The organism is Kribbella sp. NPDC056861 (assembly GCF_040687575.1).
Taxonomy (GTDB): Bacteria; Actinomycetota; Actinomycetes; order Propionibacteriales; family Kribbellaceae; genus Kribbella.
The window spans coordinates 1-55,483 of sequence record NZ_JBFBNQ010000012.1 but is presented as its reverse complement, the minus strand read 5'-3'; the positions used below and the strand labels follow the sequence as shown (position 1 = coordinate 55,483).

General features: G+C 68.7%; 55 protein-coding genes and 1 pseudogene (1 of these 56 cut by a window edge). 30 read left to right on the top strand and 26 right to left on the bottom strand.

Going from position 1 to position 55,483, the window contains the following annotated elements; all coding sequences use genetic code 11:
* Positions 1–1,135: the 3' portion of a DUF418 domain-containing protein gene (locus AB0P21_RS40560; RefSeq protein WP_363704762.1), read on the top strand. Its footprint begins 35 nt before the window's first position; only the last 1,135 of its 1,170 coding nucleotides appear in the window; its start codon lies off the left edge, out of view; it ends in the stop codon at positions 1,133–1,135.
* Here the strand turns inward: AB0P21_RS40560 and AB0P21_RS40555 are convergent.
* Both AB0P21_RS40555 and AB0P21_RS40550 read right to left on the bottom strand, forming a co-directional pair.
* The gene (locus AB0P21_RS40555) at positions 1,099–1,461 is read right to left on the bottom strand and encodes a nuclear transport factor 2 family protein (protein ID WP_363704760.1); all 363 of its coding nucleotides are present in this window, start codon (positions 1,459–1,461) and stop codon (positions 1,099–1,101) included. The two genes, AB0P21_RS40560 and AB0P21_RS40555, sit on opposite strands and share 37 nt — an antisense overlap.
* A 9-nt stretch (positions 1,462–1,470) precedes the next feature.
* The gene (locus AB0P21_RS40550; RefSeq protein WP_363704758.1) at positions 1,471–2,064 is read right to left on the bottom strand and encodes a dienelactone hydrolase family protein; all 594 of its coding nucleotides are present in this window, start codon (positions 2,062–2,064) and stop codon (positions 1,471–1,473) included.
* Between the two features lie 68 nt (positions 2,065–2,132).
* On the opposite strand from AB0P21_RS40550, the gene AB0P21_RS40545 reads away from it, so the two are divergent.
* From AB0P21_RS40545 to AB0P21_RS40530, 4 genes are read left to right on the top strand one after another with little or no spacing between them, the layout of a single operon-like run.
* On the top strand, positions 2,133–2,702 hold the full coding sequence (locus AB0P21_RS40545; protein ID WP_363704756.1) for an ArsR family transcriptional regulator: 570 nt from the start codon (positions 2,133–2,135) through the stop codon (positions 2,700–2,702).
* A gap of 30 nt (positions 2,703–2,732) precedes the next feature.
* On the top strand, positions 2,733–3,206 hold the full coding sequence (locus AB0P21_RS40540) for a hypothetical protein (RefSeq protein ID WP_363704754.1): 474 nt from the start codon (positions 2,733–2,735) through the stop codon (positions 3,204–3,206).
* Entirely contained in the window at positions 3,203–4,255 is a 1,053-nt protein-coding gene (locus AB0P21_RS40535; protein ID WP_363704752.1) for an HTTM domain-containing protein, read from the top strand. Before AB0P21_RS40540 ends, AB0P21_RS40535 begins: the two co-directional genes overlap by 4 nt.
* Positions 4,256–4,271: 16 nt before the next feature.
* Positions 4,272–4,481 carry a hypothetical protein gene (locus tag AB0P21_RS40530; protein WP_363704750.1) on the top strand — a complete coding sequence of 70 codons (210 nt, stop codon included), beginning with the start codon at positions 4,272–4,274 and terminating at the stop codon, positions 4,479–4,481.
* 4 nt (positions 4,482–4,485) lie between these two features.
* Here AB0P21_RS40530 and AB0P21_RS40525 read toward each other — a convergent pair whose 3' ends face one another.
* On the bottom strand, positions 4,486–4,869 hold the full coding sequence (locus AB0P21_RS40525; RefSeq protein ID WP_363704748.1) for a DUF393 domain-containing protein: 384 nt from the start codon (positions 4,867–4,869) through the stop codon (positions 4,486–4,488).
* 134 nt (positions 4,870–5,003) lie between these two features.
* On the opposite strand from AB0P21_RS40525, the gene glnA reads away from it, so the two are divergent.
* Entirely contained in the window at positions 5,004–6,344 is a 1,341-nt protein-coding gene (gene glnA, locus AB0P21_RS40520; protein ID WP_270131235.1) for a type I glutamate--ammonia ligase, read from the top strand.
* A gap of 102 nt (positions 6,345–6,446) precedes the next feature.
* On the opposite strand, the gene AB0P21_RS40515 is transcribed toward glnA, so the two are convergent.
* Complete coding sequence (locus AB0P21_RS40515; RefSeq protein ID WP_363704746.1) at positions 6,447–6,935, bottom strand: hypothetical protein; 489 nt, start codon at positions 6,933–6,935, stop codon at positions 6,447–6,449.
* Between the two features lie 228 nt (positions 6,936–7,163).
* Here AB0P21_RS40515 and AB0P21_RS40510 point away from each other — a divergent pair, with 228 nt between their 5' ends.
* From AB0P21_RS40510 to trmB, 3 genes are read left to right on the top strand one after another with little or no spacing between them, the layout of a single operon-like run.
* Positions 7,164–10,166: a bifunctional [glutamine synthetase] adenylyltransferase/[glutamine synthetase]-adenylyl-L-tyrosine phosphorylase gene (locus AB0P21_RS40510; RefSeq protein WP_363704744.1), complete on the top strand. Its 3,003-nt coding sequence runs from the start codon at positions 7,164–7,166 to the stop codon at positions 10,164–10,166.
* Between the two features lie 25 nt (positions 10,167–10,191).
* Complete coding sequence (locus tag AB0P21_RS40505) at positions 10,192–10,734, top strand: DUF3592 domain-containing protein (RefSeq protein WP_363704742.1); 543 nt, start codon at positions 10,192–10,194, stop codon at positions 10,732–10,734.
* 26 nt (positions 10,735–10,760) lie between these two features.
* On the top strand, positions 10,761–11,462 hold the full coding sequence (trmB, locus tag AB0P21_RS40500; RefSeq protein WP_363704740.1) for a tRNA (guanosine(46)-N7)-methyltransferase TrmB: 702 nt from the start codon (positions 10,761–10,763) through the stop codon (positions 11,460–11,462).
* On the opposite strand, the gene AB0P21_RS40495 is transcribed toward trmB, so the two are convergent.
* The 5 genes from AB0P21_RS40495 to AB0P21_RS40475 all read right to left on the bottom strand — a co-directional run bounded on the left by AB0P21_RS40495 (position 11,443) and on the right by AB0P21_RS40475 (position 18,162).
* Positions 11,443–14,118: a family 78 glycoside hydrolase catalytic domain gene (locus AB0P21_RS40495; protein WP_363704738.1), complete on the bottom strand. Its 2,676-nt coding sequence runs from the start codon at positions 14,116–14,118 to the stop codon at positions 11,443–11,445. The two genes, trmB and AB0P21_RS40495, sit on opposite strands and share 20 nt — an antisense overlap.
* A gap of 96 nt (positions 14,119–14,214) precedes the next feature.
* Positions 14,215–14,952, bottom strand: a complete 738-nt coding sequence (locus tag AB0P21_RS40490; RefSeq protein WP_363704736.1) for an SDR family NAD(P)-dependent oxidoreductase — start codon at positions 14,950–14,952, stop codon at positions 14,215–14,217.
* 2 nt (positions 14,953–14,954) lie between these two features.
* Complete coding sequence (locus AB0P21_RS40485) at positions 14,955–16,193, bottom strand: cyclopropane-fatty-acyl-phospholipid synthase family protein (protein WP_363704734.1); 1,239 nt, start codon at positions 16,191–16,193, stop codon at positions 14,955–14,957.
* Positions 16,190–16,909 (bottom strand): DUF1365 domain-containing protein, encoded by a 720-nt coding sequence (locus AB0P21_RS40480; protein ID WP_363704732.1) that lies wholly within the window; start codon positions 16,907–16,909, stop codon positions 16,190–16,192. The genes AB0P21_RS40485 and AB0P21_RS40480 overlap by 4 nt, the downstream gene beginning before the upstream one ends.
* Positions 16,903–18,162 (bottom strand): FAD-dependent oxidoreductase, encoded by a 1,260-nt coding sequence (locus AB0P21_RS40475; RefSeq protein ID WP_363704730.1) that lies wholly within the window; start codon positions 18,160–18,162, stop codon positions 16,903–16,905. Before AB0P21_RS40475 ends, AB0P21_RS40480 begins: the two co-directional genes overlap by 7 nt.
* A gap of 187 nt (positions 18,163–18,349) precedes the next feature.
* On the opposite strand from AB0P21_RS40475, the gene AB0P21_RS40470 reads away from it, so the two are divergent.
* From AB0P21_RS40470 to AB0P21_RS40450, 5 genes are all read left to right on the top strand, one after another.
* A complete protein-coding gene (locus AB0P21_RS40470; protein WP_363704822.1) occupies positions 18,350–18,445 on the top strand; it encodes a putative leader peptide in 96 nt (31 codons plus the stop codon).
* Positions 18,446–18,546: 101 nt separating this feature from the next.
* The gene (locus AB0P21_RS40465) at positions 18,547–19,626 is read left to right on the top strand and encodes an ABC transporter substrate-binding protein (RefSeq protein ID WP_363704728.1); all 1,080 of its coding nucleotides are present in this window, start codon (positions 18,547–18,549) and stop codon (positions 19,624–19,626) included.
* A gap of 44 nt (positions 19,627–19,670) precedes the next feature.
* Positions 19,671–20,471 carry an ABC transporter ATP-binding protein gene (locus AB0P21_RS40460; RefSeq protein ID WP_363704726.1) on the top strand — a complete coding sequence of 267 codons (801 nt, stop codon included), beginning with the start codon at positions 19,671–19,673 and terminating at the stop codon, positions 20,469–20,471.
* Positions 20,458–21,363 (top strand): ABC transporter permease, encoded by a 906-nt coding sequence (locus tag AB0P21_RS40455; RefSeq protein WP_363704724.1) that lies wholly within the window; start codon positions 20,458–20,460, stop codon positions 21,361–21,363. Before AB0P21_RS40460 ends, AB0P21_RS40455 begins: the two co-directional genes overlap by 14 nt.
* A 78-nt stretch (positions 21,364–21,441) precedes the next feature.
* On the top strand, positions 21,442–21,990 hold the full coding sequence (locus AB0P21_RS40450) for a PLDc N-terminal domain-containing protein (protein ID WP_363704722.1): 549 nt from the start codon (positions 21,442–21,444) through the stop codon (positions 21,988–21,990).
* A 730-nt stretch (positions 21,991–22,720) separates the two neighbouring features.
* Here AB0P21_RS40450 and AB0P21_RS40445 read toward each other — a convergent pair.
* Positions 22,721–23,368 (bottom strand): GNAT family N-acetyltransferase, encoded by a 648-nt coding sequence (locus AB0P21_RS40445; RefSeq protein WP_363704720.1) that lies wholly within the window; start codon positions 23,366–23,368, stop codon positions 22,721–22,723.
* Between the two features lie 373 nt (positions 23,369–23,741).
* On the bottom strand, positions 23,742–24,023 hold the full coding sequence (locus AB0P21_RS40440) for a WhiB family transcriptional regulator (protein WP_026162890.1): 282 nt from the start codon (positions 24,021–24,023) through the stop codon (positions 23,742–23,744).
* Between the two features lie 175 nt (positions 24,024–24,198).
* On the opposite strand from AB0P21_RS40440, the gene AB0P21_RS40435 reads away from it, so the two are divergent.
* Positions 24,199–25,170 (top strand): MerR family transcriptional regulator, encoded by a 972-nt coding sequence (locus AB0P21_RS40435; protein WP_363704718.1) that lies wholly within the window; start codon positions 24,199–24,201, stop codon positions 25,168–25,170.
* On the opposite strand, the gene AB0P21_RS40430 is transcribed toward AB0P21_RS40435, so the two are convergent.
* The 3 genes from AB0P21_RS40430 to AB0P21_RS40420 form a co-directional block, all read right to left on the bottom strand.
* Positions 25,167–25,712 (bottom strand): histidine phosphatase family protein, encoded by a 546-nt coding sequence (locus AB0P21_RS40430; protein ID WP_363704716.1) that lies wholly within the window; start codon positions 25,710–25,712, stop codon positions 25,167–25,169. The two genes, AB0P21_RS40435 and AB0P21_RS40430, sit on opposite strands and share 4 nt — an antisense overlap.
* A 9-nt stretch (positions 25,713–25,721) precedes the next feature.
* Positions 25,722–26,180 (bottom strand): hypothetical protein, encoded by a 459-nt coding sequence (locus AB0P21_RS40425; protein WP_363704714.1) that lies wholly within the window; start codon positions 26,178–26,180, stop codon positions 25,722–25,724.
* A 158-nt stretch (positions 26,181–26,338) separates the two neighbouring features.
* A complete protein-coding gene (locus tag AB0P21_RS40420; protein ID WP_363704712.1) occupies positions 26,339–26,569 on the bottom strand; it encodes a hypothetical protein in 231 nt (76 codons plus the stop codon).
* Between the two features lie 349 nt (positions 26,570–26,918).
* Here AB0P21_RS40420 and AB0P21_RS40415 point away from each other — a divergent pair, with 349 nt between their 5' ends.
* On the top strand, positions 26,919–27,995 hold the full coding sequence (locus tag AB0P21_RS40415; RefSeq protein WP_363704710.1) for a 3-deoxy-7-phosphoheptulonate synthase: 1,077 nt from the start codon (positions 26,919–26,921) through the stop codon (positions 27,993–27,995).
* 64 nt (positions 27,996–28,059) lie between these two features.
* Positions 28,060–30,132, top strand: coding sequence for a phosphocholine-specific phospholipase C (locus tag AB0P21_RS40410; RefSeq protein ID WP_363704708.1), 2,073 nt, complete (start codon positions 28,060–28,062; stop codon positions 30,130–30,132).
* Positions 30,133–30,134: 2 nt separating this feature from the next.
* On the opposite strand, the gene AB0P21_RS40405 is transcribed toward AB0P21_RS40410, so the two are convergent.
* Positions 30,135–30,755 (bottom strand): helix-turn-helix domain-containing protein, encoded by a 621-nt coding sequence (locus tag AB0P21_RS40405; protein ID WP_363704706.1) that lies wholly within the window; start codon positions 30,753–30,755, stop codon positions 30,135–30,137.
* A 49-nt stretch (positions 30,756–30,804) separates the two neighbouring features.
* Between AB0P21_RS40405 and AB0P21_RS40400 the strand changes: the two genes are divergently transcribed.
* Positions 30,805–31,755: an NADP-dependent oxidoreductase gene (locus AB0P21_RS40400; protein WP_363704704.1), complete on the top strand. Its 951-nt coding sequence runs from the start codon at positions 30,805–30,807 to the stop codon at positions 31,753–31,755.
* On the opposite strand, the gene AB0P21_RS40395 is transcribed toward AB0P21_RS40400, so the two are convergent.
* Positions 31,745–32,758: a LacI family DNA-binding transcriptional regulator gene (locus tag AB0P21_RS40395; RefSeq protein ID WP_363704702.1), complete on the bottom strand. Its 1,014-nt coding sequence runs from the start codon at positions 32,756–32,758 to the stop codon at positions 31,745–31,747. The two genes, AB0P21_RS40400 and AB0P21_RS40395, sit on opposite strands and share 11 nt — an antisense overlap.
* Before the next feature lie 181 nt (positions 32,759–32,939).
* Between AB0P21_RS40395 and AB0P21_RS40390 the strand changes: the two genes are divergently transcribed.
* The 5 genes from AB0P21_RS40390 to AB0P21_RS40370 all read left to right on the top strand — a co-directional run bounded on the left by AB0P21_RS40390 (position 32,940) and on the right by AB0P21_RS40370 (position 38,918).
* Positions 32,940–33,971, top strand: coding sequence for a substrate-binding domain-containing protein (locus tag AB0P21_RS40390; protein WP_363704700.1), 1,032 nt, complete (start codon positions 32,940–32,942; stop codon positions 33,969–33,971).
* A gap of 103 nt (positions 33,972–34,074) precedes the next feature.
* On the top strand, positions 34,075–35,013 hold the full coding sequence (locus tag AB0P21_RS40385; RefSeq protein WP_363704698.1) for an ABC transporter permease: 939 nt from the start codon (positions 34,075–34,077) through the stop codon (positions 35,011–35,013).
* Entirely contained in the window at positions 35,010–35,813 is an 804-nt protein-coding gene (locus tag AB0P21_RS40380; protein WP_363704696.1) for an ATP-binding cassette domain-containing protein, read from the top strand. Before AB0P21_RS40385 ends, AB0P21_RS40380 begins: the two co-directional genes overlap by 4 nt.
* A complete protein-coding gene (locus AB0P21_RS40375; RefSeq protein ID WP_363704694.1) occupies positions 35,810–37,723 on the top strand; it encodes a glycoside hydrolase family 32 protein in 1,914 nt (637 codons plus the stop codon). Before AB0P21_RS40380 ends, AB0P21_RS40375 begins: the two co-directional genes overlap by 4 nt.
* A gap of 73 nt (positions 37,724–37,796) precedes the next feature.
* On the top strand, positions 37,797–38,918 hold the full coding sequence (locus tag AB0P21_RS40370) for an epoxide hydrolase family protein (protein WP_363704692.1): 1,122 nt from the start codon (positions 37,797–37,799) through the stop codon (positions 38,916–38,918).
* A gap of 3 nt (positions 38,919–38,921) precedes the next feature.
* Here AB0P21_RS40370 and ybaK read toward each other — a convergent pair whose 3' ends face one another.
* Positions 38,922–39,413, bottom strand: a complete 492-nt coding sequence (ybaK, locus tag AB0P21_RS40365; protein ID WP_363704690.1) for a Cys-tRNA(Pro) deacylase — start codon at positions 39,411–39,413, stop codon at positions 38,922–38,924.
* A gap of 9 nt (positions 39,414–39,422) precedes the next feature.
* Positions 39,423–40,088: a helix-turn-helix domain-containing protein gene (locus AB0P21_RS40360; protein WP_363704688.1), complete on the bottom strand. Its 666-nt coding sequence runs from the start codon at positions 40,086–40,088 to the stop codon at positions 39,423–39,425.
* An 82-nt stretch (positions 40,089–40,170) separates the two neighbouring features.
* Between AB0P21_RS40360 and folE the strand changes: the two genes are divergently transcribed.
* Positions 40,171–40,788: a GTP cyclohydrolase I FolE gene (gene folE, locus AB0P21_RS40355; protein WP_363704686.1), complete on the top strand. Its 618-nt coding sequence runs from the start codon at positions 40,171–40,173 to the stop codon at positions 40,786–40,788.
* A 12-nt stretch (positions 40,789–40,800) separates the two neighbouring features.
* Here folE and AB0P21_RS40350 read toward each other — a convergent pair whose 3' ends face one another.
* Positions 40,801–41,121: a hypothetical protein gene (locus tag AB0P21_RS40350; RefSeq protein WP_363704684.1), complete on the bottom strand. Its 321-nt coding sequence runs from the start codon at positions 41,119–41,121 to the stop codon at positions 40,801–40,803.
* Positions 41,122–41,429: 308 nt separating this feature from the next.
* Between AB0P21_RS40350 and AB0P21_RS40345 the strand changes: the two genes are divergently transcribed.
* Entirely contained in the window at positions 41,430–42,845 is a 1,416-nt protein-coding gene (locus AB0P21_RS40345) for a 3' terminal RNA ribose 2'-O-methyltransferase Hen1 (protein ID WP_363704682.1), read from the top strand.
* Positions 42,842–45,367 (top strand): polynucleotide kinase-phosphatase, encoded by a 2,526-nt coding sequence (locus tag AB0P21_RS40340; protein WP_363704680.1) that lies wholly within the window; start codon positions 42,842–42,844, stop codon positions 45,365–45,367. The genes AB0P21_RS40345 and AB0P21_RS40340 overlap by 4 nt, the downstream gene beginning before the upstream one ends.
* Here the strand turns inward: AB0P21_RS40340 and AB0P21_RS40335 are convergent.
* The 3 genes from AB0P21_RS40335 to AB0P21_RS40325 all read right to left on the bottom strand — a co-directional run bounded on the left by AB0P21_RS40335 (position 45,364) and on the right by AB0P21_RS40325 (position 47,872).
* Positions 45,364–45,939 (bottom strand): TetR/AcrR family transcriptional regulator, encoded by a 576-nt coding sequence (locus tag AB0P21_RS40335; RefSeq protein ID WP_363704679.1) that lies wholly within the window; start codon positions 45,937–45,939, stop codon positions 45,364–45,366. The two genes, AB0P21_RS40340 and AB0P21_RS40335, sit on opposite strands and share 4 nt — an antisense overlap.
* A gap of 6 nt (positions 45,940–45,945) precedes the next feature.
* Complete coding sequence (locus AB0P21_RS40330) at positions 45,946–46,809, bottom strand: aldo/keto reductase (RefSeq protein ID WP_363704677.1); 864 nt, start codon at positions 46,807–46,809, stop codon at positions 45,946–45,948.
* Positions 46,810–46,891: 82 nt separating this feature from the next.
* Complete coding sequence (locus tag AB0P21_RS40325) at positions 46,892–47,872, bottom strand: carbohydrate kinase family protein (RefSeq protein ID WP_363704675.1); 981 nt, start codon at positions 47,870–47,872, stop codon at positions 46,892–46,894.
* A gap of 95 nt (positions 47,873–47,967) precedes the next feature.
* On the opposite strand from AB0P21_RS40325, the gene AB0P21_RS40320 reads away from it, so the two are divergent.
* From AB0P21_RS40320 to AB0P21_RS40310, 3 genes are read left to right on the top strand one after another with little or no spacing between them, the layout of a single operon-like run.
* The gene (locus tag AB0P21_RS40320) at positions 47,968–48,615 is read left to right on the top strand and encodes a class I SAM-dependent methyltransferase (protein WP_363704673.1); all 648 of its coding nucleotides are present in this window, start codon (positions 47,968–47,970) and stop codon (positions 48,613–48,615) included.
* Positions 48,612–49,253 (top strand): ABC transporter ATP-binding protein, encoded by a 642-nt coding sequence (locus AB0P21_RS40315; protein ID WP_363704671.1) that lies wholly within the window; start codon positions 48,612–48,614, stop codon positions 49,251–49,253. Before AB0P21_RS40320 ends, AB0P21_RS40315 begins: the two co-directional genes overlap by 4 nt.
* Positions 49,254–49,260: 7 nt before the next feature.
* Positions 49,261–50,811 carry a DUF6297 family protein gene (locus AB0P21_RS40310; RefSeq protein ID WP_363704669.1) on the top strand — a complete coding sequence of 517 codons (1,551 nt, stop codon included), beginning with the start codon at positions 49,261–49,263 and terminating at the stop codon, positions 50,809–50,811.
* On the opposite strand, the gene AB0P21_RS40305 is transcribed toward AB0P21_RS40310, so the two are convergent.
* From AB0P21_RS40305 to AB0P21_RS40290, 4 genes are all read right to left on the bottom strand, one after another.
* Positions 50,808–52,259 (bottom strand): HEXXH motif-containing putative peptide modification protein, encoded by a 1,452-nt coding sequence (locus AB0P21_RS40305; protein ID WP_363704668.1) that lies wholly within the window; start codon positions 52,257–52,259, stop codon positions 50,808–50,810. The genes AB0P21_RS40310 and AB0P21_RS40305 overlap by 4 nt on opposite strands.
* A 72-nt stretch (positions 52,260–52,331) precedes the next feature.
* The gene (locus AB0P21_RS40300) at positions 52,332–52,469 is read right to left on the bottom strand and encodes a hypothetical protein (protein WP_363704666.1); all 138 of its coding nucleotides are present in this window, start codon (positions 52,467–52,469) and stop codon (positions 52,332–52,334) included.
* A 131-nt stretch (positions 52,470–52,600) separates the two neighbouring features.
* Positions 52,601–52,903, bottom strand: a complete 303-nt coding sequence (locus AB0P21_RS40295) for a pyrophosphatase (RefSeq protein ID WP_363704664.1) — start codon at positions 52,901–52,903, stop codon at positions 52,601–52,603.
* A 135-nt stretch (positions 52,904–53,038) separates the two neighbouring features.
* On the bottom strand, positions 53,039–55,273 hold the full coding sequence (locus tag AB0P21_RS40290) for an RICIN domain-containing protein (RefSeq protein WP_363704662.1): 2,235 nt from the start codon (positions 55,271–55,273) through the stop codon (positions 53,039–53,041).
* Positions 55,274–55,386: 113 nt separating this feature from the next.
* On the opposite strand from AB0P21_RS40290, the pseudogene AB0P21_RS40285 reads away from it, so the two are divergent.
* Positions 55,387–55,483 (top strand): annotated as a pseudogene (locus tag AB0P21_RS40285) (immune inhibitor A domain-containing protein); the annotation flags it as partial.

Genomic DNA, 55,483 nt, shown 5'->3' with positions numbered 1-55,483 from the left:
AGCCCGTGCGCTCGGACCGGACCTGGCTCGCGGCTTCATGCTGTTGTTCATCGCGGTGGCGAACTCGCACTACTTCATCCAGAGCCCGGCGATACTCGGCGGCTTCCCGCAGGACGGGTCTGCCGTCGACAACGCCTTGATCCTGCTCACTGCGACGCTGGTGGACGGACGCGCGTTCCCGCTGTTCGGCCTGCTCTTCGGGTACGGCGTAGCGCAGATCGCGCGCCGCCAGGCCGAGACCGGCCGCGATCCGCGCGCGGTACGCCGGTTGCTCTGGCGCCGCAGCCTGTTCCTGGTGGTCGTCGGCTTCATCGACGGACTGCTGTTCTACGTCGGCGACATCCTGGCGGCGTACGGCGTGCTGCTGTTCCTCGGGGTCTGGGCGATCCGCTGGAAGGACCGCACGATCCTGATCGTCGCCTTGCTGTTCTTCCTGCTGACCGCGATGCCCAGCGACGGGTCGATGACGATCAGCCCCGACGGCCCGGACGCCGCGATGCTCCCGGCGAACCCGCTGACCGGGATCGTGGACCGGATCGCCTTCTACCCGTTCATCGCGTTCCTCGGGCCGATCGGTTTCGCCTGCCCGTTCCTGATCGGCCTGTGGGCCGGCCGGCGACGGATCCTCGAGCAAGCGGCCCAGCACGTGAAGCTGCTGACCTGGACGGCCGTCGTGGGCATCTCGCTCTCCATCGTCGGCGGGCTGCCGATCGCACTGGTGCTTGCCGGCGTCAACGACAAGCCGGATCGCGAAGGTCTCAACCTCATCGGCACGCTGCACGACGCCACCGGCGTACTGGGTGGCTTCGGCTATGCGGCGCTGATCTCACTCATCGCGGTGTGGATCGGCCGCGGCCACGGCCGGATCACCGAGGCCGTCGCCGCGGTCGGCCAGCGATCGCTGACCTGCTACCTGATCCAGTCGGTGGTCTGGGCCGTTGCCTTCAACCCGTACTTCGCCGACCTGTCCGGCGACCTCACCGTCACGACGACGGCGCTACTGGCCTTCGCGACCTGGCTCGGCACTGTCGCGCTGGCCTACTGGATGCACCTGCACTCGTACCGCGGACCGATGGAGACGCTGGTCCGCAGGTTCACCTACGGCAGGTCGGCCGCCGTGATCTCGGCCGTGTAGCTGGTGATCGCGGACAGGTAGCCCTCGGTGAACTCGTAGACGTCACAGGACCGGACGATCGAGCTCTGCCACTTGTGATCGACGTACTTGGCGATCGAGTCGATGGCCACGGAGTCCGGTCCGGCGATCGTCTTGAACCGCAGGAACTGGGTGGTGGTCCGCTCCAGCTGGGCCAGCGACTGCTCGCAGGCGGACCGCACCTGCTCGATCCCGTCGAGCCGGGCGGCGCCGACCAGCGTCCACTGCACCTGCGGGTGCAGGAAGTCGTAGATCTCCCGGAAACGGTGGGTCGAGAAACCTTCCGCCACCTGCTGAATCGTGGGCATCCGCCGATGCTAGCGGTCCTTCAGAAAGGCCAGCACCCGGCTCGTCAGCAGTGCCGTCGCGGCCTCGTCGTACGCGGGCAGGGAGGAGTCGCTGAAGAGGTGGTGGTCGCCCGGGTAGAGGAAGAGCTCGGCGTCGTCGGGCGCGGCAGCGACCAGCGCGTTCGCCGACTCCAGGTCGCCACCCTCCTCGATGAAGAACGGGTCCTGGTCCATCGCGTGCACCTGGACCGGTACGCCGGCCGGCCAGCCCTCGCCGAACTCCGAGACCGGGATGCAGCCGTGCAGCAGCAGTGCGCCGCGAGCGTTGGAGCGGGTCTGGGCGAGCTGCTGCGCCGGCATCACGCCGAGCGAGAAGCCGGCATAGATCAGGCCGTCGGTCGCGCCCTCGGCCAGCTCGTCGGCGGCCGCGATGCCACGGTCCTTCACTGTGCCGAAGCCGGTCTGGCGGGCGTAGTCGAGCCCTTCGTCGAGGGTCTCGTAGACGTTGCCCTCGTACAGGTCGGGGAGGTGGACGACGTGGCCCGCCTGGCTGAGGGTGTCGGCGAAGGCGCGGACGCCCTTGGTGAGTCCCTGCGCGTGGTGGAACAGCACGATCGTGGCCATCGAAGAGCTCGCTTTCAGTGAATGATCCAAATACTTCGAACGTTCCGTGATGTTAGTCTGATCCGACCATGACGAGCAACCCCCAGGTCCCCGACTACGACCTCGAGGACACCATCGAGCTCACCACGGCCGAGCAGGTCAAGGCGCTCAGCGATCCGCTGCGGACGTCGATCCTGCAGTTGCTGCACGAGCGGGCCGCGACGGTGACCGAGCTGGCCGCCGCGGTGAAGCGGCCGAAGAGCACGGTCGCGCACCACGTCAAGGTGCTCGCCGACGCCGGCCTGCTGCGGGTGGTCCGGACCCGCCGCGTCCGCGCGATCGAGGAGCGGTACTACGGCCGCGCCGCGCGGATGTTCTTCTACGGCCTCGGCAAGACCGGCGTGCTCGACTTCAACGACTTCGAGGTCGCGGCGAAGGAGTCGGCGGCCGCCTTCGACGCCGGTCAGCTGCGGTCGCTCATCCGGCACGCCCGGATGCCGGACGAGCGGGTGGCCGAGTTCTGGGAGCGGATGCAGGAACTGGTGCAGGAGTTCGACCACCTGCCCCGATCGGGTGAGGTCACCTACGGCTTCAGCGTCGGTATCTATCCGATGCTCGATTACCCCACCCTGCCGCCGCGAGGCGACGAATCGGACTGACCGCCGGGTTGGTGTGTAATGGCGGGCGTGGTGACGAAGCAGCAGGAGCCGATCGGGGACGTCCGGCTGAGCCCGGTGGGCAAGGTGATCCGGGTCGTGGTCGCGGTGGTCGGCATCGCCTTGCTGATCAACGGCTCGGTGCGCGCGAGTGACGACGCCTGGCCGTTCGGCCCGATGTCGCAGTACGCCGGTTCGGTGGCCGACGACGCGTCGATCACCTACACCCGGATCAGCGCGCTGACCGACGCCGGCACGACGGTCGACGTACCGCTGAACATCGAGGGCGCCGGCGTGGCCCGGGCCGAGATCGAGGCCCGGACCGGCGAGATCGTGAAGGATCCGTCGCTGCTGCAGTCCGTCGCGGACGGCTGGGCCCGCAAGCACCCGGACCAGCCGAAGTACGTGAAGCTGGAGCTGATCCGCGACACCACCACGCTGGTCGACGGTCACGTCGACGGCGACCCGGTGCCCGAGGTGCTGGCGACCTGGCAGGTGCGCAGATGACCAAGGTCGCCGACTGGTTCACCCCCAAGATCGCGCTGGCCCGGATCGCCTGGCTGCGGACGATCCTCTATCTGTTCGTCATCCTCGACATGCACGCGTTCGTCCGCGACACCCGGCTCAAGGGCGAGCACCCCGGCCTGTACCAGCCGCTGCTGCTGGCGCGGATCCTCGACCTGCCCAAGCCGTCGGTCGCGAACACGACCACCCTGTACGTCGTCCTGATCGTCTGCTGCCTGATCGGCGCGACCAATCGGTTGCCTCGCCTAGCGGGCTGGATCGTCGCTCCGGCGTTCACCTGGTGGGTGCTGATCGGGATGAGCGACGGCAAGGTCGACCACGACCACCTCGCGCTGGTGGTCGCGCTCTGGGTGCTGCCGACCGTGGCGCCCCGCGGCAAGGGCTGGAACCGGTCGTGGCGCCGCGACGTTTCGCCGTACGCGGATCAGACCAGGTCGGAGGCGGCCGGCTGGGCGATCCGCTGTGTGCAGATCTCGGTGATCGCGACGTATTTCCTGTCCGCTGTCGCGAAGCTGCGGGGCGCGGGCTGGACGCTGGCCTGGCCCGGCAGCGCGATCCTGACCTGGGCGATCGTCCGGCGGCCGCACCCGGTCGGGGAGTGGCTGCTGCAGTATCCGTGGATGCTGCACGTGATGCAGTGGGTCGGCATCATCGGGGAGTTCTGCTCGCCGGTGATCCTCTGGCTCAAGGGCCGGTGGCAACTACTCGGTGCGCTGTTCTTCATCGGCTTCCATGTCGCGAACACGGCGATCCTGCTGATCCACTTCCTGCCGACGGTGGTCTGCTGGCTGGCCTTCGCGCCGCTCGAGCGGGTGGTGCCGTGGTTCCGGCAGCGTCGGTCAGACCGCGACGCCCGAAAGACCGAAGACGAGACCGAAGATGGCCGGCAGGCCGAGCAGCAGACCGGCGCGGAGCCGGAAGCGGCGGCCGCCGGGGCCCGGCGTACGGACGACCCGGGACAGCACGGCGCCGGCGTAGCCGAAGACGAGCGCGGCGAGCAGGATCTGCTTGGTCGGCAGCCCGGCGTCTGAGTGGGTCAGCCCGAGCGTGACCAGTCCCGGGCAGCAGAACGCGAACATCCCGAAGCCGAGCTCCGGGATCGGCAGCCAGCGGCGGCCCAGCACGTCGAGCTCGGCCGGACGGCGGCGCTGGATCGACCGGATGAAGCGTCCGGTGCTGATCAGCAGGTCGCTCACGCAGAGAACGGCAGCGAGGATCAGCGCCACCTGGAAGATCGTCTGCACCAGAGGAGACTAGGCCCTTATCGCTCTTTGTGGGGAGGGAGGGCGCACGCTGGCGTGCCGCCGGGCATCTTCTCCCGGTTGTTCGCGATCAGCCGGTAGACCCCGGCCGCGACCCAGCGGACGGGTGGGAGCGTGATCATCTTCCCCGGCACCCGCCACAGTCCGCCGGAGTGGATCAGCCACTGCGCGAACGCCTGGGCGCCACCGTGGATCGTGCCGGTCGCGTCCACCCACAACACCTCGTACTGCGCCCGCTCCGCGGTCGTCCCGTACGCCGCCAGGTCGGTGAACTGCCACGGCTCGACCGGCACCGCGCCACCGAGCCGGCGCTGCAGCCAGCGGGCGCTCGTCGTACAGAACGCGCAGTCGCCGTCGAAGATCAGAATCGGGGTAGTGGGCACGTTGTCCACAGTACTGGTGGGCCGAGTGCGCGCGATCTCTCCTCGAACACGTAACGTCTGCTTAACACGCCCGGGGCAGACTGTGTGAGGCCCTGGAAAACAAGTGTTCGACAGCTGGAGAGGTGGACTCGCCGATGGACAAGCAGCAGGAGTTCGTGCTGCGCGCGCTCGAGGAGCGCGACGTACGGTTCGTGCGGCTCTGGTTCACCGATGTGCTCGGGTTCCTCAAGTCGGTGGCGGTGGCGCCGGCCGAGCTGGAGGGCGCGTTCGCCGAGGGGATCGGGTTCGACGGTTCCGCGATCGAGGGCTTCGCCCGGGTGACCGAGGCGGACATGCTGGCCAAGCCGGATCCCTCGACGTTCCAGATCCTGCCCTGGCGGGGCGAGACGATGGGCACCGCGCGGATGTTCTGCGACATCAACATGCCCGACGGCTCGGCGTCCTTCGCCGATCCGCGGCACGTGCTGAAGCGGACCCTGTCGAAGGCGGCCGACCTCGGCTTCACCTTCTACACCCACCCCGAGATCGAGTTCTACCTGTTCAAGTCGCTGACCGGTGCCCCCGGCACGTATCCCGAGCCGGTCGACTCGTCCGGCTACTTCGACCACACCCCGCAGGGGATCGGCAACGACTTCCGCCGCGAGGCGATCACGATGCTGGAGTCGATGGGCATCTCGGTCGAGTTCAGCCACCACGAGGGCGGCCCGGGCCAGCAGGAGATCGACCTGCGGTACGCCGACGCGCTGTCGACCGCCGACAACATCATGACCTTCCGGGTGGTGGTGAAGGAGGTCGCGCTGTCCCAGGGCATCTACGCGTCCTTCATGCCGAAGCCGCTGAGCGAGCACCCCGGCTCCGGGATGCACACCCACATGTCGCTGTTCGAGGGCGACCGGAACGCGTTCTTCGAGGGCGGCGCGCAGTACCAGCTGTCCAAGACCGGCCGGGCCTTCATCGCCGGGCTGCTGCACCACGCGGCCGAGATCACCGCGGTGACGAACCAGTGGGTCAACTCGTACAAGCGGCTTGCCGTCGGCGACGAGGCCCCGTCGTTCATCTCGTGGGGCCACAACAACCGCTCCGCGCTGGTCCGGGTGCCGATGTACAAGCCGCACAAGGGTCAGTCGAGCCGGGTGGAGTTCCGCTCGCTGGACTCCGCGGCGAACCCGTACCTCGCGTTCGCGCTGATGCTCGCGGCCGGGCTGAAGGGCATCGAGGAGGGCTATGAGCTGCCGCGCGAGGCCGAGGACGACGTCTGGTCGCTCACCCCGCGCGAGCGCAAGGCGCTCGGCATCAAGCCGCTGCCGAGCAGCCTGGCCGAGGCGATCTCGGCGATGGAGGACAGCGAACTGGTGGCCGAGACGCTCGGCGAGCACGTCTTCGACTTCTTCCTGCGCAACAAGCGGGCCGAGTGGCAGGACTACCGCAAGCAGGTCACGCCGTTCGAGCTGAACAAGCTGCTGCCTGTTCTCTGACGCACTACTGTTGCTGAGGGCAACTACCGGCTCGGGTCGCAGCAAGGGCCGGGGGAGTGCAAGTTCGCAGTACTGAACCAGCTTCCGGCCGGGTAGCAGCGGTCAGCTGGCGCCGGCGCGTTCGTGGGCGGTCCACCGGGTGGCTGCGGTGGAGTGCCGGTACGGCGCGTCGGTGCCCGTGTCCGCCGGTGGGCGGATGGCGGTGAGGCCGGTGATCTCGGGCTCCGGAGTGCGCTCGATCGCGGTGGTGCCGTCGGGTTCGAGGAGGTTGACCTCTTCGATCGTGAGCAGGCCGACCGGCCGGACTCCCTCGGTGATCACCACGAGGTTGCCGGGGATCACCTGCTGGGCGCGGTTGCCCGTGGGTGGCACCATGATGCCTTCCGCGGGTGTGCGCCACGCGCCGGGCGCGAAGCGGCGCAGAGACAGCCCTACCTGCCCGTCTTCGGCCGTCCTCGGTGGGAGGTAGGCGGTTGCTGTGTAGTCGTAGTCGTAGTCCGGCTCGGGCGGCCCGGACACTCGCCCACCCTGCTGGGGCGTCAACCAGACCACCGTGCCCCGGACAGCGAGCGACCCCGTCATCATGACCATAACGAGTCATCATGCCGACTACGGACCGAATATGCCAAGCCACTGCGTGTGTTGACCGCAATCGGACCGCAATCCGGTCGCGCGGAGCCCGAGATCTGCCGTGACGATTCGAAAGTTCGGCCGCTGGGGACCGCGTCGACGCCCTGGACGCGGCGGCCGGCGACGGGGTGCGGCGCGGCACCACCGGCCGGACCGTCGAGCGGGGTGACCGGCACTAGGCTGACTGTCGTGGCTGAGGTGCGGAGGGTTTCTGGTGCGGGGCGGCTGGCGCGAGCCGGGTTCGCCGATTCGGCGCGGGCCGGGCGGATGCTCGACGAGTTGGACGCACTGGATGCGCTGAGCGCGCCGGGGGAGTACGGGCCGATGGCGAGCGACCAGTTGATCGCCTCACTGTCGGAATCGGCCGATCCCGATCTCGCGCTGACCGGTCTGCTGGGGATGGCCGAGTCGCTGCACGCCAATGACTTCGATCTGGCGGCGTTCGCGCGGACGCTCGACATGGATGCGGACTTCCGCCGCCGGCTGACCTATGTGCTCGGCGCGAGCGAGGCGTTCGGGCGGCATCTGAGCGTGCATCCTCGGCATTGGTACGACTTGGCTGATCCGGCGCTGGCGGCTGCCCGGCCGACGCCTGACGACGTGGCTGCTTGTCTCGCGACTGCTGTCGACGCCGAGAATCCGGTGGACGCGCTGCGGATCGAGTACCGGCGTTTGTTGTTGCGGCTGGCGGCGCGAGACCTGGCCGAGGGGCTGCTGGTCGACGAGACTGCCGCAGTACTGGCTGATCTGGCGGGTGGAGCGTTGGAGACCGCGCTGCGGATCGCACGGAACGACTTCTTCGCCGCGCATCCGAAGGCGGCCGACTGCCGGCTCGCCATTGTTGCCATGGGCAAGTGCGGCGGGCGTGAGCTGAACTACGTGAGCGACGTGGATGTGCTGTTCGTCGCCGAGCCGCTGGAGGGTGAGCCGGAGGCGCCGGCGCTGAAGACCGCGACCTCGTTGGCGTCGGCAACCATGCGGATCTGCTCGGCGCACACCGCGGAGGGCACGCTCTGGCCGGTCGACGCCGCGCTTCGGCCGGAGGGCAAGGCGGGGCCGCTGGTGCGGACGCTGGACAGCCACCTGGCCTACTACCAGCGCTGGGCGAAGACCTGGGAGTTCCAGGCGCTGCTCAAGGCGCGGGCGGTTGCCGGTGATGCCGAGCTCGGGCAGGAGTACGCGGACAAGACGCGTGAGCTGGTGTGGTCGGCGGCTGATCGCGAGGGGTTCGTCGGTGACGTCCAGGCGATGCGGCGCCGGGTGGTTGACCACATTCCGGCGGCTGACGCGGATCGGCAGTTGAAGCTCGGTCCTGGTGGGTTGCGGGACGTGGAGTTCGCAGTACAGCTGCTGCAGTTGGTGCATGGGCGCAGTGACGAGTCAGTCCGCAGTGGGACGACGCTGATCGCGCTCGAGCAGTTGACCGGGTCGGGGTATGTGGGGCGGACCGATGGCGCAGTACTGGCTGATGCTTATCGGTTCCTGCGGTCGATGGAGCACCGGATCCAGCTGTATCGGTTGCGGCGGACGCATCAGGTTCCTGACGACGACGACGATCTGCGCAGGCTCGGGCGGTCGCTGGGGTTCACGAAGAACCCGATCGACGACCTGACGGCGGCGTGGAAGAAGCACGGGCTCGAAGTACGGCGGCTGCACGAGAAGCTCTTCTACCGGCCGCTGCTGGCTGCTGTCGCGCGGATCCCCGGGGAGGAAGTGCGGCTGACTCCCGAGGCTGCCAAGCAACGTCTGACCGCTCTCGGGTACGCCGATCCGGCGTCGGCGTTGCGGCACATCGAGGCGTTGTCGGAGGGCGTCTCGCGGCGGTCGTCGATCCAGCGGGCGCTGCTGCCGGCGATGCTCGGGTGGTTTGCCGAGTCGCCCGATGCCGATGCGGGCTTGCTGGCCTTCCGGACGATCTCCGATTCACTCGGCTCGACTCCTTGGTACCTGCGCCAGTTGCGCGACGAGGGCGCGTCGGCTGAGCGGCTGGCGCACTTGCTGGCCAGCGGCCGGTACGCCGTGGACTTGCTACAGCGCGCGCCTGAGGCGACGGCGATGCTCGCGGACGAGCGGGAGTTGGCGCCGCGGCCGCTGGAGTCGTTGCTGAGTGAGATGTCGGCGGCAGGACGGCGGCAGGACGATCCGGTGGCTGCGGTCGCGGCGATTCGTGGCGCCCGGCGGCGGGAGCTGTTCCGGATCGCGGCCTCGGATCTGTCCGAACTGCTGGAGGTCGAGGCGGTCGGAGAGGCACTCACCACGGTCTCGGTGGCGACGCTGACCACGGCGCTGGAGGTAGCCCGGCGGACGGTGGCGAAGGGCGAGCCGGAGCCGACCCGGATGTCGATCGTTGCGATGGGACGCTTCGGTGGGCATGAGCTGAGCTACGGCAGCGATGCCGACGTGATGTTCGTGCACGACCCGGTGCCGGGGGCCTCCGAGAAGGCGGCGACGGACTTCGCCACCCAGGTCGCGACCGAGCTGCGCCGGCTGCTGGCGCTGCCCGGCGCCGACCCCGCGGTCGCCATCGATGCCGACCTGCGCCCAGAGGGCCGACAAGGGCCACTGGTCCGCACCCTCGCCTCCTACGCCTCGTACTACGCCCGCTGGTCAGCCGTCTGGGAGGCACAGGCGCTGCTCCGCGCCGACCCACTCTGCGGCGACGCCGACCTCTGTGCGTCGTTCCGCGAACTGATCGACCCGCTGCGCTACCCAGAGGGCGGCATCTCCGACCGCGACGTGATGGAGATCCGCCGCATCAAGGCACGCGTGGACGCCGAGCGCCTACCCCGCGGCGCCGACCCCGCGACCCACACCAAGCTGGGCCGCGGCGGCCTCGCCGACATCGAGTGGACCGTCCAGCTCCTGCAGATGCGCTACGCGCACCGCATCGCGGACCTCCGCACCACCCGCACCCTCGGCACCCTCCGCGCTGCCGTCGACGTCGGCCTGGTCGAACCGCCGGACGCCGACATCCTGAGCCGCGCCTGGGAGATGGCCACCCGCATCCGCAACGCGATCATGCTGGTCCGAGCCCGCCCCAGCGACTCGCTGCCCCGAGACCCCCGCGACCTGGCAGCAGTGGCACAGATCTGCGGCTACAACCCCGGCAAGACCAGCCAGTTCTCCGACGACTACCGCCGCCGCACCCGCCAGGCCCGCAACGTCGTCGACCGCCTCTTCTGGGGCGACTGACCCGCGTGGTGCGGGACCATCGCGCATGACGGAGGACTTGACCTACCCGGGCCGAGGTGGGATCTGGCTCGGGGTGCCCGGGTTGATCCTGCTGGCCGTCGGGGTGTTGGTGCTGGGGGAGTTCCTGTACCGCCAGGGCTACAGCCGAGAGTTCGTCGAGCACGGTGTGGAGACCACAGCGGAGTCGGTGCAGATCCGAATCCACCCGAAAAGGGCAGGTGTCACCGGTGAGGACGTCGTCCTGGTGTTCCACACTGCGTCAGGTCAGCGCATCACGACGTCGCCGCGAAGTGCTGACGGCGAGACCCCGGACCTGCCGGAGGGCGAACACGCGCCACCCGCCGGTACGCGGTACGCGATGCCGTTGAAGATCTTGTACGCCCCGGCTGATCCGACCTACGTGCTCGCGTCGGTCGATGCCCGCGAGTGGGCGGCTGACCGGGATACGCCGCTGATCGGCGGTGGTCTGCTGGCCGGGGGAGGTCTGCTGGTGAGTTCCGCCGTGGTCGTCCTGACCAGAAGCGCCCGCCGCCGCGGGGTTGCTTGGAACCGGTGGTTTTCCGAGTGAAACACCACCTCACCTAGGATCGCTGGGTGGAGACGGTGGATCAGGTCAGGCAGGCAGGGGTGTTCAGCCACGTCCGGCGGAGTGTCCGGATGACGCTGGGGCAGGAGCGGGTCTGGCGGACCAACTGGCCGTCGTTGGGCAAGAAGCTCGAGGACCTGCCGAGCGGTGAAATTGATCTGAGCGGGTGGTTCGGGCGGGAAGCGCCGGTCGTGCTGGAGATCGGTTCGGGGATGGGCGAGGGGACCTCGCAGCTGGCTCGGCAGGCGCCGGAGATCAATCACCTGGCGGCCGAGGTATATCCGGCGGGGCTCGGGCAGTTGATGTTGTGGGTGGAGAAGTACGAGCTGGACAACGTCCGGTTGCTGCACGGGGACGCGCTCGATTTCCTGCGCGATCACGTCGCGCCGGACACGCTGGCCGGTGTCCGGGTGTTCTTCCCGGATCCGTGGCCGAAGAAGCGGCACCACAAGCGACGGCTGATCACGGCACCGTTCGTGAAGCTGCTCGCCTCCCGTCTGCAGCCGGGCGGAAGGTTGCACCTGGCAACGGATTGGCAGCACTACGCCGAGGCGATGCTGGAGATCTGCGAGGCCGAGCCGCAGCTCGTGAACGAGTACGACGGCTGGGCCCCGCGACCAGACTGGCGGCCGATCACCAAGTTCGAGTCACGCGCGCAGCGTGAGGGACGCGAGTGTCACGACCTGATGTTCACGAAGTCCGCGACGTGAAGTTCCAGTGACCTGACGGCACGGTGAAGACGCAGTAGCCGTCCTCGTGCACCGGCTCAGGTGCATAGGGCGCCGGTACGACGCTCACATCGGTCCCGGTCTCCGACGGCACGTGTACTTCGGCCGTCGCGCCGATCGGCACCTGTACTTCGAGCTGGAAGACCCGGCCGACTCGCCGCCACGACACCGAGACGCGGCCGCGCACGGTGTCGGTCCGCAAAGCCGCCGAGTCGACCTCCGAGCGCGCATCCGGCCGGACCAGGATGCGCTCCCAGCCACCTGACAGGTTCCGCAGACCGGCCACATTCTCCAGCAGCCATTGGGCAACCGTGCCGTGGAAGTAGTGGTTGCGCGACCGCGCGTCCGTCTCCCACATCTCCCACATCGTGTCCGCGCCGTTGTCGAACCAGTAACCCCAGCTCGGATACGTCCGCTGCAACGCGAGCTTGGTCGCGACATCCGCATGGCCGTGGGCGGTCAGCACCGGCAGCAGTACGCCGACGCCGAGACACCCCGTGTTGAGATGGAAGTCGCGCGCCTCGATGTCCGCGACCAGGTTGGCCACCACGGCCGGTACGACGTCAGCGGGGACCAGCCCGAAGGCGAGTGGCAGCGCGTTGGACGTCTGCCGGTAGTCCGGATCAGACGCCGTCCGGTAGAGCCCGGCCGAGCGATCCAGGAACGCGCGGTTCAGCCCGTCGGCCAGCTCGCCGGCGGCCTTGCGAAGGCGGTCCACCTCGTCCGGCCGGTCGAGGATCTCGCCGATCTCGGCCGCAGCGATGACGGCGCGATGCAAGTACGCAGTACCGGTCAGGCGGCGGTCTTCCGGCGGCGGTCCGTCGGGGTAGCCCGGCGGGATCCAGTCGCCGAGAACGCTGAGCGACAAACCGTCTTCGACCCGGTCGAGCTCGTAGTCGAGATAGCGCAGTACGGGGCCCCAGTGCTCGGCGAGCAGCCGCTCGTCGCCGTACCAGCGGTGCATCTCGCGCAGGAGGAACGGGTAGACGGTCGACCACTCGGTAGCGGGGGAGAGTTCGTCGTAACCCCAGTCGCCGGTCGGCACGATCACCGGCAGGCTGCCGTCGACGCTCTGGCTGTCACGCAGATCGCCGAGCCACTTGGTGAAGAAGCGCGCCATCCCGAGCGTGCCGGCCATCGTCGGGGCACCGACCTGGGCGTCACCGGTCCAGCCGTTCTTCTCCATCTTCGGAGTGTCGGTCGGGATGCCGTGCAGGTTGTTCAGCACGGTCCGCCGCATCGCCTGCTCGATTTGCTCGTACAGCGGCTGGCTGGCGTCGAACCGGCTGACCGAGGCGACGTCGGAGTGCACCACCCGCATCGTCACCGAGCTGGTGGCCGGCTCACCCGGGAAGCCTTCGAGCTGCACGTAGCGGAAACCCTTGTAGGAGAAACGCGGCTCCCACTCCTCGACCCCGTTGCCCGCGGCAATGTACTCGTCCCGCTGAAAGCGCTCCGCGTGCACGTGCGGGTTCTCGGCGAAGATGGTGCCATCGGCAAGCAATCGCTCACCGTGGGTGAGGCTGATCGTCGTACCGGCCGGAGCGGTCACCCGGAGTTTGGTCCAGCCCGCGGTGGTCCGGCCGAAGTCGGCGACCCAGACACCGGGCTTCGGCTGCCTGAACTCCACCGGTACGACGTCCTCGATCACCCGGATCGGCTCGTGCTCCTGCGCCCGCACCTGACCCCGAGGAGCCGGTACGACGAGCGCCGTACTCCACTGCGAGTCGTCGAAGCCTGCCGCGTCCCAGCCCGCAAGGTGCAACCGCGCGTCGTAGGTCTCGCCGGAGAACAGCGAGTCGAAGCGGGTCGGGCCTTCCGCCACTCGCCACGCGTCGTCGGTGACGATCTCGGTGACCGTGCCGTCGGTGTGCTCGACTATGAGCCGGGCGAGCAGTCGCGGGTGAGCGGTCCAGGGGGTCTTGTGCCAGCGCCAGACGTTGGGAGTCGACAGGCCGAAGAACCCGCGACCGAGCTCAGCGCCCAGCACGTTGTCGCCGGTCGAGAGCAGCTCGGTCACGTCGTATGCGACCGACAACACGGTGTCCTCGTAGTCGGTGAACCCCGGATCGAGCACCGAGTCGCCGACGCGCTGACCGTTGATCCGCAGTTCCTGGTAGGCGAGGCCGCTCGCGTAAAGCCTTGCCTGGTTCACGTCCGCTGCCAGGGAGAAGGCGCGCCGCAGCAAGGGAGCCGGAACAGCTTCGTCGCGTACCTCGGAGTCGCGGGCGCCGATCCACTGCGCGCCGCCGAAGCCCTCGTCCAGCAGCCCGGTCTCGAACCAGGTCGGCCGGCTCCAGCGACCCGCCTGGTCGCGGCCGTCCCACAGCCGCACAGCCCAGTGGTAGCGGGTCCGCGGGGTCAGCGCCGGGCCGTCGTACGAGATGCCGAAGGTCTTCGCAGAGGAGACCTGGCCGGAGTTCCACACGTCGGCTGTCTCCGGCGTCAGCAGGTCAGCGCTCGACGCCACCAGCACCTGGTACGCCGACTGCGTCGCGCCGTAGCCCGGCGCGGTGGCGATCCACCCGAGCCGGGGCTGGGTGATGTCCGTGCCGAGCGGGCGGTCGGCGTACTCCGTGGTGAGCTTCGCCGCGGTCAACGGTCCGCCAGGGGTCCAGCTGTCCGGGGCGACAGACATCAGGCAAGCTCCTCAACGCGACAGAAGGCAGGGTCCCGGAGGACCGTATGCAACCGCCCGTTGCCAGGGCAACAGCCATGTCCTGATCTGGACAGTTCAGGACCGAGGCGTGAGAGCGAGCGCCCAGAGTCGATCGGGGATGACCTTGGCGACCCGCATCAGGAGTGACATCTGCCACGGGAAGACGATCCGGGCGGACTGCTTCGCGATGCCGTCGGCGATCGCCCGGCCGGCCTCCTCTGCGGAGACCATGAACGGCATCGGGAACGTGTTCGTCTCGGTCATCTCGGTCTCGACGAAACCCGGGCAGACGGTCAGCACGTCGATGCCGTCCGGGCGGAGCCGGACCCGCAGCGACTCGAGCAGGTTGATCTGCGCGGCCTTCGTCGCGCCGTACGCCTCGGAGCCGGGCAGGCCGCGGTAGCCCGCGACCGACGAGATGCCGACGATCACGCCGGCACCCTGCGCCTTCATCCGTGGGATCAGCTCGCCGAGGCAGTTGGCCATCCCGCTGAGGTTCACGTTGAGGTGCTGGTCGAAGGACTCGACGTCGAAGTCGCTGCCCATCTGCTTCCAGTAGCCGGCGCTCAGGATGGCGATGTCGATGCCGCCGAGCTCGGCCGCGACCACCCCCGCTGCCTGCCGGACGTCGTCGGCGTCGGTGATGTCACACGGCACGGCCGTCATCCACTCGCCGGCGACCTCCTTCAGGGCGTCCGCCCGGCGCGCGGAGACCGCGACGTGCGCGCCGCGCTTGCACAGCTCCTGCGCCACCGCGGCGCCGATGCCGGACGAGGCGCCGACGACCCAGATCCTGCGTCCGGCGAGTTCCATTGTCAGACCTTTCGGACCAGTGCGAGTTGGGAGACCCCCAGGTACCCGGAGCGGAAACCGGCTTCGGAGTAGGCCAGGTAGAACTCCCACATCCGCCGGAAGACGGCGTCGAAGCCCAGGTTCGCGACCTCGGCCGCGCGGTCGGTGAAGCGGTTCCGCCACAACCGCAGGGTGTGCGCGTAAGCAGGCCCGAGATCGCGGCGTTGTGCGATCTCGAGCCCGCCGGCCGCGCCCGCGATCTGCTCGATCGCGGTCAACGAGGGGATCATCCCGCCGGGGAAGATGTACTGGTGGATCCAGCTCTGCGCGTGCCGGGTGGCGAGCAGCCGGTCGTGCGGCATGGTGATCGACTGCAGGGCGAACCGGCCGCCGGGCGCGAGCAGCCGGTCGATCGTCGCGAAGTACGTCGGCCAGTACTGCGTGCCGACCGCCTCGATCATCTCGACGCTGACCACGGCGTCGTACTGGCCGCGCACGTCACGGTAGTCGCGCAGCTCGACCTCGGCGCTGACCCCGGCCTCGGCGATCCGCTTGCGAGCCAGGTCGCGTTGCTCGGCCGACAGCGTCACCGAGGTGACCGTCGCGCCGCGCTCGGCCGCCTGGATCGCGAGCTGGCCCCAGCCGGTACCGATCTCCAGCACCCGGCTGCCGGCCTTGACGTCGGCGTAGTCGAGGATGCCGTCGATCTTGCGGCGCTGAGCGTCGGCCAGGTTCTCGAAGCCGCCGTCCTCGGTGTCGAACCACGCTGACGAGTAGGACAGCGTCTCGTCCAGGAACGTGGCGAACAGGTCGTTCGACAGGTCGTAGTGGCGGGCGATGTTGGAACGCGCGCCCGAGCGGTGGTTCTCCTCGGAGGAGGGCATCCGCTGCTCGATCACCTTGCGGAAGCGTTGCAGCGCCGGCGGGACGAGCTCGGGGAGCCGTGCGGCGAAGACGGCCAGCAGGTCGGCCAGGTCGGTGCCGTTGCCGGTCCGCCAGTCACCTGCCATGTAGGCCTCGCCGAAGCCGATCTTGAGGTCGGCGCCGATCCGGTGGAAGAAGCTCTCCGAGACGATCTCCATCACGGGAGCACCCGCGCCACCGGCGCCGACGCGGCTGCCGTCGGGCAGCATGACGACGAGTGGCAGGTCGCGGGCGGCTCGGCGCAGGATCCGCCGGGCCACGGCGGCCCGCAGCGGGCTGTACGGCGTACGGGCGACGCCTGGCCAACGTTCGGCATCGACGAGAAGTAGCGAACTCATCGGACTCCCTCCGGTGGGATGTGGGGCTCGCGGTGGATCACCGGTAACCGGCGAAGCCAGAGCCAGACACCATGCATTCGGATCAGCAACCAGATCTGATGGGTGAGCAAAGGTGTGACGAAGGCCGCTTGGAGGACAGCCCGCCGGCGGGCGGGACGCGGGCGGCCGGTGAAGGCGGCGGAGAAGACCCGGCGATCGCTCTGGACCAGGTCGATCGCCACGGCGACCCGGTCGGTGTCGAGGCGCAGCGTCACGTCGTACCGGCCGTTGACGGTGAAGAAAGGGGAGACGTAGAACTCTTTGCCGAGGGTGAAACGACCGGCGGCATCGGGCTTGGCGAGCTGCGCGTGGCGTTCGCCGTACGTGTTGTGGATCTCCAGTACTACGCAGCGCAGATCGCCGGTCGAGGTGAGAACCCAGAAGACGCTCAGCGGGTCGAAGACGAACCCGAAGATGCTCTTGGCGTTGGCCAGCATCACCACCCGGTCGTCCGGCCGGAGCTGGATGCCGTGGGCGGCCGTGAAGGTGGCCACGTTGTCGCGGAGGGACGGGCCGAGGCCCAGGTGGTCCTTGGCCGAGAAGCGGCGGCGGGGGAGGTCGTCGACGTCCACAAGCCACTGGTACGTGCGGTAGCGGAACCGATGGCGCAACGGCATCCGGCGTGAGTGGCTGACGTGGCCGATCACTACTGCGGGCAGTTGCGGAAGGTTCACCATGTGGCGCCGAGCCTTTCGGCCGCCTCAACTCCCGAGCGGCAGCCGTCTTCGTGGAATCCCCAGCCTAGGTGTGCGCCGGCGAATGCGAGCCGGGGGCCGCCGGCGGCTCGTAGTACGGGGGCGGCGGCTACTGACTCCGGGGTGAAGATGGGGTGCGCGTAGGTCATCTGGGCGATCACCTTGGCGGTGTCCACCCAACCCTCGGGGTTGAGGGTGACCAGGTGTTCCTCGGGGCTCTGCAGGTCTTGCAAACGGTCCATCCAGTAGCTGACGAGGACCTGCGGCTCTGGTGAGTCACAGCCGCGCATGCGGTAGTTCCAGGAGGAGCGCGCGGCCGATGCCTTCGGCAGTACTGCGGTGTCGGTGTGCAGCCAGGTCGGGTTGGTGGAGTAGCTGAAGGCGCTCAGGAGGGTCTTCTCTTGCGGAGTGGCGTCGCCGAGGAGGTGCAGCGCGGTGTCGGCGTGAGTGGCGACTACTACCTTGTCGAACTGCTCGGTGCGGTCGGTGACGACCTCTACGGCGTCGTCATGGCGCAGTACTGCGCGGACCGGGGTCGAGGTCCGGACGTCTGCGATCTGGGCGAGGACGGCGTCGACGTACATGCGCGATCCACCGGTGACCGTGCGCCACTTGGGGGAGCCGGTGACAGAGAGCATGCCGTGGTGGTCGAGGAACTGGAACAGGTAGCGCGCCGGGTAGCGCTCGGCGTCGGCGGAGCCGGACGACCAGACGCAGGACACCAGCGGTACGGCGAAGTGCCGGATGAAGTAGCGGCTGAAGTTGTTCGCGCGGAGGAAGTCGCCCCAGGTCTGCTGGTCGTCGCCGGCGGCGAGGATCGCCTTGGCCTGCCGGTGGAAGCGCGGGACCTCGGTGAGCATCCGGAGGAAGCGCGGGTCGGCGGCGCGGCGGGGCTGGCTGAACACTGCCCGGGCGCCGCGGCCACCGGCGTACTCGAGACCGCAGCCGTCGCAGTGCACGCTCATGCTCATCTCGGTCGGCTGGGTCTCGATGCCGAGCTCGGCGAACAGGCGGAGCAGGTTGGGGTAGGTGCGCTCGTTGTGCACGATGAACCCGGTGTCGATCCGCAGCGCTCGGCCGGCCGAGTCGGTCACGTCGTGGGTGTGGGCATGACCGCCGGGCCGATCGTCCGCCTCGAAGACGGTCACGTCGTGGGTTCGGTTCAGCAGATGTGCCGCGGTCAGGCCGGAGACTCCCGAACCCAGCACCGCAGCGGTCGGACGGTCGCCGCTCATAGTTGAAAGCCTTCCGGTTGCATAAGTTCTGAACAAGTTCAGAACGCGCTTGCGGGTACTTCGGAGCGGCGGGCGGATGTGATCGGTCCAGGCGATGGTTGGCCTATATCGTTTGATGTGTCTCAGATCGTGATTTGTCGTCTCACATCGCGAAACCAGAGCCTTTTGATGGACTTTGTCCGCTTTCATGGTGTGCATGCAGGTCACCGCCAACAGGCCAGCCGACGCGCTCACGCGCCGTCGGCATGTCGACCTGCTGCGCGTCGCCTCCGCAACCTGTTGACCTTCGGCGTCACTTCAGTCTGCTGTCTGCCGGTTCTGTCCGGCCTGCTCTGAACTCCCGCCCGCGACCGCCCGGTCGCCCGCACATTCGAAGGTTCTCCTGTGAGCATCACGAGCTTCCGTCCTGCCCGTGTTCTGGCCGCCTCGGCCGCCGTTCTCTCCCTGATCGCAGTCGCCGCCGGCTGCTCGCGCGCCGACGAAGGCAAGGCCGCGCCCGCTGCCTCCGCCGACAAGGGGCCGGCCACCGAGCTGCGGCTCGGCTACTTCCCGAACGTCACCCACGCGGCCGCCCTGGTCGGCCTCGGCAAGGGCCTGTTCACCAAGGAGCTGGGCAGCACGAAGCTGGTGCCGACCAAGTTCAACGCCGGCCCGGAGGCCGTCGGCGCGCTGCTCGGTGGCTCGCTGGACGCCTCGTTCATCGGCTCCGGTCCGGCCATCAACGCCTACGCGAAGTCCAACGGCGAGGCGGTCCGGCTGATCGCCGGTACGACGTCCGGCGGCGCGCAGCTGGTGGTCCGCTCGACGATCAACAAGCCGGAGGACCTGGTCGGCAAGACCGTCGTCACGCCGCAGCTCGGCAACACCCAGGACGTCTCGCTGAAGAAGTGGCTGGCCGAGAAGAGCCTGACCGGCAAGGTCAAGGTCACCAACCTGGAGAACGCGCAGACCCTGGACGCGTTCAAGAAGGGCGATGTGGACGCCGCCTGGCTGCCCGAGCCCTGGTCGTCCCGGCTGATCCTCGACGCCGGCGCGAAGGTGCTGCTGGACGAGGCCTCGTTGTGGCCGAACGGTAAGTTCCCGACCACCGTGCTGATCGTCCGGACGCAGTTCCTGCAGGAACACCCGGAGTCGGTCAAGCAGCTGCTCGGCGGCCTGGTCGCCTCGATCGATCTCGCGAACTCCGACAAGACGGCCGCCAAGACCGAGGTGAACAAGCAGCTGCTCGACCTGACCGGCAAGGCGCTCAAGCCGGCCGTGATCGACCGCGCGTTCAGCACGATCGAGATCACCGCCGACCCGATCGCGTCGACCTTCCCGCAGCTGGCCAAGGACCAGGTCACCGCGGCGATCGCCAAGGAGGCGCCGAGCGTGTCCGGGTTCGCCGACCTCGGCCCGCTGAACGAAGTACTGACCAAGGGCGGTAAGCCGACGGTCGACGCGGCCGGTCTCGACAAGAAGTAGTTGGTCCTGAAGCGCCGGCACTTTCCGCAACGAGGAGGCAGACGATGACTGCGACAGTCGAAGCCAGCACGACGCGCGTCGGCACGAACGGCGTACCGACGGTGCGGTTCCACCAGGTCGGGAAGGCGTTCGGGCAGGGCCAGAAGTCGGTGGTCGCGCTCGAGGGCGTCGATTTGGAGGTGGCGGCCGGTGAGTTCGTCTGCCTGCTCGGCGCGTCCGGCTGCGGCAAGACGACGCTGCTGAACCTCGTGGCAGGCCTGGACAAGCCGACCACCGGGCGGATCGAGCTGAGCTCCTCCCGGCCGGCGGTCGTCTTCCAGGAGGCCGCGCTGATGCCGTGGCTGACTGCCGCGGGCAATGTCGAGCTGCCGCTGCGGATGGCCGGCGTGGCGAAGTCCGTACGCCGCGCGAAGGCCGCCGAGCTGCTGGAGCTGGTGCGGCTCGGCGGGGTGGGCGACAAGCGGCCGCACGAGCTGTCAGGCGGTATGCGGCAGCGGGTCGCGCTGGCGCGGGCACTGGCGTCTACGACGGACCACACCGGCTCGGGGGCGGGCAAGCCGTCACTGCTGCTGATGGACGAGCCGTTCTCCGCGCTGGACGCCATCACGCGTGACGTGCTGCAGGGTGAGCTGCTGCGGATCTGGCAGGCCACCGGTACGGCGATCCTGTTCGTGACGCACGACGTACGCGAGGCTGTGCGGCTTGGGCAGCGCGTAGTACTGCTGTCGTCGCGGCCAGGGCGGGTTGTGCAGGAGTGGGACGTCGATGGGGCGGCTGAGGTCGAGGCTGTCGAGGAGATCAACGCAGCGCTGCGGAAGGTGATCAGCAGTCATGCCGCAGCCTGATACTGGTGTGCAGGACCGTGCTTCCGCGGTCGCGCTAGAGGCCGGCTCTGTCGAGGCGGGGCTGGATGCGCTGGACACTCCGGTCAACGCGTCTGACGGTAGTCTGCTGCGGCGTACGCTCTCGAAGCTTTGGCCGCCGATCGCAGCTGTCGCGCTCTTCGTGATCATCTGGCAGGTGCTCTGGGCGGCGGCCTTCTGGCCGGAGTTCAAGCTGCCCGCGCCGGCTGACGTGTGGTCGCAGATCTGGCTGCTGGTGACGTCGGGGGACATCCTCGAACTGTTCTGGGTGTCGGTGCACCGGGCGGTGATCGGCTTCGCGATCTCGCTGCTGATCGCCGTACCGCTGGGGCTTGCGATCGCCAACATCAACGTGGTGCGGCGGGGGATCGGGCCGCTGGTGTCCGGTCTGCAGAGCCTGCCGTCGGTGGCTTGGGTGCCGGCGGCGATCTTGTGGTTCGGGCTGAACGACCGGGCGATCTACTGGGTCGTGCTGCTCGGCGCGGTTCCGTCGATCGCGAATGGGTTGGTGTCCGGGCTCGATCAGGTGCCGCCGATCCTGCCGCGGGTCGGCAAGGCTCTGGGGGCCGGGCGGCTGGGCGGGATCCGGTACATCTTGCTGCCGGCGGCGCTGCCTGGGTTTTTGGGCGGGCTGAAGCAGGGGTGGGCGTTCTCCTGGCGGTCGCTGATGGCGGCCGAGCTGATCGCTACGTCACCTGATCTGGGTGAGGGGCTTGGGCAGTATCTGCACAACGGGATGTCGCTGTCGGACATCTCGATGGTGTTCGCGGGGATCTTGCTGATCTTCGTGGTCGGGGTCGGGATCGAGTTGCTGGTGTTCCGGCCACTGGAGAATTCTGTACTGCGAGCGCGAGGGCTGACCGGGGCGAACTGATCCGCGCGGCTGACCAGCACAAGGCCGGCCGGGCGCGAACTGACCGCACCGGCTGGCCGGTGCCCGTACTGTTGGAGCGTGGTCCGATTTCTGCCGTTCCTGATCAGCCTGGTGCTGAGCGTCTACGCGCTGTTCTCCTGCATCCAGACCCGCGATGAAGACGTTCCCTACCTGCCCAAATTGGTCTGGCTCGTCCTGATCGTCTTCGTGCCCTTCGTCGGCCCGATCGTCTGGCTGCTGATGTCGCGCACCGAAGCGGTACGGCGCGAGCGATCCGCCGTCCCCAAACCCAAGCCGACCGGGCGCCCGGTCGCGCCTGATGATGATCCTGATTTTTTGAAGTCGCTGGATCGGTATCGGGATCCGCGGACGACGGTGCGTCCGCGGGAGGGTGAGCCTGAGCCGGGGGTGCCTGAGGCGCCCGGAGTACCGGAGAAGCCGGGGGCGGGGGATTCTGGGGCCGGGAAGTCTGGGGCTACGGGCCCGGGCTCGGAAAAATCGGATTCGGGAAAATCGAGCAAGGACAAGCCGGCGAAGGACAAGCCCGGCAAGGACAGCTCGAAGCCGGGTGCCGCCGAAGAAGCCCCGACCGAACCAGACGAAGGCAAGCCCCAACCCGGCGCCTGACCTCACCTGCTGCACGCGGCGTGGGCTCGCGGCGCCTGCTCCGCTTCGCTACGCCTGCTGCTTCGCTAGGTGAGTGCGGCGCTGTCGCGCGGTGCGTGCTTCGCACGGGCGGGCTCGGTGCCGCCTTCGCGGGTGGGCTCGCGGCGCCTGCTCCGCTCCGCTACGCCTGCTGCGTCGCTAGGTGAGTGCGGCGCTGTCGCGCGGTGCGTGCTTCGCACGGGCGGGCTCGGCGCCGCCTTCACGGGTGGGCTCGCGGCGCCTGCTTCGCTTCGCTACGCCTGCTGCGTCGCTAGGTGAGTGCGGCGCTGTCGCGTGGTGTGCGCTGCGCGCGGGCGGGCTCGGCGCCGCCTTCACAGGTGGGCTCGCGGCGCCTGCTTCGCTTCGCTACGCCTGCTGCATCGCCGGGTGAGTGCGGCGCTGTCGCGCGGTGTGCGCTGCGCGCGGTTGTGCTCGCGGTACCCGTTTCGCGCCGTGGGCTCGCGGCGCCTGCTTAGCTTCGCTGCGCCTGCTGCATCGCCGGGTGAGTGCAGCGCTGTCGCGCGGTGTGCGCTGCGCTCGCGGCACCCGGCACCCGGCACCCGGCACCCGTCTTCGCGGTTGGGCTCGCGGCGCCGCTGCGTCGTCAGCGAGCTGGGAACACCAGGGGGAGCGGGTGCGGCAATTCGAGCGGGCATCAGCTGACCCGGCAACTCGAGCAAGCGCCAATGAATCCAGGTACCGCGGCCAAGTGTCAGCTGAGGCGCAGGATGAGTTCTTCGGTTTCAGTGCCTCGGCCGGCTGCGTAGTCGCCGTTGTTGCCGATGGCCTCGAAGCCGGCTTTCTCCAGCACGCGCCTCGAGCCGAGGCTGTCGAGCGCGACCCGGGCCACAACCGGGCGCGGGCTTTGTTCGAGGACGAGCGCTAGGGCGCGCGAGGCGTGGCCCTTGCCCCAGTGGGCTTGTGCGAGCCAGTAGGTGACCTCTGGCTGTCCGTCCTCGGAGGGGAACGTCGAGATGGTGCCGATCAGCGTTTCGTCTTCGGTGGTGATGGCCCAGTGGTGGGTGCCTGCCATCGTCTGGACTCGTTCCATGTGCGCGTCGAAGGCGGGCCTGCTCGTTGGGTCGGCTGCGGTGAATGCGGCCATTGCCACCGCTGCCGGTTCGGCCATCATCGTGAAGACGGCGTCGTGATCAGAGGTAGCCAGCTGACTCTCACCAGTGAGGGGCGGGAGGTCGCGGGGCGGGTACGCCGGTTGATTCATCTCGATGAGGATCGTCTGCTCGAGCGATTGACCGGTGCGCAGCGGGTGCAGTTGCGTGAACTTCTGACGCGAGCGTTGGATCCGGAGGTCCTCTGCTGAAACTGCCTGCGGTATGAGCGCGTGCACGGGTAAATGCAAATTGCTGATGCAGAAGCAAGTGAACGTGCAGATGAGTGGGTTTGTTCAACAATCCACAAAGGCGGCTGTATTCGGGCACGAATGAGGATGCGGTCAGCAAGGCAAAGCTGTTGCTTTGCGTTGGTCCGTGCCTGGCCACCGCTGTCGCTCGCGCGTCAGGGCCGCTCTATCTGTCATGCAGCCGGCGGAGTGGGCGTCGCGGGCCGGGTGTCAGCTGCAATCGATGCCAGCCGGGACAACCTGACGGCCAACCCAGCTAACGCTGGAGGCGACGTGTGCCGATCGGGAGCGGAGTGAGGCCGCGGAAGATCGGGGGCCGGGTCCGGCGGCAGGGCCGGACCCGGGTGGGTCGGGGTTCAGCTCCCCGCGGCCGTCAGGCGGACTTCCTGTGTTCGGCGAGTACGACGTTGTCCCGCTCGGACTCCGTGGTGCCACCCCAGACGCCGTACGGCTCTCCGACGGAGAGGGCGTGCTGGCGGCACTCGGGCTGGACCGGGCAGGTACCGCAGAGCGACTTGGCCACCATCTCGCGAGCGCGTTTGCGAACGCCACGCTCCGATTCGGGGGAGAAGAACAGCTCTGGGTTGACGTCGCGGCACGCAGACTGCGACTGCCAGTCCCACAAATCCATGAGCGGGCGGGGTAGGCGAGGCATCCCTCTCGACATGGCAACCTCCTATGACTCACCGTGAGCGCGGACGGGCGCTCGGTGAAAACTATGCTCAACTCATGCGCAGTTCAACCCTTGTTGTCTCGAAAGTCGGTCGAGTTGTTATCGGGCGGTGCTGTTTGTCCCCTTTTTCAGGCGGCAACAGGGCATCATGAACGCCGTGCCGACCCCGTCCGAAACTCTCACCGTCGGCGCCGCCGCGCGCCGTCTCGGTATCGCCGCGCCGACTCTGCGGAGTTGGGAACGCCGGTACGGATTGAGCCCAAGTGCCAGGTCAGCGGGCGGTCACCGGCGCTACAGCCCCGAAGATCTGGCCCGGCTGCGGGCGATGTTGCGGCTGGTGGACCAGGGGGTGCCGACCGCGGAGGCGGCCGCCTCGGTTCGTGACCGGATCTACCCTGCCCCATCACCCAGTGTGACATCCGCCACTTCCGTTGCCGAGGGCACCGGGGACCCGTCCCACGCGGTACCCAGATCCCTGCCGGTACGCCGGTCCGCCCGGTCCGGCGCCGAGGGGCCGGGCAAGCTGACCGACCTCTTCGCGATCGCGAACTCGATGGACGGCGATCGGCTCGCCCACGAGGTGGCCCGCAGCCTGGATCGATCCGGCGCGGTCGACGCCTGGACCAGTCGGCTGATGCCGTTGCTGGTCGAGGTGGGGGACCAGTGGGAGCGCACCGGGGCCTGTGTCGAGGTGGAGCACCTGGCGTCGGAGGCTGTGGCCAGCGGGCTCAGGTACCACACGCGGCGTTCCGTCGACCGGCACAAGCCCGACGAGGCGGAGCGGGCCGTCGTACTGGCTTGCCTCGAGCGGGAGGACCACGCGCTGCCGCTGCTGGCGGTGGCGGCCGCGCTGGCCGAGCGGGGCATCAAGGTGCGCACGCTGGGCGCCGCGACTCCTGTCGCCTCGTTGTCCGACGCCGTACGCCGGATTCGGCCGGCTGCGGTCTTCATCTGGTCCAGTGCGCCCGAGACTGCGGATCTGGATGCCTTGCGCATCCTGGCGCGCACCCGGCCGTCGTACCAGCTCGTGGTCGGTGGGCCGGGGTGGCAGAACCTGGGGCAGCCAGAGGGCTGGGTCAGCACCCTGGCTGATGCGGTGACCGCGCTGGTGGCCGCTGTCCGGCCCTAGCCGTCGGCTGGGTCGTACCGGAGGTACACGTGGCCGCCGTGCGCCGTGTCGCGCTCGCCGGTCAGCGCGCGGATGACCATCTCGTGGGTGATCGCCAGCACCGGGCCGTCGGTGCTGGCGGTGTGGCGGGCCAGCGCTGCCCGGGCGCGGGCCCGGACCGCCGAGAGGGGCTCCCAGGGGCGGCGGATGCCGTCGGGCCACTCGCCGTCGTACTCGTCCAGCTGGGCCTGAGCTGCCCGTACGTCGGCGGCGCCGCGCCAGGAGCCGGTGCTGTCCGGCAGCCAGTCGCGCAGGTCGTAGTCGACCCGTACGCCGAGGGCGAGCCGGTGGCCGACGATCGCGGCGCTGTGCAGGGCCCGGGTGAACGGGGAGCTGACCAGGTATGTGGCACCGATGCCACTCAGGAGGTCCGCAGCGCCCTCAGCCTGCTTCGCCCCCGCCGGGGTCAGTGGAGCCGCGTCAGAGGCCATTCCGGGCCAGCCACGGCTATCCACCGGCTCGTAGTCCGGCTGCCCGTGCCGGACCAGGTAGATGTGGGTCACGAGTTCGTTCTACCGGAGGTGTCGCGCCCCCGCCCAGCCTCTGGCGCGGCTGGGCGGTAGCGCGGTCGGGTCGGTCAGGGAACTCGGCGGCCGCACGTTGTGCTGCCCGCCGAGCAGGTGCTCGAGGTCGAAGTCGGTCCGCGCTGCCTCACCAGTCGCGTCCATTTCTTCCTCAGCCGGCTCAGCACCCGGTGGGGCGGACCAGCCTTCGGCCGGATCGGCCCACGCCTCCTCGGACGGCGTCACTGCCTCGCCCTCGAGCCACTGGACCTCCGTCGCGCCCTGGTGGCCGTGGACGGCGAGCACCGACTCCAGGTCCGGCCAGACGGCCGTCGCCGGGTTGTTGCCGCGCCAGCGGAGCGCTACCGAGCCGTCGGTGAAGACACACCCCTCGGCGACCACGCCGGTGCCGGAGACGCCGCTGAGGTCGCGGAAGCGGACCAGTTCGAAGGTCCGCGGTCTCACCACCGTCCGGCCCCGGCCGGCGACACCAGCAACACCTGACCAGCGAGCGGACCTGCCACCGTGCTTGCACCCCTTTGGAAAGTCGTCTGCGACGCCCTCAACCTGTTGCGACCCTCAACGACGCACGCCCGCTCCCGGTTACACCGCGGAAAAGTCCGATCTCACCCACTGACACCAGTCGTCTCGATCTCCCGCCGCATCAGCACCCGCTCCGCCGGGTCCAGCCCCAGCGCGGCCTCCTCCTGCCGGACCGCCGCCAACCCCGGGCTGACCTCAACAGCCGACAACTCTCGGAAGCCCAGCCGCGCGTAGTACGGCGCGTTCCAGGCGACCGTGCGGAAGGTGCTCAGCGTGAGCGCACCCAGCCTGCGCCCAGCGGCCCAGCCGGCCACCTCGTCGATTAGCCGACCGCCGCCAGCTCGATCGACCGCAGTCTTTCCAACTCGTCCGCGCGGGTCCGGCGGATCGCCACCTGAGAAGTCATGGCCCGAGGCAACCATGCGTGAGACGGCCGTGGCCACCGGGTTTGACCAGGTGCTACCGTTCCTGTCGTGAAGCGTTGCTATTGGCGATTTTTTGAGTGGCCGGCTGTGGTGCCGGGCAGCTCAGCCGATCGCTGACGCCTGAACGCACGAACCAGAGCCGGCTACCAGGCAAGGACATTCGTCCTTGCCTTTTCTCATTCCCCCAGCCGGCGCTGACCACGGGTTCCTCCGCGGCGTACCGGCGGAAAGGTTCCCCATGAACACCCTCTCGCAGCAGGTGTCGGTCGTCGACCGGCGGATCGAGAAGACCGTCCCGCTGATCACCCCGCTCGCGTTGCACGAAGAGCTGCCGTTGAGCCCGCAGCTGGCCGAGACCGTCGTGACCGGCCGGCAGGCGGTCGCCGATGTGCTGAACGGCGTGGACGACCGGCTGCTCGTCGTGGTCGGACCGTGTTCGGTGCACGACGCCAAGGCCGCCCTCGAGTACGCCGAACGCCTCGCCCCGATCGCCGAGCGGCTCTCCGACGGTCTGCTCGTGGTGATGCGCGTGTACTTCGAGAAGCCCCGCTCCACCCTCGGCTGGAAGGGCCTGATCAACGACCCCGGCCTGGACGGCTCCGGCGACGTGAACACCGGGCTGCGGACCGCCCGCGCGCTGCTGCTCGAAGTACTGGCCAAGGGGTTGCCGGTCGGGTGTGAGTTCCTCGACCCGATCATTCCGCAGTACATCTCCGACACCGTCGGGTGGGGCGCCATCGGCGCGCGGACCGTCGAGAGCCAGGTGCACCGCCAGCTGTCGTCCGGCCTGTCGATGCCGATCGGCATGAAGAATCGCCCCGACGGCAGCATCGCCACCGCCATCGACGCGGTGAAGGCGGCCGCGGTCCCGCACGTGTTCACCGGAATCGCCCACGACGGCGCCCCCGCGATCCTGCACACTCGCGGCAACCCCGACTGCCACCTCGTACTGCGCGGCTCCGACGCCGGCCCGAACTACGACGCCGAATCGGTCGCCGCCGCCACCGACCTGCTCGCCAAGAGCGGTCTGGCCGAGCGGGTCGTCATCGACGCGAGCCACGGCAACAGCCGCAAGGACCACCGTCGCCAGCCGGTCGTGGCCGCCGAGATCGGCGAGCAGGTCGCCGCGGGCAACCAGGCGATCGTCGGCGTGATGCTGGAGTCGTTCCTGGTCGAAGGACGCCAGGAACTCGACCCCACGAAGCCGCTCACCTACGGACAGTCGGTCACCGACGCCTGCCTCAGCTGGGAGACCACCGAGACCGTGCTGGAGGGGCTGCGCGACGCCGCGATCAGGCGTCGTACGAGCGCGTGAACTTCTGAAGAAGGAAGACCCCGAGCGCTCCCGGGCAGCTGGATCCTGACCTACTGTCCGGGGCATGACTGAGATTTCCCGCCGCCTGGTTCTGGGTTCCGCAGCCGGTGGGGCAGCCTTGTCGCTGCTCCCACCGTCGCTGCACGCGGCGATGGCGCAACCGATCAGACCCGGTGGCCTCGACGCGATCGAGCACGTGATCGTGCTGATGCAGGAGAACCGCTCGTTCGACCACTACTTCGGCATGCTGCGCGGAGTCCGCGGGTACGGCGACCGGCTGCCGCTGCGGCTGCGCAACGGCAAGTCGGTGTTCCACCAGCCGGTGAGCGGCGGGGGAGAGGTGCTGCCGTTCTCGATCCGCAAGGCGGCTGCCGACGCTGGCCGCGCCCCGGACGACATCCAGTACCTCGGCGCCCTCGCGCACGGCTTCAGCGACGCGACCCAGGCCTGGAGCAACGGCTGGAACGACGACTGGGTGCAGGCCAAGACGGCCGCGACGATGACGCACTACGACCGCCGTGACATCCCGCTGCAGTACGAACTGGCCGAGACCTTCACCATCCTCGACGCCTACCACTGCTCGGTGAACGGCTCGACGAACCCGAACCGCAACTACCTCTGGTCCGGTACGACGGGCTACGAGCCCGGTACGACGCAACGTGCGGTCACCAACGCGGCGTACTCGTACGACCACAAGGGTTACGACTGGACGGCGTACCCGGAGCGGCTGGAAGCGGCCGGCGTCTCCTGGCAGATCTACCAGGAGTGGGACAACTTCACCGACAACGCGGTCGAGTACTTCAAGACGTTCAAGGAGCTCGGCCGCCGGATCCTCGCCTCGGTACCCGGCTACCGGACCACCGAGGAGTTCTACGACAAGCTCTTCGACAAGAACCCGGCCGAGCAGACCGCGGCCCTGAAGCTGCTCGCAGACGCGGTCGCCAAGCAGCCGGTGACCGACCAGAAGCTCTTCTACAAGGCGATGTACCGCAGCGAGCCCGAGTCGCTGGTACCGCGCGTCCGCGCCGACATCAAGGCGGGCAAGCTTCCCGCCGTCAGCTGGTTGGTGCCGTCGGCAATCGACTCGGAGCACCCCGGTTCGTCGACGCCGATCGGCAGCGCGAACCTCGTCTACGACCTGCTCGACGCGATCGCCTCGGATCCTGAGGTGTGGTCGAAGACCGTGCTGCTGATCAACTTCGACGAGAACGACGGGTACTTCGACCACGTCCCGCCGCCGGTCGCGCCGCGGCCTCCGTCCGGTGAGGGCGACGACTGGTACGCCGGCCGGCCGATCGGGCTCGGGCCGCGGGTGCCGATGACTGTGGTGTCGCCGTGGACCGTTGGTGGGCATGTGAACTCGCAGGTGTCGGATCACACGTCGGTGATCCGGTTCCTGGAGCGGTGGACGGGGGTCGAGGAGCCGAACATCAGTTCCTGGCGGCGTACGGCATGTGGGGACCTGACGAGCGCTTTCGACTTCCGGCGGTCACACCAGCAGCCGTCGGTGGACGCGCCGGGGGCGGTGCCGGCGCCGGTCGCGCGGTGGAAGCCGACGCCGCCGGTCGCGCAGGCCCTTCCGTTACAGGAGCCGGGCCGTCGGCCGGCCCGCGCACTGCCTTACCAGCCGAGTGTTTCCGGCATCGTTGCTGACGGCAAGTTGAAGCTGCGACTCGGCAACAAAGCGGACGCGGCGGCGCACTTCGTGCTCTACCCGTACGGCGGTGAGCTGCCCGCGCCCGCGCATCTCGACGTCCGCGGCCAGCTGCACACCGACGTCCCGGTGAGCGGCCCGTACGAGCTGGCCGTCCAGGGCCCGAACCGGTTCTGGGTCGAGCTGGCCGGCTCCGCCGACGGTATCGCGGCCGGTCTCGACGTCCGGGTCAGCCGGGACGGGGTCTCGTTGCACGTCGAGCTGGAGAACACCGGCACCAAGCCGCTCAGCGTGAAGCTGAAGGCGCGTGGCTACGGCAGCCGCACGATCAATCAAGATGTCCGAGGCAAGCAAACCCGGTCGCTCACCTGGCCCACCGATCAGGGCTGGTACGACGTCGAGGTGACGACCGCCGAGGACACGACGTACCGGCGGCGGTTGACCGGGCACCTGGAGAACGGCGCGCCCAGTGTCACCGGCTAGCGTCACCGGCTGAGCGGCAGCCGGACAGCTGGTGGGAGCGGTGTCGCGACGGGGTTCGCCTGGAAGGACTGCAGCATGAAAGCAGCGAACCGCCGCGACGCCGCCACCCGCAGCTGAGGTGACTCGGCCCTGATGCCCTCGTTCGCCATCAGGGCCAGGACGAGGTCCTCCAATACGAAGTCCTCACGCAGATAGCCCGCGTCCTTGGTACGCCGTACCAGCTCCTGGATCAGCCGGAGCGACTGGTTGCGCTCCAGGGCAAAGTCCTCCACCAGTGGGAGATGCGAGGTGAACGCGCGGGCGAAACCGCGATCGAGCGCGTGCATCTCCATCAGCTTCTCGATCACCAGCGAGAAGCCGTCCCACGGATCGTCGGCTGCCAGTCCCTGCTCGACGACCGACGAGCACAATTCCAGCTGCTCGGCGAAGGCGTCGGCCAGCAGCTCTTCCTTGGTCTGGAAGTGCCGGTAGACGGTCGCCACCCCGAGCCCGGCCCGCCGCGCGATCTCCCGGATCGGTACGTCGATGCCGTCGGCGGCGAAGGCCAGCCGGGCGACGGCCAGGATCCGCTCGCGGTTGTCGCGGGCGTCCGAGCGGAGCTTCGTTCCCACTTGTGCCGTCACGTCTCTCACTTTAGCCAACCGGACGGGGTGCTCCGTTACGTTCGATCGCATGAGAGCCATTCAGTTCACCGAGTACGGTCCGCCCAGCGTCCTGCACGTCGCCGAGGTGGCGGAGCCACGAGCTGGAGCGGGGGAGATTCGCGTTGCTGTGCGGGCCTCCGGGGTCTCGCCCGGTGAGACCTACATCCGGTCGGGGCTGCTCCGCGACATGGTGCCGACGACTTTTCCGAGCCGGACCGGGTTCGATGCGGCGGGAGTCGTGGACCAGGTCGGCGACGGCGTCACCGACGTACGGGTCGGGGACGAGGTGTTCGGGATGACGAGCATGACAGGGCGTGCGGCCAACGCGGACTTCGCAGTACTGGCTGCTTGGGCGCCGAAGCCGCCGACCTGGAGTTGGGAGGAGGCGGGCGGCGCCGCGGGAAGCGTCGAGACAGCTACGCGGGTGCTTGATCGGCTGGCCGTTGAGGCTGGACAGACGGTGCTTGTGCAGGGTGCTGCCGGTGCGGTTGGGACCGTTGCGGTTCAGCTCGCGAAGGCTCGTGGAGCGCGGGTGATCGGCACTGCCAGTGAGTCCAACCACGAGTTGCTGCGGTCGCTCGGCGCGGAACCGACGACGTACGGGGAGGGGCTGGTCGAGCGGGTGAAGGAGTTGGCGCCGGACGGCGTCGACGCGGTGTTCGACTGTGCCAGAGGTGCGTTGCCTGACCTGATCGCGATCGCCGGGGATCCGGCGCGGGTGGTGACGATCGCCGACTTCGACGCGGCGGCGCACGGCGTCCACATGTCACACAGCGCGCCGGCCGACGAGACCGGCGAGTCCCTCGGGGCCGGTCCTGATCCGCAGGCGTTCCACGGACTCGCGGACGCAGTGACGCTCGCTGCTGAAGGGCGTCTGCGCGTGCCGGTCGCCGCGGCGTTCCCGTTGGAGGAGGCCGCGGCCGCGCACGAGCTGAGTGAGACCCGCCATGCCCGCGGCAAGATCGTCTTCACACACTGACCGGAGTACAACCGCAGGACTCGCGGTGCATGATCTCCGCCGGGAGGCGGATCGTCTGAGGCGGCGCCTCGCGGTCCGTCATCCGGCGGAGCAGCAGTTGTACTGCGCGGGCGCCGATCGCCGCCGACGGTTGGGCGACCGTCGTCAGGCCGGGGCTGAAGAGATCGGCCCAGGCGAAGTCGTCGAAAGCCGCGAAGGCCATGTCGCGCGGGACCCGGATCCCGGCCGCCTTGAGCGCGCCGAGTACGCCGATCGTCATGTCGTTGTTGCCGGCAAACACCGCGGTCGGCGGTACCGGAAGCTCAAGCAGGGCAAGGGTCGCGCGACGGCCGCCCTCGCTGGTCGAGGCGCCGTCGACGATCAGGGCGGGGTCGATGACGAGGTCGGCGTGCTGGTGGGCGAGCCGGTATCCGCGCAGCCGCTCGGCGCTGGTGGACAGGCCGGAGATACCGGCCACCATCCCGATCCGGCGGTGGCCGGCCGAGATCAGGTGATCGATGACCGCGGCCGTCGACGCCTCGTTCTCGACGCCGACCTGGTCGGCGCGCAGTTCGGGATCGATCCGGTCGACGATCACGTACGGCACCGGATGGTCGCGCAGCAGCGGCAGGGTGAGGTCGCGCCAGCCGTCGGAGGGCGCGATCACCAGCCCTTCGATGTGGTGGGCAAGCATGTTGGCGACGGCGGTCGACTCGTGCCGGGCGTCGTCGCGGGTGTCGACGATGATCAGGTTCAGCCCCGCGCGGGTGGCCTCGCCGTCGATGCCCTGGACCAGCTCGACCCAGTACGGGTTGGAGGCAGCCGTCAGCGCCAGACCGATGGTCTGGTTGGAGCCGGCCGACAGCGACCGCGCGATCGGGCGGTGCTGGTAGCCGAGCAGGAGCATCGCCCGCTGCACCTTCTCCCGGGTGGCGGGGGCGACCAGACGGGTGCCGTTGATGACATGAGAGACAGTGCTCACCGATACGCCCGCGCTGTGGGCGACCTCGGTCATGGTGACCATCCGTCGAATGATCGTCGCTCACCGTGCTTTGCGCAACCCTTTGCGCAAAGGCTGCGGGTGATTCCGGGGCAGGCCTAACTTCGCTCAAACGAGCGGACCTCACTTCGCTCGCCGAACCTCCGCCCGGGTTCGCCGTTTTCGCCGTGCCTGCCCGGGCGTCCCGACCCCGGAGGGCAGAGCCGTGGCACTGAAGCTTCTTCCCACGACGAAGGCAAGCAGGACGCTGCCGGTCGCAGTACTGGCGTTGTGTCTGGCCACCACCACCGCGTGCACGCAGACCAAGTCGGGCGGCGGTGACAGCGCGGGCAGCGACGGCCCGGTCAAGATCGGCCTGGTCACCAAGACCGACACCAACCCGTACTTCGTGAAGCTGCGCGAGTCCGCGAAGGCGGCGGCCGAGGCCAAGGGCGCGACGCTGATCGCGGTGGCCGGCAAGTTCGACGGCGACAACGAGGGGCAGGTCAGCGCGATCGAGAACCTGGTCCAGCAGGGTGTGAAGGGCATCCTGATCACGCCGAGCAACTCGACCGGCATCCTCGGGGCGCTGAAACAGGCCAAGGACAAGGGCATCCTGGTGGTTGCCCTCGACACCGAGACCGATCCCAAGGACGCCGTCGACGCGACGTACGCGACGAACAACGTGACGGCCGGCGAGCTGCAGGGCAAGTACGTCAAGGCGACGCTCGGCTCGACGCCGCCGAAGCTGCTGCTGATGGACGGCTCGCCCGGTGGCACGGTGGACGAGCAACGGCATCGTGGGTTTCTGCAGGGGATGGGCCTGAAGTACGGCGACCCGGCGATCCTCGGAGCGGCGCCGACGAACGGCGACCAGAACAAGGCGCAGGCGGCGATGGAGAACCTGCTCCAGCGGGACGCTTCTGTCAACGCTGTCTACACGTTGAACGAACCGGCGGCTCGGGGTGCGGTGGCGGCGCTGACCGCGAAGGGTCTGGCGGGGAAGGTTGCTGTCGGGTCCATCGATGGTGGCTGTCAGGGTGTGGCTGACGTCAAGGCCGGGAAGTACCTGGTGACGGTGATGCAGTTCCCGAAGAAGATGGCCGAGCAGGGTGTCGACGCGGTGGTTGCCTTCAGCAAAGACGGCACCAAGCCCAGCGGCTTCCAGGACACCGGCGCCCAGCTGATCACCGACAAACCGCTGCCCGGCCTGGACTCCAAGGACACCACCTGGGGCGCCCAGAACTGCTGGGGCTGAGATGAGCACCTCAGCTCCAGGCAAGCGCCCCTCCGCTCCCACTCCACCAACTCCCGCGCCCCGCGCCGGAGGCGCGGGGCGCGGGAGTTGGGCGGGTGATGCGATGCTGCACAATCCAGCGCTCGGGCCGTTGGCTGCCTTGATCGTTGCCATCTTGGTCTTCGGCCTCACCACCAGCACCTTCCTCACCGTCGACAACCTCTCGTTGGTGGTGCAGCAGTCGCTGGTGGTCGCGACCTTGGCGCTCGGCCAGACCCTGATCGTGCTGACCGGTGGCATCGACCTGGCGAACGCCGCGATCATGGTGCTCGGCACGATGTTGTTCGCCCGGCTGGTGATCGGCGGGACCTCGCCAGGTCTCGCGTTGCTGGCCGGGTTCCTCGTCTGCGCGGTGCTCGGCGCGGTCTCCGGTGGGCTGGTGACGTGGCTCAACCTGCCGCCGTTCATCGTCACGCTCGGCATGCTCACCGTCGTGCTGGCCCTCGGCCGCCTGTACTCCGAGGGCAACTCCTACCCGGTCACCGACGACGTGCTCGGGCTGCTCGGGCAGGGCGGCTACCTGTTCGGCCAGGTGAAGGTCACGCACGGGATGACGCTGGCCGTGCTGATGTTCGCGATCACCTGGTACGCGCTCACCAAGACCGCCTGGGGCAAACATGTCTATGCCCTCGGCAACGACCCGGAGGCCGCCCGGCTGACCGGTATCCATGTCGGCCGGACGCGCTTCAGCGTCTACCTGATCGCCGGCGTGATCTACGCGTTCGCCGCCTGGCAAGCGCTCGGCCGGATCCCCAACGCCGACCCGAACGCCTTCCAGACCGGCAACCTGGACAGCATCACCGCCGTCGTGATCGGCGGCACCAGCCTCTTCGGCGGCCGCGGCAGCGTGCTCGGCACAGTCGTCGGCGCGCTGATCGTCGCCGTACTGCGCAGCGGCCTCACCCAGGCCGGCATCGACAGCCTCTACCAGGACGTCGCCACCGGCGTACTCGTGATCGCCGCGGTCGCCTTCGACCAGCTCGCCCGCCGGAGGTCACGATGACCACCCCCGCACTGCAAGCCCGCGGCCTGGTCAAACGGTACGGCCGGGTCACCGCGATCGACGGCGCCGACTTCGACCTGTACGCCGGTGAGGTGCTCGCCGTGGTCGGCGACAACGGCGCCGGCAAGTCGAGCCTCATCAAAGCCCTCTCAGGTGCCCTGATCCCGGACGCCGGCACCGTCCTGCTCGACGGCAAGGAGACCAGGTTCCACTCGCCGCTGGAGGCACGCCAGGCTGGGATCGAGACGGTCCACCAAACCCTCGCGCTGGCCCCGGCGATGGATATCGCGACCAACCTCTTCCTCGGTCGCGAACTCCGCAGAAACGGGCCGGCAGGTTCCGTACTGCGCCTGCTGGACCGCAAGACCATGCGCCGCCAGGCGCAGGAGCAACTGGATGCCCTCGGCATCGAGACCGTTCAGCACATCGGCCAGATCGTGGAGACCCTGTCCGGCGGCCAGCGGCAAGCCGTCGCGGTCGCCAGAGCAGCCATGTTCGGCAGCCGGCTGGTCATCATGGACGAACCGACCGCCGCCCTCGGCGTCAAGGAGTCCCGGCTCGTCATCGACCTGATCCGCCGGATCCGCGACCGCGGCCTGCCGGTGGTGCTGATCAGTCACGACATGCCACAGGTGTTCGAGCTCGCCGACCGCATCCACGTCCACCGACTCGGGCGAAGGGCCGCCGTGGTCAGCCCGGCCGACGCCTCGATGAGCCAGGTGGTCTCCCTGATGACCGGCGCGCTGCAGCCCGACGACGAGGGCGCGCCATCGAACCTTGTGGGGGAGCGGGACCGATGATCAGATCACTGGTGATGGCCATGACCTTGGTGGGAGTGTTGGGCGTGCAGGACACCACAGCTGTCGAGTATCCGGACTTTCCGTACCCCGTGACGAACTACCAGGAGGACAACCGGGGCCAGTTCCATTTCAGCTCGCGCGGCGGCTGGATGAACGACGTGAACGCCCCGCTGTACTACCGCGGCGTCTATCACCTCTACTACCAGCACAACCCGCACGGCCTGGCCTGGGACACCATGCACTGGGGCCACGCCACCAGCACCGACCTGGTGCACTGGCAGCAGAAGCCACTCGCCTTGGATCCGGACGTCCATCCAGGTGATCTCTGGTCCGGCGGCGGCGTGGTCGACACCGGTAACGTCACCGGCCTGAAGGCCGGCGACCACGACCCGATCGTCGTGTACTCCGGCACCAACGGCGTCCAGGTCTTCTACAGCCTGGACGGCGGCAACACCTTCAAGACGTTTGCCGACGGCAAGAAGGTGGTGAAGCCGAACGCACAGACCAGCCGCGATCCGAAGGTGTTCTGGGATCCCGTCGCCAAGCACTGGGGCATGGTCGTCTGGTCCGACCAGGGCGGTAACGGCGCCGACTTCTACACGTCCACGAACCTGCTCGACTGGACCTTCGGCTCGCGGTACCAGGCCGACTGGCTGTTCGAGTGCCCGGACATGGTCCGGATGCGACTCGGCAACGGCTACAAGTGGGTGCTGAGCGACGGCAGCGGCGAGTACGTCGTCGGCGACTTCGACGGCACCACCTTCCATCCCGGCTCACCGATCCCGCAGAAGATCAACCAGACCACCACGTACGCCGGGAGCAGCTACTACGCGGCGCTGACCTTCGCCAACCTGCCGACCCCTGACCGGGTCGTCTCGATGGCCTGGCAAGGCGAGAACTACGGCACGGTCTGGACCGGAAACGCGACCTTCCCGGTCGATCAGCGGCTGAAGCAAACGCCCGACGGTCCGCGCGTGGTGAGCACCCCGGTCCCCGAGATCGCGACAGCGAGGGTCGGCACCCAGAGCTGGCACGATCAAACGCTCGACAGCCGGAGCGCGAAGAAGTTGCTGGCCGGCGTCAAGGCCGGCACCTACGAGCTGGAAGCGACGGTCGACGTACGGCAGGCCAAGAAGTTCGGGGTCCGCCTGCATACCAGCCCGGACGGCTGGTTCGACCGTGAGGTGGTCTACGACGCGACCGCGCAAACCCTCGACGGTACTGCGCTGAAACCCGACCGCGGCAAGGTGAAGCTCCGGCTGCTGGTGGATCGCGGTCAGCTCGAGGTGTTCGGCAACGACGGTGAGGTCTACCAGAGCCACAACGTCAACTTCGACAGCCTGCCGGGTGGCGACGGGATCGAGCTGTTCGTCGACGGCAAGGTCAAGCTCGAGTCGCTCGAGCTGCACGAGCTCGGCTCGATCTGGAAGACGCCAGGACAGTCCACGCTGGTCACCAACATTCCCGGCCAGTGGTATCCGGCCAGCGGCAACTGGACAGACGTTGCCGGTGGCAAGCAGGGTCAGGCGGGCGGAGACGCCTTCTATCTCAGCAAGGCGAGTGGCGCCGACTTCACGCTGGAAGGTGATGTCAAGCTCACTTCAGGTACGGCGGCTGCACTCACCTTCCGCGCGAACAAGGACGCGAGTCGGCACTACACGGCGAACCTCGACGCGGAGGCCGGCGTGGTCAAGCTCTGGCGCCCGGGACGCGATATCGCCACCAAGCCGCTGGCGATCGAGCGAGGCCGCAGCTACCACTTCAAGGTCACCGCGGCAGGCTCATCACTCAAGGTCTGGGTCGACGGGGCACTGATGATCGACGCCGTCGACAGCGAGCAGGCTGCTGGTCAGTTCGGCGTCAACGTCTTCCGCGGTACCGGGGTTTTCCAGAATCTTCACCTGAGCTAACGGCTAGTAAGTTTGATCAAACTAGGGGAAGGTGGCAGCCAGACGGGGCGATAATTGGGGAAGGATCGTTCGCGTGGATGTGCTTGCTGTTCCTGACGACGAGCTGGACGACCTGCGGTCGCGGCTGCGGCGGACGCGGTGGGGGACGAGCTGGCCGGGTGCCGGGTGGGAGGCCGGCGCCGACGGCGGTGAACTGCGCAGACTGGTGGAGTACTGGGCCGACGGGTTCGACTGGCGCGAGCACGAGAAGTCCGTGAACGCGTTGCCCTCGCACTTCGCCGACCTGGACGGCGTACCGGTGCACTACCTGCGGTACGACGGTGAGCAGCCCGGCGCGTTGCCGATCGTGCTGACACACGGCTGGCCGAGCTCGGTGCTGGAACTGACCGAGTTGGCGCAGCGGCTCGCCACGCCCTCGCAGTACGGGGGAGCGGCGGCGGACTCGTTCACCGTGATCGTGCCTTCGCTGCCCGGGTTCGCGTTCTCTCCGCAGCGGCCATCGTTGCCACCGGCAACCGAGACGCACGAGCTGTGGCACCGGCTGATGCACGACGAGCTGGGCTTCGAGCGGTACGGCGCGCACGGTGGTGACCTGGGCGCCGGTGTCAGCGCGCTGCTCGGGCAGCGGTATCCCGAGTCGGTGGTCGGGATCCACGTGCTCGCGGTCGCGAACCCGGCGAAGTACGAGCTGGACGAGGTGACCCCGGAGGAGCAGTCCTACCTGGACGCCGAAGCCGAGTGGTTCGCCGAGGAGGGTGGCTACGAGCACGAGCAGATGACCCGTCCGGCCACCTTGAGCGCCGGCCTGTCGGACTCCCCGGCTGGGTTGCTGGCCTGGCTCCTGGAGAAGTACCGCGCCTGGACCGACTGCGACGGCGACCTCAGCAGCCGGTTCAGCGACGACTTCATCCTGACCCAGGCCTCGCTGTACTGGTTCACGAACTCGATCTCGACCTCGTTCCGCCCGTACTACGAATTCCACCGCGGCCTGCGCGAGAAGGTCACCGCGGTGACCGTGCCGACCGCGATCGCGGTCTTCCCCGAAGACCTGGTCCGGCCGCCGAGGAGCTGGGCAGCGCGCACCTACAAGGTCACCCGCTACACGGCGATGCCGCGCGGCGGCCACTTCGCCGCCTGGGAAGAGCCCGAACTGCTGGCCGACGACCTGATCGCCTTCTTCCGCAACCTCCGCTAGCGCTCAGCGGGCGATGGCGGCAGTCCGGGCCGCGGTGATCTCGATCAGGTCGGCGGGGGCGAGGCCCAGGTCCAGGCCACGGCGGCCGCCCGAGACGTAGACGGTCTCGTGGCCGGCCGCCGTCTCGTCAACGACTGTGGGGAGTAGGCGCTTCTGGCCGATCGGGCTGATGCCGCCGACGACGTAGCCAGTGCTGCGCTCGGCCGCGGCGGGGTCGGCCATGGTCGCCTTCTTGCCGTTCAGCGCGGCGGCGACTGCCTTCAGATCCAGTTGCTTGTCGACCGGCACGACACCGACCGACAACTTGCCGTCCACCTCGACGAGCAGGGTCTTGAAGACCTGCTCAGGCTGGAGTCCGAGCGCCTCCGCGGCTTCCAGCCCGTACGACTTGGCCGCCGGATCGTGCTCGTAGGCGTGGGTCGTGAACGTCACGCCAGCCTTCGTCAACGCGACCGTCGCCGGGGTGCCCTGCCCACTCTGCTTGCTCTTCGCCACGCCTGAACCCTACGACGAAGGCAACAGCGTCAGGCGCACGCAGCAGTGGGCGGGTTGAGGCTCGAGGACGGCCTGCAGCCCGGTGTCGCCCAGCCCGTCGAGCAAACCGCCGAGAAGCTGCAGCGTCATGCTGCAGACGAGCGCGGGGTGGGTCTTGGCCAGCGCCTTGAACGGGCAGTTGGCGAGGTCGAAAGCCGCGCCGGTACTTCGTGGCTCGAACCCGTGCGCCTGCAGCACCTCAGCGAGCGGCGTACCGGGGTGGTCGCGGGCGACGGATTCGCCGTACTCGTGGGCTCGGTGCGCCAGCGCGCGGCGGGGTGAGCCGCCCGAGGCTTCGGCGTCCTCCAGAGCAGCTGCGAGCAGGTGGCCGGCGACGTCGTACTGGCGCTCGGGGAGAGATACCCCGATGTCGTGGTCCGAGCGTCGGTAGAGCTTGGCCGGACGGCCGGCGCCTGGCCCGGTCCGGCCGGTACGACGTTCGAAGACGACCGCGAGCAGGCCCTCGCCGACGAGCCGGTCGAGGTGGAAGGCGGCGGTGGTGCGGGGGATGCCGACGACCTCGGCGGCCTGTTCGCGGCTGACCGGCGAGGGCTCGGCGACGACGTGGTCGTAGAGGCGTCGCCGAGTGGGTTCGTCGAGGGCGGCTACCGCTTGGATGCTCGCCTCGGTGTCCACGCAATGATTCTATCGACAACCTCGATTGGCGAAATAGTAGAGTTACTTTGATGGTCAACTTTCTCGAAGTGGGGGGCGCTGGATGACGACGATCCGAACGGAACTCGAGCCGGTGGCGTTACATGTGGTCGGCGGACGGCCGGAGATCGACCTAGCGGCGGCCGAGCGGGCGGTGGCCGACCTGCTGGTGGCGCTCGGGCGGGACCCGCGCAGCGCGCACCTGGCGGACACGCCGAAGCGGGTGGCGCACGCGTACGCCGAGATGCTGACGCCGCGGGAGTTCGAGCTGACCACGTTCCCCAACGACGAGGGGTACGACGAGCTGGTGCTGGCCCGGAACATCCCGGTCCAGTCGCTGTGCGAGCACCACATGCTGCCGTTCCACGGCGTCGCGCACGTCGGCTACCTGCCGGGTGAGCGGATCCTCGGGCTGTCCAAGCTGGCCCGCGTGGTGGAGCTGTTCGCGCGCGACCTGCAGGTGCAGGAGCGGCTGACCAAGCAGGTCGCCGACTGGCTGCAGGACCACCTCGCGCCGAAGGGCGTGGGCGTGGTGATCGAGGCCGAGCACCAGTGCATGTCGTTGCGCGGCGTCCGGGCGATCGGCTCGAAGACGGTCACCTCGGCGCTGCACGGCATGCTCCGCGAGAGTCCCGGCTCGCGCCAGGAGTTCTTCAGCCTCACCGGGATCTCGGCGACCTGAAGCCCCTACCGGTCAGGCGGTGGCCACGGCCGGTGGGTGGTGGGTGTGCCGGCCGGTCGCCAGGATGTGCGCGACCTCGCCCGGCAACAGGTCGGTGCCGGGGACGGTCTCCATCTCGGAGACGTCGAGCCAGCGGACCACGGTCGAGCCGCAGTGGCCGTGCACGGCGAGGATGGAGTCGAGGTCCGGCCAGACCGCGGTGGACGGGTTCTGGCCGTGCCAGCGCAGCGCCACTGATCCGTCGGTGAAGACGCATCCTTCGGCGACCGTGCCGGTGCCGGAGACACCGGAGACATCGGCGTACCGGACGAGTTCGAAGGTCTGGGGTTTCACCGCCGGACCTCTTCGGTCCTTGCGGTGCTGGTCCGCGGGCTGTTGCTGACTGGTTTGCTGGGATGGCCTGAGGGAGTAGCCATGGTCCTTTCCCCGGATGTCGGCGTGGTTCAGGGCATTCGCCACAGACCGGGGACCGGCACGGAACGTCAGCGGGGAAGGACGGTCTGTAGCGATTCGTACACTGCAAATCAAGGTAGAACCAACTGGGCGCAGGCGCCAGAGGTCATTGGGCGTGTCTCATTCTTCGATCTCTCCGGCCGGCAAATGGAGCGCCGGAAGGACGCCGGGCGTGATCGAATACGGACGTGTTCCTGACCATCGCCACGCGCTCCGACGCTCCGGAAAGCCCCGCCACCGATCTCGGATTCCTGCTGCACAAGAATCCGGCCCGACCCCAGTCGCTGGAGGTCGCGGGTGGCACAGCGCATGTGATCTACCCGGAGGCGACGGCCGAACGCTGCACGGCGGCGGTGCTGCTCGAGGTCGACCCGATCGCGCTGGTGCGCTCCAGCAAGGGGCGAGCGGCGGAGGGGTTCACCCTCGGGCAGTACGTGAACGACCGCCCGTACGCCGCCTCCAGCCTGCTCGCGGTCGCGCTCGGCAAACTGTTCCGTACTGCGATGAACGGCCGCTGCGACGCCCGTCCCGAGCTCGCCGCCACCGCGATCCCGCTGGAACTGCACGTCCCTGCCCTGCCGTGCCGAGGCGGCGTCGCTCTCGCGGAGCGCTTCTTCGGCCCACTCGGCTGGACGGTTGACGCCCGCCCGATCCCGCTCGACCCGGAGATCCCGGCGTGGGGCGACTCGCGGTACGTCGATCTCCGTTTGAGCGGGACGCTCCGTCTGGCTGACGCGCTCAACCACCTCTACGTGCTCCTGCCGGTCCTGGACGACACCAAGCACTACTGGGTCGGCGACGACGAGATCGAGAAGCTCCTCCGCGCCGGCGACGGCTGGCTGGCGGCGCACCCGGACAAGGAGCTGATCTCCCGCCGGTATCTGGCGCACCGCCGCAATCTCACCGACACCGCGTTGGAGCGTTTGACCGAAGCCGACGGCGATGTCATCGAGGAGGAGCCGGCTCTTGAGGTTGGCGATGACCTACCACCTTCTCTGGCGGTGCAGCGGCGAGAGAAAGTGCTGGAGGTGCTTCGAGAGATCGGCGGGCAACGGGTCGGCGATCTCGGCTGTGGTGAAGGCGTGCTGGTCGCCGAGTTGCTGAAGGACGGTCGCTACGACCAGGTGGTGGCAACCGACGTGTCTTCGAGGGCTCTCGGGTACGCCGAGAAGCGGCTCCACGTCGCCGACATGTCCGACCGGCAGCGCGACCGGCTGAAGCTGTTCCAGTCGTCGGTCACCTACGCCGACGCGCGCCTGACTGGCCTGGACGCCGCCGTGCTGATGGAGGTTATCGAGCACGTTGACCCGCCGCGCCTGCCTGCGCTGGGCCAGGCCGTCTTCGGAGCAGCGCGGCCGGGAGCGGTGGTGGTGACTACGCCCAACTCGGAGTACAACGTGCGGTTCGAGAAGCTGACCGCGGGGGAGTTCCGGCACCCGGATCACCGGTTCGAGTGGACGCGCCAGGAGTTTCGCGACTGGGCCGCGAGTGTCTGTACGGCGTACGGCTACGGCGTCGAGTTCCGCGCAGTCGGGCCCGACGATCCCGACGTCGGACCACCCACCCAACTCGCCCTGTTCACCCGGAAGGAGACCAGCTCATGACGACCATCGGCGTACCGACGCTCAGCCTCGTCGTGCTGGTCGGCGCGAGCGGCTCGGGCAAGTCGACCTTTGCCCGCAAGCACTTCCGCGGTACCGAGGTGATCTCCAGCGACACCTGCCGCGGCCTCGTCTCCGACGACGAGAACGACCAGGCCGCCACCAAGGACGCGTTCGCGGTGCTCAACTTCATCGCGGCCAAGCGGCTCGCCGCCGGCAAGCTGACCGTCATCGACGCGACCAGTGTCCAGCCGGAGGCGCGCAAGGAGCTGGTCGCGCTCGCCCGCGAGTACGACGTGTTGCCGGTGGCAATCGTCCTGGATCCGCCGGAGCAGGTCTGCGTGGCACGGAAGGAGCAGCGTCCTGACCGGCAGTTCGGCAAGCAGGTCGTGGTCCGGCAGCGGTCGCAGCTCCGGCGTGGGCTGAAAAGCCTGAAACGCGAAGGGTTCCGGACCGTTCACGTGCTGTCGACGGTCGAGGAGATCGATGCCGTCAGCATCGAGCGGACCAGACTCTTCAACGACCTGACCGACCAGACCGGCCCGTTCGACATCGTCGGCGACATCCACGGCTGCCGGGCCGAGCTGGAGCAGCTGCTCACCACGCTCGACTACACCATCACTCGCGACGACCAGGGCCGTGCGATCGACGCTCAGCACCCGTCCCGCCGGGCGATCTTCGTCGGCGACCTGGTCGACCGCGGCCCGGACACGCCCGGCGTGCTGCGGCTGGTGATGGGAATGGTTGCCGCCGGCCACGGATATTGCGTGACCGGCAATCACGAGGACAAGCTGCTCCGCTCGATGCGCGGCAAGAAGGTGCGGATCAACCACGGTCTCGCGGAGTCGCTGGAGCAGCTCGCCGAGGAGTCCGAGGAGTTCCGGGCCGAGGCGGCGACGTTCATCGACGGGCTGATCTCGCACTACGTCTTCGACGACGGCAAGCTGGTCGTCTCGCACGCCGGCCTGGTCGAGCGGATGCACGGGCGTACCTCGGGTCGGGTCCGCTCGTTCTGCCTGTACGGCGAAACCACCGGCGAGACCGACGAGTTCGGCCTGCCGATCCGCTACCCGTGGGCCAACGAGTACCGCGGTCGCGCGATGGTCGTCTACGGCCACACGCCGACTCCGGAGCCGGAGTGGATCAACAACACGATCTGCCTCGACACCGGCTGCGTGTTCGGCGGTTCACTGACCGCGCTGCGGTACCCCGAGCGCGAGTTGGTGCAGGTCGCCGCTGCCGAGCAGTACTACAAGCCCGCGAAGCCGCTGCACGTTCCGGCCGCGCCCGAGCGTGAGCCGGATGTCCTCGACATCACCGACGTGGTCGGCCGGCGGGTGATCGAGACCGAGACGCACGGCCGGATCAGCGTCCGGGCCGAGCAGGCCGGCGCCGCGCTGGAGGTGATGAGCCGGTTCGCGATCGATCCGCGGTTCCTGCTCTACCTGCCGCCAACCATGAGCCCGGTCGCGACCTCGCCGATCCCAGGGCTGCTGGAGCACCCGGCGCAGGCGTTCGAGACGTACAAGGGCATGGGCGTCACCGAGCTGGTGTGCGAGGAGAAGCACATGGGCTCGCGCGCCGTCGTACTGCTGACCCGGGATGACGACGTCGCGGAGAAGCGGTTCGGGCTCGCTGGACGAGGTGCCGTGCACACCCGTACCGGGCGCTCGTTCTTCGATGCGGCGTTGACGGACGAGCTGCTACTGCAGTTGCGATCCGTCGCCGAAGAGGCCGGGCTGTTCGACGAGCTGGACACCTCCTGGCTGCTGCTCGACGCCGAGCTGCTGCCGTGGAGCGCGAAGGCCGGCGAGCTGCTCCGCAACCAGTACGCCGCGGTCGGCGCGGCGGCTCGATCTTCGTTGCCTGCTGCAACTGCTGCGCTGGAATCCGCTGCGGCGGCAGGGCTCGACGTGGGGGAGCTGCTCGGCCGGACCCAGCGCCGTACTGCGAACGCGGAGCTGTTCAGCGAGGCCTATCGACGCTACTGCTGGCCGACCGAAGGCTTGGAGGGTGTGCGGGTCGCACCCTTTCAGCTGCTGGCTTCGGAAGGTGCGACGTACGCCGAGAAGCCGCACGCCTGGCACCTCGCGCTGGCCGACCGAATGGTTGCCGCAGGCCCCTCACTGGTCACGCCGACCCGACGGCTCTTTGTCGACCTGTCGAGTTGGGACGAGGGCATCGCCTGGTGGGAGGGGCTGACCGAGGCCGGTGGTGAGGGCATGGTCGTGAAGCCGGCAGCCAACCTGGTCCGAACCGCGAAGGGCCTCGCGCAGCCGGGGCTGAAGGTCCGCGGGCAGGAGTATCTGCGGATCATCTACGGCCCCGACTACACGGAGCCGGAGAACTTCACCCGGCTCCGTGATCGCAAGGTCGGCCACAAGCGGTCGCTGGCGCTGCGCGAGTACGCCGTCGGCCTGGAAGCGCTGGAGCGAGCCGCTCGCGGCGAACCGCTCTGGCGCATCCACGAGTGCGTCTTCGCCGTCTTGGCCCTGGAGTCGGAACCCGTCGACCCGCGACTCTAGACCAGCAACCCGCGGAGGCAGGCCGACGAGATCTTGTCGGCCTCCTCCGCGGTGAGCGGCGCGTGGCCGGTCATCAGCCGGAAGATCAGCGGACCGAACAGCAGGTCCGTCGCAGTCTCCGCGCTGACCTCCGGATCGACCTCGCCCCGATCGAGCGCGCGTTGCCACAGCTCGGCGATCGCGGCTCGCCGTGCGTCCAGGAAGTACTCCCGGAAGTACGGCGAAGCGGCCGGATCGGTGACGCAGGCAGCAAGCAGCTGAGCGAAGACCTTGCCGTGCGGTCCCGCATAGAACGCCGAGACCCGGCGGACCTGCTCGGTCAGGTCGGCGACCGCGTTCCCCTGGTCAGGAAGGGGAATCGCGGCCGCCATCTGCTTGCCGAACGCCTCGGCGGCGATCGCGGTCCGGCACGGCCAGTGCTTGTAGATCGTTGCCTTGCTCACCCCGGACCGGGCGCTGACCGCATCGACGGTTGCCGCCGGCAAACCACCTTCGGCCAGCAGCTCCTTGGTTGCGCACAGCACTGAGTCCTTGGCCTTCAGGCTCCGCGGATGCGACGACTGCTCAAGCATCGTCGGTCATTTGATCGCGTCGGTCAGCGCCTGGAACTCCTCGTCGGTCAGTTCGAGCCTGGCCGCCGCGACGTTGTCGTCCAGGTGGCCGACCGAGGAGGTGCCGGGGATCGGCAGGATGTTCGGCGAGCGCTTGAGCAGCCAGGCCAGCGCGAGCTGCGACGGGCTCGCGTCGTGCTCCTTGGCGATCGCGTCGAGCGGGCCACCGGCCTTGGCGAGCTCACCGGTGGCGAGCGGGAACCACGGGACGAACGCGAGCTCGTTCTGCTCGGCGTACTCCAGGACGTCCTCGTCGTCGCGCTGGCTGAGGTTGTAGAGGTTCTGCACCGAGACGATGGTGGCGGTCTTGGCGGCCTCCTTGAGCTCGTCGACGCTGACCTGGGACAGGCCGATGTGCCGGATCTTGCCCTCGGACTGCAGGGCGGCGAGCTCGCCGAGCTGGTCGGCGACCGGGACCTCCGGGTCGATCCGGTGCAGCTGCAGCAGGTCGATCCGCTCGAGCCCGAGGTGCCGCAGGCTGAGCTCGACGGCCTGGCGCAGGTACGCCGGGCGGCCGACCGGGGACCAGGCGCCGGGGCCCTGGCGGGTGAAGCCGGCCTTGGTGGCGATCACCAGGTCGTCGGCGTACGGGTGGAGGGCTTCCTTGAGCAGCAGGTCCGCGGTGAACGGGCCGTACGCGTCGGCGGTGTCGATGAAGTTGACGCCGAGTTCGATCGCGCGCCGCAGCACCCGGACGGCTTCCTTCGGATCGCGGGACTCGCCCCAGACGCCGGGGCCAGGGAGCTGCATGGTGCCGTATCCGAGCCGGCGAACGGTCAGGTCGCCGCCGATCGTGAACTCGCCGGATGCCGCTGCGACTGCTTCGGTCATGATGCATCTCTCCTAAGTGAACTGAACGTACAGTTCACTTTAGCGAGTGTGGCCGAACGCACAAGGGCAACTGGGAGAAAAGTCAGCCGAGCTTGAGCGTGCTCGCCGCGGTGGCGGCGGCCTCGTCGCCGTACGCCGAGGCCAGTCGCTGCAGGAAGGCCGGGCGGTCGAGCGTGTACTCCTGGGTGCCGACCGTCTCCAGGACGGTGGTGGCCAGGGTGCAGCCGATCTGTGCGGCGGCTTCGTGCTCGAGCCCGGCCGCGCGACCGGTCAGGTAGCCGGCCCGGAAGGCGTCGCCGCCGCCGGTCGGGTCGACCAGGCCGGGAGTCGGGACGGCCGGGATCTTCGCCAGAATGCCGTCGGCGTTCTCGATCACCACGCCGTCACCGCCGTGTGTGGTGACCCGGACACCGACCCGGGACAGGATCTCGTCGTGGCTCCAGCCGGTCTTCTGGACCATCAGGCCGGACTCGTACTCGTTGCTGAACAGGTACTGCGCGCCGTCGATCAGCTCGCGGATCTGCTCGCCGTCCATCCGGGCCAGCTGCTGCGACGGGTCGGCCGCGACGTCGATGCCGTTCGCCTTGGCGAGCGCGGTGTGCCGCAGCATTGCGTCCGGGTCGTCCGCGCCGATCAGTACCAGGTCGATGCCATCGGTGGCCGCGTGGATCGCGCCGAGGTCGATCTCCCGGGACTGCGCCATCGCGCCGGTGTAGAACGAGGCGATCTGGTTGGCGTCGAGGTCCGTCGTACAGGTGAAGCGGGCGGTGTGCACGTCCTGGCAGATCCGGACGTGGTCGATGTCGACCCCGGCGGCGGCCAGCGCCTCGCCGTACTCGGTGAAGTCCGCGCCGACCGAGCCGACCAGCAGCGACGACTGGCCGAGCTGCGCCATCCCGTAGCAGATGTTGGCGGCGACGCCACCGCGGTGGACCACCAGCTCGTCGACCAGGAACGACAGCGAGACCTTGTGCATCTGCTCTTCGAGGAACTGGTCCTTGAACCGTCCGGGGAACGTCATCAGGATGTCGGTCGCGATCGATCCGGCAACGGCGATGCGCATGGAGAGGGCTCCTCGGAGGGGTCGGTGTCAGGCGGTTGGACAACCCGTAGAGACTACAGGCGAGACATTGGCGACGTTCGGATTGGCGGGTTTCGATGGGTAGTCAGGTTCTGGTCACCGATGAACTGCACGAGTACATGGTCGCGCACGGAATGCCGTTGGACGAGATCGCGAGCGAACTGGTCACCGAGACGCAGGCCCTGGGCGGCGTCTCGGAGATGCTCACCACCGCCGACCAGGCGGCGCTGCTGACCACGCTGACCCGGCTGGTGGGAGCCCGGCGCGCGGTCGAGATCGGCACCTTCACCGGCTTCTCGGCGCTGGCGATCTCCCGCGGCCTGCCGGCCGACGGCGAGCTGATCTGCCTCGACGTGAGCGACGAGTGGACCTCGATCGGCCGTCGGTACTGGGAGCGGGCCGGGGTCGCGGAGAAGATCGACCTGCGGATCGGCGACGCGCACGAGTCGGCGGCGAAGCTCGAGGGCGAGTTCGACCTGGCCTTCGTGGACGCCGAGAAGCCGGGCTACATCGACTACTTCGAGCAGCTGGTGCCGAAGCTGCGGCCGAACGGCCTGCTGCTGTTCGACAACACCCTGGCCGGTGGCCGGGTGGTCGGCGAGCAGGAGGGCGAGGACGACCCGGTCGACCGCAAGGAGTTCAACGCCCATGTCGCCGCGGACGACCGCGTCGACGTGGTGATCCTCGGGATCGGCGACGGGCTCACCCTGGTCCGGAAGCGGTGACCAAGGCAGCTCCCCGGCTGGCGGTCAAAGGTCTTCGGCACCTGTACGCCGAACGCCCGGTGATCGAGGACCTCACCTTCACCCTGCGGGCCGGCCGGGCGATCGCCCTGGTCGGCCCCAACGGGGCCGGCAAGACGACCGTGCTCAAGTGCATCGTGGGCTCGGCCGAGCCGGCCGCCGGGGAGATCCTGCTGGACGGCGTACCGATCGACGAGCGGGTCGAGACGGTACGCCGTGATGTCGCCTCGCTGCTCGACGACCTCGACTTCTTCCCGGACCTGACCGCGGCCGAGCATCTCGACCTGCTGGCCCGCGCGCACGGCAACGCGGAGCCGGAGGACCTGGTCGACACGATTCTCGACGACGTCGGACTGCTCAACGCCGCCGACCAGCTCCCGGGGTCGCTGTCGTCAGGTCAGCGGCGGCGGCTCGCGCTGGCGACCGCGCTGGTCCGGCCGCGCAAGCTGCTGGTGCTCGACGAGCCCGAGGCGCGGCTCGACTCCGCGGGTGTCGCCTGGCTCGCCGAGATGCTGATCGCGGAGAAGAAGTCCGGCACCTCGATCCTGTTCGCCAGTCACGACGCGGCGCTGGTGGACGCCGTCGCCGACGAGACCGTCGCTCTCACCCCGCTGCCATGAGCGCCCGATGAGTGCCACCGACGGCCCGGTCGTCTTCGACCCGCGCGACTTCGGCGCGATCCCGGCGTCCCGGGTGCTGCGGAAGTGGATGCGCAAGGTCCGGCGGGGCAAGGCGGACCGCACCCTCGCGCAGCAGTTCGAGGACATCTACCTGATCGTCTTCTCGGTCGCCATGCTCGGCGCGACCGGCGGCAACGTGCTGCTGAACCTCAACGACAGGTCAGCAGCCTGTACGTCGGGCTCCTGCTCCTGGCTGCTCGACACGGTGCCCTACATCCTGGTGCCGCTGCTCGTCTCCACGATGCTCCGAGTGCTGCTGAGCATCGGCCCGGTCTCCGCCTCACGGGCGACCGGCTTCTGGCTGCTGGCGACACCAGTGGATCGCGCCTCGCTGCTGCGGCCGTCGTACCGGCTGGTGGTGGTCGTTGCGGCTCTGGTCGGAGCGATGGCGGCGGTGATCGGCTGGGCGCTCTTCGGCGCTACCTGGTCGACCGTCGGCGAGGCCGCTGTGCTCACTACGGTCCTGCTGCTGTTTACGACCTGTGCCACGGTCTGGGCGCAGCAGACGGCAGAGCGCTCCCGCTGGGCTCTGCGAGTAGCCGACGGACTGCTGGTCCTCGCAGCCATCCCCGCCCTGCTCCTGGCCTTCCGCCAGCAGCCCGAGGCAGGCACAACCACCGAGACTTTAGGCATCCTCTCCATCAGTGACGTGCAGGAGCCAGGCTTCCTCGCCGCCAACCTACGGCTGCTGGTGGTTGGGGCCTTGGGGCTTCTGTTGGCTGTTGTGTTCGTAGCCCTCACCAGCCGCACCCTCGGCAAACTCAGCCGCCAAACCGCCATCGCCGGCGGCGACCTCCTGGCAGGCCTGGCAGGCGCCGCAATCACCCTCGACGTCAGCCTGCTCGCCGACGTAGTAGCAGGCCGCCACTGGCGCCTCAAAGGCCGCCTGAACTCCCGCCGAGGCCGCGGCTCCACCGGCGTCGCCATGATCCACCGCGAGTTCCTCCGAGTACTGCGCTGGCCCCGCCGCCTGGTGATCGCCTTCGCCCTACTCGTAGTCCCCTACGCCGTCGCCGGCACCGGGTACGACGTATTGGTGCCCATCGCCGCAGGCCTGGCCGGGTTCGGCGCAGTACGCCCGCTGATGGACGGCCTGCGATCGGTCTGCCGCTCGACCGGACTCGTCCGAGCACTGGGCATGGATCTCCGCGAGCTGCGAGTGATCATGTCCGTAGTACCGGGTGGGTTTGCTGCCTTGTGGGCAACCCTGGCCGGGCCTGCGCTCGGCAGCCCGGCAGTGGCGTTCGCCGTCGCGGCAGGGATGCTCACGGGCGCTGTCCGGCAAGCATCAGCCCGGCCGCCGACGTACAGCGGACCGCTGGTCGCGTCGCCGATGGGCGCCATCCCACCGGGACTGTTCTCGACCCCGATCCGCGGCTTCGATCTCCTGCTGCTCTGCCTCGCGCCGGTCCTGCTGGGGCTGGGTGACATCTGGGTCGTGACCATCCCGGCGATCATCTGCCTGATCCTCTTCGCCGTCCCCGCCAAGCAGAACTAGGTCACGGTGATCAGACCTCGCTGCAGCAGTTGCCGGAGGCCGTCGGCGGCGTCGCGCTGGGCATAGGCGGCGCCTGGCGTGCCGGAGAGCGCTTCGGCGTATCGGCGCTGGACACCAGCGACGTCCTGGCCGTCGCAGAGCGCGTAGATGGTCCAGAGCTGGACGTTGAGCCAGCCGACGCCAGGGGGCTCTGTAGTCGACAGAGCGAGGCGGCGCTGGCCGGGGAGAGGGATGGACTCGGCGGGAGTCAGGCGGAAGGTGCCGTCAGGTAGGGGCTTGGCCTCTGCGTTGGGCTCACCTGCGGGGCGTCGCGGTGACCAGTTGTCGCGGATACCAGGTGCCAGCTCCTCCAGGATCCCGCCGAGCCAGCCGACGAACTGCAGCCCGTACGGCGTGAGCAGCTGCGGGTTGAGCCGCTCCAACTGCTCCGCGAGGTAGCTGGCCCGAGCCAGGGGAGTGTCGTACGCCGTATCGGTGCCTGGCGTGTGCGGCGAGGTGGCGGCGTTCGCGGGCGGTTCGCCGTACTTGAGGCGCAGCCTGTCGTCCGCGCCGGCTACTGCGGCTTCGAAGAGCGCCATGTGCACATAGACGTGCAGGGCGAACAGTGCGCGTGCCGACGACCACCGCAGTCGACGCCAGGGGATGGGCAGCTCGGAGACGCCGACGGCATCGCCGGTCAGCATGGTGCCGCAGCGGATCACCTCGAAGAGCGTGAGGTGCAGGCCTTCGTGCAGGATCAGGCCGGCCGTGTCCCACGGGTCGCGAAGCCAGTCGGGGCCGAGGAAGATCGTCGACGGCAGCCCGTCACCACCCGACATCGAGAGCAGCGGGCCCTCAGCGGTCTCGTTGCGGGCCAGGCCGACCGCGCCGATGTGATGCAGGACGTTCGGTCCGACGCCTGGCAGCAGCTCGGCCAGCAGGCTGGCGCCCTGTCGTAGGCCGGCCAGATGTGCGGGAGCGGCCTCGATCGGCGCCTCCGCGCTGGGCTCGGGGAAGATGCCGTGGATCAGGGCGTCCATGCGGCGGCCGACCGGGCCGGACTCACGGTCGAAGTCCTGCCAGACGAAGGCGGGGCCGAGGCCGGGCCAGGCTTTGGCGCCGTGACTCGCGAGCTCCTCGGCCGGGCCGCGACCGGTGGACAGGTGGGTCAGCGGCAGGACGTCGGCCAGCGCAGTACCGGTGGTGGTCGAGCGGGTGACTGCTGCGGCCAGGTCGGCCTCGAAGGCGTTGCGTAGTACGGGATCGCGGAGGAACAGGGCCAGGGTTTGGTCGTCCTGGCCGACGAGCTCGGTCGCTGCCACTGCCGGGTTGAGGCGGGCGAGGGTGCTGAGGCCGAGCCGGAGCCGGGCGAGGTTGCGCTCGTCGATGGCTTCCGGGGCGGCGAAGTCCTGGTGTCGCGACAGGGCTCGGTCCACCGAGTCGATCACGTCGGTACGCAGTACGGTCATGGTGGTCCTGTCTGCTGGTGGGCGGGTGTGCCGCGCGGCACCGCTCAGAGCGCCGCGCGACACCTGAGTGAACTACTCAGGACGCCCGGACGGGCCGTTGTAGGGCGGGTACCAGTTGCGCTCGCCCTGCTCGTCCGACGTGACGGACGGGCGCTCGTAGTCGCTCGTCGTCAACAGTTCGATCGGCGCTTCGACCAACGTGGTTGGCATCTGCGTCTCCCTTCGGCGGTGTGACGGAGTCTCCGTCTGACCGCGACGCTAGGCCGCGCCTCACCGCCGTTCAACGCGCTGTCCTCAACCGGCCGTCGAGGTTTCCCCTGCTGTGGAAGGGGTATGGGCGCTCACTCGTGCGACAGCCACTTGCGCTCGATCTCCCGCGGCACGTCGACGTCGAAGTGCCGCGCAAGCAGCAGCAACTGACAGAACACGTCCGCGAACTCCAGCTGGAACCCGTCCCGGATCTCCTCGGCCGTCCGCCCCTTCGTCCGGGCCCGGCCGGTCACCTGCAGGTAGGCCTGGGTCAACTCACCGACCTCCTCCTGCAGCTTGAGCAGGAACCAGTCCCCGTCCCGCTCGATCCCTAGGTGTTCCCCGTAGCGGGCCGACAGCTTCTCTATCCGGTCCGACAGCTCAGTGATCTCCACCGGGTCACCCAATCACCCCCTACCGACACCCAACGCCCTGCAGCCCCTGACGGTTGCAGGGCGCTGGGTGGAAGGGCCCGGCCGACGGGCAGATGCCGGCCGGAGCCCCGTTCAGGAGGTACTACTCAGAAGGTTCTACGGATACTCGTTCCAGGTGCCTTCGTTGTTGGCCGAGTTGGCCGTGCCACCGACGTTGTTGATCACCCGGTTGATCGTCCCGCGGCCACCGAGGGACACGGTGATCATGTTGTGGAACTTGACGCCGGGCTTGTTCGGCACCTCGAACGCCCGCTCGGCCACGATGCTCGCGTCCGAGGTGAAGACGCAGTAGCTGCCGAGCCCCCAGGCCTCGTGCGTGGTGACCGAGTCGGCGACCTTGTACGCCGCGTAGCCGCGGGTCGAGCCGTTCATCCAGGCCGCCTGGTTCGGCGGGTCGTACGGCATCTCGTTCTGGTAGAAGTAGGTCCGGCCGCCGTTGCCGTTCCAGATCGTCTGGTACTTCTGGTAGTGCTCGACGAACAACCCGTACGCCGTAACGTCGTTGCCGTTGACAACCAGTCCGGTGGCCGCGGTGTTCACGTTCCAGCCGACCCCGTCACGGTGGTCGCCACGCCACAGCCACGCGTGGTCGAGGATCACGTTGTTGCTGTTGATCCGCAACGTCTCGGTCGCCTTGCCGACGGCCGAGCCGCCGATCCGGTAGTAGATGTCGTGCAGCGAGGTCGGGTTGGCCGAGTGGTTGGCCGACGAACCCGTCGGGCCGAGCTCCATCAGCAGTGCCGAGTTGGTGGGCGCGGCGTCGATCAGCAGGCCGGCGATCTTCACGCCGTCGACATCGGCGACCGAGATCGACGTGGTGCCGTTGGTCGGCATCAGCGTCGCCAGGCCGAGGCCCAGCACGACCGTGTTCGGCCGGGTGATCCGGATCGAGTCACTGAGCTTGAAGACGCCCGGCGTGAACAGCAGGTTCTTGCCGGCGGCAAGCTGCGCGTTGATCGTCGCAGCGGTGACGCCCGGCTTGGCGATGTAGAACTGGTCGATCGGCAGCGACTCGCCGGCCGGGTTGCCGCCTGTCCAGCTCGGTCCGGCCGTGTTGGCGCGCAGAGCCGGGACGAAGACCTTGTAGTTGCCGGCAGCATCGATGTACAGGTAGGGCTTCTCCCGGATGATCGGGGTCTGCGCGACCTTGGTGTAGCCGGGATCGGGGAAGCCGCCGGCCGGCGCGTTCTGGGCGCCGACGAAGACGTGGTTCCAGTTCTGGCCGGTCCAGCTGCCCCAGTTGGTGTTGCGGGACAGCCACTGCTGTTGGCTGCCCGACCGGACCTGACCGTCGACGAGGGTGTCGGCCATGAAGCCACCGCTGGCCCAGCCGCCGTCGTCCAGGGCGAGGTTGCCCTTGAGGTGCATCCGCCGGTACGCCGATGCCTGGCTGACGGCCCAGCGGTCCAGCCCGCCCGTCGGGTTGACGGTCAGGCCCTCGGCGCCGCGCCAGAAGTTGTGGGTCGCATTCTGCGGCGGGAACCAGTCGGCCTCGACGTGCACGGCGCCGTTGATCGTCACGCTGCTCGGCGTCAGGCCGAGACCGGCGACCTGGGTGAAGAAGCCGACATTGGCGTTGACGTTGTAGGTACCGGGCTTGAACAGCAGCGCGAACCGCTGTTCGCCGTACTGGTTGGTCTCCTGCTGGCTGAAGACCGAGTTCAGCTTGTTCTGGATCGTGCTCTGCGACATCGACGGGTCGAAGATCGACACGTTCGGGCCGAAGTCGGGTTGACCGGCCGGCGGCTCGGTCGGGGGAGTGCCGTCCACGGGGTTGATCCTGAAGGATTGGGCAGCGGTTCCGTTGCAGGTGTACTGCTGCAGTTGAACGCCGTCAGCGGTCGAGGCGGCCGGTACGTCGAGGCACTTGCCGCTGTTGCGGTTGACCAGGCGGTACGCGCCGTCGGCTTCCTCGATCGGCTGCCACTGCTGGTTGAGCCCGCTGCTGTAGGACCACAGCTGGATCGGGGCGCTGTCGGCGGTGGAGACATTCGTGACGTCGAGTGCCTGGGCCGCGTTGTTGAGCGCATTGACCCGGACGTAGCCGTTGGTGGTCGGCTGGAACTGCCACTGCTGGGCGTTACCGCTGTTGCAGGCCTGCTGCTGGACGGCGGTGCCGTTCGCGGTCGCGGCGCCGCGGGCATCGACGCACTTCCCGCTGTTCTTGCTGACCACCGTGTTCCACCCGGTCGGCGAGATGGCGGCGCTGGCATCGGACGAGGAGGCAACGGTCAGACCTGTCGCGACCACCGCGGCCACCAGGGCGGCGGCGATCGCCACGAAGCGGCGTGATCGCGGTGGCGGGCGGAGTGGGGCGTCTCCTGGAGTCATCGACTCTCCTGTGCAGTTTTTCGGGGGCGGGAATGCGCATTCAAAGCTGCGCTCCCTAAGGAAAGCTAACTTCCCTACTTAATTCAAGAGTCAGAGGAAGTCCTGAAGAGTTTCGGAGCGACTCGGTGAAGACGTACTACGAGAAGCAGTCGTCCGGCCGGTACAGCGTCGACGGGCAGGTCTCGGACTGGGTCAAGGTGCCCTACAATG

Coding starts and splice junctions, on each gene's coding strand:
- AB0P21_RS40555 (WP_363704760.1), bottom strand. CDS start 1,461: ATGCCCACGATTCAGCAGGTGGCGGAAGGTTTCTCGACCCACCGTTTC.
- AB0P21_RS40550 (WP_363704758.1), bottom strand. CDS start 2,064: ATGGCCACGATCGTGCTGTTCCACCACGCGCAGGGACTCACCAAGGGC.
- AB0P21_RS40545 (WP_363704756.1), top strand. CDS start 2,133: ATGACGAGCAACCCCCAGGTCCCCGACTACGACCTCGAGGACACCATC.
- AB0P21_RS40535 (WP_363704752.1), top strand. CDS start 3,203: ATGACCAAGGTCGCCGACTGGTTCACCCCCAAGATCGCGCTGGCCCGG.
- glnA (WP_270131235.1), top strand. CDS start 5,004: ATGGACAAGCAGCAGGAGTTCGTGCTGCGCGCGCTCGAGGAGCGCGAC.
- AB0P21_RS40515 (WP_363704746.1), bottom strand. CDS start 6,935: ATGGTCATGATGACGGGGTCGCTCGCTGTCCGGGGCACGGTGGTCTGG.
- AB0P21_RS40505 (WP_363704742.1), top strand. CDS start 10,192: ATGACGGAGGACTTGACCTACCCGGGCCGAGGTGGGATCTGGCTCGGG.
- AB0P21_RS40495 (WP_363704738.1), bottom strand. CDS start 14,118: ATGTCTGTCGCCCCGGACAGCTGGACCCCTGGCGGACCGTTGACCGCG.
- AB0P21_RS40490 (WP_363704736.1), bottom strand. CDS start 14,952: ATGGAACTCGCCGGACGCAGGATCTGGGTCGTCGGCGCCTCGTCCGGC.
- AB0P21_RS40485 (WP_363704734.1), bottom strand. CDS start 16,193: ATGAGTTCGCTACTTCTCGTCGATGCCGAACGTTGGCCAGGCGTCGCC.
- AB0P21_RS40480 (WP_363704732.1), bottom strand. CDS start 16,909: ATGGTGAACCTTCCGCAACTGCCCGCAGTAGTGATCGGCCACGTCAGC.
- AB0P21_RS40475 (WP_363704730.1), bottom strand. CDS start 18,162: ATGAGCGGCGACCGTCCGACCGCTGCGGTGCTGGGTTCGGGAGTCTCC.
- AB0P21_RS40470 (WP_363704822.1), top strand. CDS start 18,350: ATGGTGTGCATGCAGGTCACCGCCAACAGGCCAGCCGACGCGCTCACG.
- AB0P21_RS40460 (WP_363704726.1), top strand. CDS start 19,671: ATGACTGCGACAGTCGAAGCCAGCACGACGCGCGTCGGCACGAACGGC.
- AB0P21_RS40455 (WP_363704724.1), top strand. CDS start 20,458: ATGCCGCAGCCTGATACTGGTGTGCAGGACCGTGCTTCCGCGGTCGCG.
- AB0P21_RS40440 (WP_026162890.1), bottom strand. CDS start 24,023: ATGCCTCGCCTACCCCGCCCGCTCATGGATTTGTGGGACTGGCAGTCG.
- AB0P21_RS40415 (WP_363704710.1), top strand. CDS start 26,919: ATGAACACCCTCTCGCAGCAGGTGTCGGTCGTCGACCGGCGGATCGAG.
- AB0P21_RS40410 (WP_363704708.1), top strand. CDS start 28,060: ATGACTGAGATTTCCCGCCGCCTGGTTCTGGGTTCCGCAGCCGGTGGG.
- AB0P21_RS40400 (WP_363704704.1), top strand. CDS start 30,805: ATGAGAGCCATTCAGTTCACCGAGTACGGTCCGCCCAGCGTCCTGCAC.
- AB0P21_RS40395 (WP_363704702.1), bottom strand. CDS start 32,758: ATGGTCACCATGACCGAGGTCGCCCACAGCGCGGGCGTATCGGTGAGC.
- AB0P21_RS40385 (WP_363704698.1), top strand. CDS start 34,075: ATGCTGCACAATCCAGCGCTCGGGCCGTTGGCTGCCTTGATCGTTGCC.
- AB0P21_RS40380 (WP_363704696.1), top strand. CDS start 35,010: ATGACCACCCCCGCACTGCAAGCCCGCGGCCTGGTCAAACGGTACGGC.
- AB0P21_RS40375 (WP_363704694.1), top strand. CDS start 35,810: ATGATCAGATCACTGGTGATGGCCATGACCTTGGTGGGAGTGTTGGGC.
- folE (WP_363704686.1), top strand. CDS start 40,171: ATGACGACGATCCGAACGGAACTCGAGCCGGTGGCGTTACATGTGGTC.
- AB0P21_RS40340 (WP_363704680.1), top strand. CDS start 42,842: ATGACGACCATCGGCGTACCGACGCTCAGCCTCGTCGTGCTGGTCGGC.
- AB0P21_RS40335 (WP_363704679.1), bottom strand. CDS start 45,939: ATGCTTGAGCAGTCGTCGCATCCGCGGAGCCTGAAGGCCAAGGACTCA.
- AB0P21_RS40330 (WP_363704677.1), bottom strand. CDS start 46,809: ATGACCGAAGCAGTCGCAGCGGCATCCGGCGAGTTCACGATCGGCGGC.
- AB0P21_RS40325 (WP_363704675.1), bottom strand. CDS start 47,872: ATGCGCATCGCCGTTGCCGGATCGATCGCGACCGACATCCTGATGACG.
- AB0P21_RS40320 (WP_363704673.1), top strand. CDS start 47,968: ATGGGTAGTCAGGTTCTGGTCACCGATGAACTGCACGAGTACATGGTC.
- AB0P21_RS40310 (WP_363704669.1), top strand. CDS start 49,261: ATGAGTGCCACCGACGGCCCGGTCGTCTTCGACCCGCGCGACTTCGGC.
- AB0P21_RS40305 (WP_363704668.1), bottom strand. CDS start 52,259: ATGACCGTACTGCGTACCGACGTGATCGACTCGGTGGACCGAGCCCTG.
- AB0P21_RS40300 (WP_363704666.1), bottom strand. CDS start 52,469: ATGCCAACCACGTTGGTCGAAGCGCCGATCGAACTGTTGACGACGAGC.
- AB0P21_RS40290 (WP_363704662.1), bottom strand. CDS start 55,273: ATGACTCCAGGAGACGCCCCACTCCGCCCGCCACCGCGATCACGCCGC.